Source organism: Vibrio coralliilyticus ATCC BAA-450 (assembly GCF_000176135.1).
GTDB lineage: Bacteria > Pseudomonadota > Gammaproteobacteria > Enterobacterales > Vibrionaceae > Vibrio > Vibrio coralliilyticus.
Map to the genome: position 1 here is coordinate 288,358 of NZ_ACZN01000016.1, position 57,671 is coordinate 346,028.

The 57,671-nt window shown below is 46.7% G+C and carries 43 protein-coding genes and 1 pseudogene (1 of these 44 running past the window's edge); 23 read left to right on the top strand and 21 right to left on the bottom strand.

Going from position 1 to position 57,671, the window contains the following annotated elements; translation table 11 throughout:
• Both VIC_RS12530 and VIC_RS26055 read left to right on the top strand, forming a co-directional pair.
• A protein-coding gene (locus tag VIC_RS12530) for a tandem large repeat (RefSeq protein ID WP_039951885.1) crosses the window boundary here: on the top strand, positions 1-3,799 show its 3' portion. The gene continues 2,996 nt to the left of window position 1, outside the view; only the last 3,799 of its 6,795 coding nucleotides appear in the window; its start codon lies beyond the left edge, outside the window; the stop codon is at positions 3,797-3,799.
• A 528-nt stretch (positions 3,800-4,327) separates the two neighbouring features.
• Complete coding sequence (locus VIC_RS26055) at positions 4,328-10,975, top strand: tandem large repeat (RefSeq protein ID WP_152472524.1); 6,648 nt, start codon at positions 4,328-4,330, stop codon at positions 10,973-10,975.
• A 57-nt stretch (positions 10,976-11,032) separates the two neighbouring features.
• Here the strand turns inward: VIC_RS26055 and VIC_RS12540 are convergent, their stop codons facing one another.
• The 11 genes from VIC_RS12540 to VIC_RS12590 all read right to left on the bottom strand — a co-directional run bounded on the left by VIC_RS12540 (position 11,033) and on the right by VIC_RS12590 (position 23,434).
• Complete coding sequence (locus tag VIC_RS12540; protein WP_039951887.1) at positions 11,033-11,488, bottom strand: hypothetical protein; 456 nt, start codon at positions 11,486-11,488, stop codon at positions 11,033-11,035.
• A 185-nt stretch (positions 11,489-11,673) separates the two neighbouring features.
• The gene (locus VIC_RS12545) at positions 11,674-13,461 is read right to left on the bottom strand and encodes an aminopeptidase P family protein (protein ID WP_006960244.1); all 1,788 of its coding nucleotides are present in this window, start codon (positions 13,459-13,461) and stop codon (positions 11,674-11,676) included.
• The gene (locus VIC_RS12550; protein ID WP_006960245.1) at positions 13,458-14,453 is read right to left on the bottom strand and encodes an ABC transporter ATP-binding protein; all 996 of its coding nucleotides are present in this window, start codon (positions 14,451-14,453) and stop codon (positions 13,458-13,460) included. The genes VIC_RS12545 and VIC_RS12550 overlap by 4 nt, the downstream gene beginning before the upstream one ends.
• 9 nt (positions 14,454-14,462) lie before the next feature.
• A complete protein-coding gene (locus tag VIC_RS12555; protein ID WP_006960246.1) occupies positions 14,463-15,452 on the bottom strand; it encodes an ABC transporter ATP-binding protein in 990 nt (329 codons plus the stop codon).
• Positions 15,453-15,461: 9 nt separating this feature from the next.
• A complete protein-coding gene (locus VIC_RS12560; protein ID WP_006960247.1) occupies positions 15,462-16,391 on the bottom strand; it encodes an ABC transporter permease subunit in 930 nt (309 codons plus the stop codon).
• A gap of 10 nt (positions 16,392-16,401) precedes the next feature.
• Positions 16,402-17,322 (bottom strand): oligopeptide ABC transporter permease OppB, encoded by a 921-nt coding sequence (oppB, locus tag VIC_RS12565; protein ID WP_006960248.1) that lies wholly within the window; start codon positions 17,320-17,322, stop codon positions 16,402-16,404.
• Between the two features lie 71 nt (positions 17,323-17,393).
• The gene (locus tag VIC_RS12570) at positions 17,394-19,004 is read right to left on the bottom strand and encodes a peptide ABC transporter substrate-binding protein (RefSeq protein ID WP_006960249.1); all 1,611 of its coding nucleotides are present in this window, start codon (positions 19,002-19,004) and stop codon (positions 17,394-17,396) included.
• Between the two features lie 296 nt (positions 19,005-19,300).
• Positions 19,301-20,065, bottom strand: coding sequence for a hypothetical protein (locus tag VIC_RS12575; RefSeq protein ID WP_039951890.1), 765 nt, complete (start codon positions 20,063-20,065; stop codon positions 19,301-19,303).
• A gap of 5 nt (positions 20,066-20,070) precedes the next feature.
• Positions 20,071-20,745 carry a GntR family transcriptional regulator gene (locus VIC_RS12580; RefSeq protein ID WP_006960251.1) on the bottom strand — a complete coding sequence of 225 codons (675 nt, stop codon included), beginning with the start codon at positions 20,743-20,745 and terminating at the stop codon, positions 20,071-20,073.
• Between the two features lie 149 nt (positions 20,746-20,894).
• On the bottom strand, positions 20,895-22,409 hold the full coding sequence (locus VIC_RS12585) for an aldehyde dehydrogenase (NADP(+)) (protein WP_006960252.1): 1,515 nt from the start codon (positions 22,407-22,409) through the stop codon (positions 20,895-20,897).
• A 23-nt stretch (positions 22,410-22,432) separates the two neighbouring features.
• Positions 22,433-23,434, bottom strand: coding sequence for a 4-hydroxyproline epimerase (locus VIC_RS12590; protein WP_006960253.1), 1,002 nt, complete (start codon positions 23,432-23,434; stop codon positions 22,433-22,435).
• Positions 23,435-23,545: 111 nt separating this feature from the next.
• On the opposite strand from VIC_RS12590, the pseudogene VIC_RS12595 reads away from it, so the two are divergent.
• From VIC_RS12595 to VIC_RS12630, 7 genes and pseudogenes are all read left to right on the top strand, one after another.
• A pseudogene (locus VIC_RS12595) lies at positions 23,546-24,812 on the top strand (NAD(P)/FAD-dependent oxidoreductase).
• A 148-nt stretch (positions 24,813-24,960) separates the two neighbouring features.
• Positions 24,961-26,040 (top strand): polyamine ABC transporter substrate-binding protein, encoded by a 1,080-nt coding sequence (locus VIC_RS12605; protein ID WP_006960256.1) that lies wholly within the window; start codon positions 24,961-24,963, stop codon positions 26,038-26,040.
• 45 nt (positions 26,041-26,085) lie between these two features.
• Entirely contained in the window at positions 26,086-27,051 is a 966-nt protein-coding gene (lhpI, locus tag VIC_RS12610) for a bifunctional Delta(1)-pyrroline-2-carboxylate/Delta(1)-piperideine-2-carboxylate reductase (protein ID WP_006960258.1), read from the top strand.
• An 80-nt stretch (positions 27,052-27,131) separates the two neighbouring features.
• On the top strand, positions 27,132-28,046 hold the full coding sequence (locus VIC_RS12615) for a dihydrodipicolinate synthase family protein (protein WP_006960260.1): 915 nt from the start codon (positions 27,132-27,134) through the stop codon (positions 28,044-28,046).
• Positions 28,047-28,166: 120 nt separating this feature from the next.
• On the top strand, positions 28,167-29,288 hold the full coding sequence (locus VIC_RS12620) for an ABC transporter ATP-binding protein (RefSeq protein WP_006960261.1): 1,122 nt from the start codon (positions 28,167-28,169) through the stop codon (positions 29,286-29,288).
• Positions 29,285-30,565 (top strand): ABC transporter permease, encoded by a 1,281-nt coding sequence (locus VIC_RS12625; protein ID WP_006960263.1) that lies wholly within the window; start codon positions 29,285-29,287, stop codon positions 30,563-30,565. The genes VIC_RS12620 and VIC_RS12625 overlap by 4 nt, the downstream gene beginning before the upstream one ends.
• A 2-nt stretch (positions 30,566-30,567) precedes the next feature.
• Positions 30,568-31,416, top strand: coding sequence for an ABC transporter permease (locus VIC_RS12630; protein WP_006960265.1), 849 nt, complete (start codon positions 30,568-30,570; stop codon positions 31,414-31,416).
• Positions 31,417-31,483: 67 nt separating this feature from the next.
• Here the strand turns inward: VIC_RS12630 and VIC_RS12635 are convergent, their stop codons facing one another.
• On the bottom strand, positions 31,484-32,494 hold the full coding sequence (locus VIC_RS12635; protein WP_006960267.1) for a GlxA family transcriptional regulator: 1,011 nt from the start codon (positions 32,492-32,494) through the stop codon (positions 31,484-31,486).
• A gap of 143 nt (positions 32,495-32,637) precedes the next feature.
• On the opposite strand from VIC_RS12635, the gene VIC_RS12640 reads away from it, so the two are divergent.
• The 3 genes from VIC_RS12640 to VIC_RS12650 all read left to right on the top strand — a co-directional run bounded on the left by VIC_RS12640 (position 32,638) and on the right by VIC_RS12650 (position 34,671).
• Positions 32,638-33,246, top strand: a complete 609-nt coding sequence (locus tag VIC_RS12640) for a LysE family translocator (RefSeq protein WP_006960269.1) — start codon at positions 32,638-32,640, stop codon at positions 33,244-33,246.
• Between the two features lie 100 nt (positions 33,247-33,346).
• The gene (dmeF, locus tag VIC_RS12645) at positions 33,347-34,267 is read left to right on the top strand and encodes a CDF family Co(II)/Ni(II) efflux transporter DmeF (RefSeq protein WP_006960272.1); all 921 of its coding nucleotides are present in this window, start codon (positions 33,347-33,349) and stop codon (positions 34,265-34,267) included.
• Complete coding sequence (locus VIC_RS12650) at positions 34,255-34,671, top strand: MarR family winged helix-turn-helix transcriptional regulator (protein WP_006960274.1); 417 nt, start codon at positions 34,255-34,257, stop codon at positions 34,669-34,671. The genes dmeF and VIC_RS12650 overlap by 13 nt, the downstream gene beginning before the upstream one ends.
• 9 nt (positions 34,672-34,680) lie before the next feature.
• On the opposite strand, the gene VIC_RS12655 is transcribed toward VIC_RS12650, so the two are convergent.
• The gene (locus VIC_RS12655) at positions 34,681-35,436 is read right to left on the bottom strand and encodes a hypothetical protein (protein ID WP_006960275.1); all 756 of its coding nucleotides are present in this window, start codon (positions 35,434-35,436) and stop codon (positions 34,681-34,683) included.
• 179 nt (positions 35,437-35,615) lie between these two features.
• Here VIC_RS12655 and VIC_RS12660 point away from each other — a divergent pair, with 179 nt between their 5' ends.
• The 3 genes from VIC_RS12660 to VIC_RS12670 all read left to right on the top strand — a co-directional run bounded on the left by VIC_RS12660 (position 35,616) and on the right by VIC_RS12670 (position 37,867).
• A complete protein-coding gene (locus VIC_RS12660; RefSeq protein ID WP_006960277.1) occupies positions 35,616-35,888 on the top strand; it encodes a hypothetical protein in 273 nt (90 codons plus the stop codon).
• A gap of 14 nt (positions 35,889-35,902) precedes the next feature.
• On the top strand, positions 35,903-37,114 hold the full coding sequence (locus VIC_RS12665; RefSeq protein WP_006960279.1) for a B12-binding domain-containing radical SAM protein: 1,212 nt from the start codon (positions 35,903-35,905) through the stop codon (positions 37,112-37,114).
• 168 nt (positions 37,115-37,282) lie between these two features.
• Positions 37,283-37,867: an EF-hand domain-containing protein gene (locus VIC_RS12670; RefSeq protein WP_006960280.1), complete on the top strand. Its 585-nt coding sequence runs from the start codon at positions 37,283-37,285 to the stop codon at positions 37,865-37,867.
• 62 nt (positions 37,868-37,929) lie between these two features.
• Here the strand turns inward: VIC_RS12670 and VIC_RS12675 are convergent, their stop codons facing one another.
• Together VIC_RS12675 and VIC_RS12680 are read right to left on the bottom strand one after the other, a co-directional pair.
• On the bottom strand, positions 37,930-39,327 hold the full coding sequence (locus VIC_RS12675) for a DUF1501 domain-containing protein (RefSeq protein WP_039951893.1): 1,398 nt from the start codon (positions 39,325-39,327) through the stop codon (positions 37,930-37,932).
• Between the two features lie 3 nt (positions 39,328-39,330).
• Positions 39,331-41,103 (bottom strand): DUF1800 family protein, encoded by a 1,773-nt coding sequence (locus VIC_RS12680; RefSeq protein ID WP_006960282.1) that lies wholly within the window; start codon positions 41,101-41,103, stop codon positions 39,331-39,333.
• Between the two features lie 369 nt (positions 41,104-41,472).
• Here VIC_RS12680 and VIC_RS12685 point away from each other — a divergent pair, with 369 nt between their 5' ends.
• The 3 genes from VIC_RS12685 (at position 41,473) to VIC_RS12695 (ending at position 46,825) form a co-directional block, all read left to right on the top strand.
• Positions 41,473-42,570, top strand: a complete 1,098-nt coding sequence (locus tag VIC_RS12685; protein ID WP_006960284.1) for a YdcF family protein — start codon at positions 41,473-41,475, stop codon at positions 42,568-42,570.
• Positions 42,571-43,049: 479 nt separating this feature from the next.
• Entirely contained in the window at positions 43,050-45,668 is a 2,619-nt protein-coding gene (locus VIC_RS12690; RefSeq protein ID WP_039951895.1) for a cellulose-binding domain-containing protein, read from the top strand.
• A 287-nt stretch (positions 45,669-45,955) separates the two neighbouring features.
• Entirely contained in the window at positions 45,956-46,825 is an 870-nt protein-coding gene (locus tag VIC_RS12695; protein WP_006960288.1) for an aspartoacylase, read from the top strand.
• 51 nt (positions 46,826-46,876) lie between these two features.
• Here VIC_RS12695 and VIC_RS12700 read toward each other — a convergent pair whose 3' ends face one another.
• Genes VIC_RS12700 through VIC_RS12715 form a run of 4 tightly spaced genes read right to left on the bottom strand, consistent with a single transcriptional unit; the run spans position 46,877 to position 50,289 of the window.
• Positions 46,877-47,875, bottom strand: a complete 999-nt coding sequence (locus tag VIC_RS12700) for a CobW family GTP-binding protein (protein WP_006960290.1) — start codon at positions 47,873-47,875, stop codon at positions 46,877-46,879.
• The gene (locus VIC_RS12705; protein WP_031342569.1) at positions 47,865-48,425 is read right to left on the bottom strand and encodes an LbetaH domain-containing protein; all 561 of its coding nucleotides are present in this window, start codon (positions 48,423-48,425) and stop codon (positions 47,865-47,867) included. Before VIC_RS12705 ends, VIC_RS12700 begins: the two co-directional genes overlap by 11 nt.
• 29 nt (positions 48,426-48,454) lie before the next feature.
• The gene (locus tag VIC_RS12710) at positions 48,455-49,789 is read right to left on the bottom strand and encodes a dihydroorotase (RefSeq protein WP_006960294.1); all 1,335 of its coding nucleotides are present in this window, start codon (positions 49,787-49,789) and stop codon (positions 48,455-48,457) included.
• Between the two features lie 38 nt (positions 49,790-49,827).
• Complete coding sequence (locus VIC_RS12715) at positions 49,828-50,289, bottom strand: Fur family transcriptional regulator (protein ID WP_006960296.1); 462 nt, start codon at positions 50,287-50,289, stop codon at positions 49,828-49,830.
• A 248-nt stretch (positions 50,290-50,537) separates the two neighbouring features.
• Between VIC_RS12715 and VIC_RS12720 the strand changes: the two genes are divergently transcribed.
• The 5 genes from VIC_RS12720 to VIC_RS12740 all read left to right on the top strand — a co-directional run bounded on the left by VIC_RS12720 (position 50,538) and on the right by VIC_RS12740 (position 55,818).
• Positions 50,538-50,954, top strand: coding sequence for a RidA family protein (locus VIC_RS12720; RefSeq protein ID WP_006960298.1), 417 nt, complete (start codon positions 50,538-50,540; stop codon positions 50,952-50,954).
• 80 nt (positions 50,955-51,034) lie between these two features.
• On the top strand, positions 51,035-51,919 hold the full coding sequence (locus tag VIC_RS12725) for a DMT family transporter (protein ID WP_006960300.1): 885 nt from the start codon (positions 51,035-51,037) through the stop codon (positions 51,917-51,919).
• Between the two features lie 265 nt (positions 51,920-52,184).
• Positions 52,185-53,837 carry a phosphoethanolamine transferase gene (locus tag VIC_RS12730; protein ID WP_006960301.1) on the top strand — a complete coding sequence of 551 codons (1,653 nt, stop codon included), beginning with the start codon at positions 52,185-52,187 and terminating at the stop codon, positions 53,835-53,837.
• Positions 53,816-54,697, top strand: coding sequence for a hypothetical protein (locus tag VIC_RS12735; RefSeq protein WP_006960303.1), 882 nt, complete (start codon positions 53,816-53,818; stop codon positions 54,695-54,697). The genes VIC_RS12730 and VIC_RS12735 overlap by 22 nt, the downstream gene beginning before the upstream one ends.
• A gap of 218 nt (positions 54,698-54,915) precedes the next feature.
• Complete coding sequence (locus tag VIC_RS12740) at positions 54,916-55,818, top strand: homocysteine S-methyltransferase family protein (RefSeq protein ID WP_006960306.1); 903 nt, start codon at positions 54,916-54,918, stop codon at positions 55,816-55,818.
• Positions 55,819-55,926: 108 nt separating this feature from the next.
• On the opposite strand, the gene VIC_RS12745 is transcribed toward VIC_RS12740, so the two are convergent.
• Together VIC_RS12745 and VIC_RS12750 are read right to left on the bottom strand one after the other, a co-directional pair.
• Positions 55,927-56,673, bottom strand: a complete 747-nt coding sequence (locus VIC_RS12745) for a ThiF family adenylyltransferase (RefSeq protein WP_006960308.1) — start codon at positions 56,671-56,673, stop codon at positions 55,927-55,929.
• A 2-nt stretch (positions 56,674-56,675) separates the two neighbouring features.
• A complete protein-coding gene (locus VIC_RS12750) occupies positions 56,676-57,470 on the bottom strand; it encodes a hypothetical protein (RefSeq protein ID WP_039951900.1) in 795 nt (264 codons plus the stop codon).
• Between the last annotated feature and the right edge of the window lie 201 nt (positions 57,471-57,671).

The window sequence follows — 57,671 nt, forward strand, 5'->3', positions numbered from 1 at the left end:
AGTACCCGATAACCCTGCTACGGCTTATCAGTACCGCATTCTTTTAGAATCATTGGCGGGCTTATCGAGTGAAACGACGTCTTTAGAGTACGCTTTTGCTTTTTACAAAGACCTAAAAGCAGATGGCTTAGCGAACGGTAATGCAGAAAGTGATTCTGGAAGTGATGCTCAGAAGCCAATTCAAGTTGGAGACAAGTATATTTCCATTAGTGCGGATACTTATAGAGAGAATCTAGCTAAAGGCTATTACGATCTCGCAGTTAGTTATGGTGTGGATTCTCAAAATGCTGTTGCTCAGGCAGATGTTTTTGCAACCGCTAACCCGACAATAGATGACACCCCAATATTTAAAGACGCTGGTGGGAGTATTGATAACGAGCCACCAGTAGCAATAGTGTCAATGGATACCACTCAGGATGATGGTGCTTACGTTGCGGTGAGCGAAAATGTTTACACTATTGCGGGCAAAGTCTATTCGCTAATAACGGTGACCGATATCTCTGGCGTAGACTTAGCCGCTTCCGAATTCAGAGTCTATTGGTACCATTCTGACAATCCAACGGAAAGAAAAGAGACCAACATAGTTTTTGAGGAGGCGAGTGGTGATACTTATGAAAAGAAACTTAAGTTCGCCATCGACTCCACAAACGCCCTGTACCAGGGCGTAACTCGTTTTGAGGCCTATGCAACGGTACTGAAAGACGTAAAGAACAATACGTCTAACGGAGAGGCGTTACTTGCCACATTCAATGTCGATAACGTGGCACCAAAGGGTTTGGTTGAGAAGACAGAACCTGAATATCCCGTTGATGGCAGTGCAGTCGATGTAACGGTCAAGTTCGATAAACCAGTGAATCAAGTAGAAGCAACAATCGACGACATCAAAATTGATTTCGGCGAGTCAAGTCAGACGAAAACTGAGTGGGTTGGTACATCTCTAGGCGTAATGAGCCTGGAAGTCAATGAAACGTCGAAATCGATTAAAGTAAAAAATACATATAGTGATGCATTGGGTAATGTTGGAGCAGAACTTACAGCCAGCGTCGGTGTAAAACCAGTCATTACTATCAATGACGTAGCAACAAACAATATCATTCAACATGGTGATGAAGATATCAGTGCTGTCGTGATCAGTGGTACCACCAAGGGGATAGAGTCTGGTGCGAAACTATCTTTGACGGTGACCTCAGAGAAAGGTGGTCGTAAGGACATTGATAAGTATGAGCCTGACGATTTTAAAGATTTAAAGGTACAAATTGACGGCACTTGGTCTCAGACGGTCAGCTTCCAAACTTGGGAAGAAGCAAAGGTGTCTATCAGTGTGTCTGGCACGAATGATCAGGGTGGGAATACGATTCAGCCTAAAGCAGAGGAGGTTACGTATAAAGATAAGGTTCTTCCCTCACTTAGTGAAAGCGGCAGTATGATCCAAATGTCTGGTGGAGCGGAAACGTCTCTGGCAGATAGCGTACTGGTTGATGGTAAAGCTGCCAAAGTAACCCTGAAATTCAGTGAGCGAGTTACTGAGCCGACGGCATCTCTCAATAGCCAGAGCATTACTTTTGACCAGCCTCAAGGAGGTGTTTCTGACCAATGGGTGGGGCAGACAGCAGCATTAGACTTACCTGTCAATGCATCAACTGCAAAGTTAGAAGTATCGTACCAAGACACTGCAAGTGAACCAAACCCTGGTTCTTTTAGCAAAGATATCGATCTTAAGCCGGTTATTGCTATCAATCATATTGATTCATTCAACTCAGATTCTGATCTAGCAAAAAGCTTCGTTATTTCAGGTACATCGAAAGGTATTCAAAATGGCGCGAAACTGACCATTAAAGTGTATTTGAAAGATGAACTTAAATATCAACATGAAGATGTCCAGGTTACTAACGGTGTTTGGACTCTTGATCCGAAAAACATCTCGACGTGGGAAAGTGGTGAAATAAGAATCACTGTAAATGGTGAAAACGATAAGAAACTAGCAGCGGAAGAGGCGAGCCTAGCGATAGCATTTACAGACGACATACAGCCAAGCGTTCAGAGTGTGGTGCTGAGCCCAGAAAAGCCAGCGGATGGTGAGGAAGTGACAGTGACGGTGACGTTCAGTGAGCCGGTGAGTGGAACGACAGGGACACTGGACGGTCAGGCGCTGAGTTTTACAGGGCCATCAGAGACGAAATCGGTATGGGTTGGCACATCTACGGTGGATGTTGGTGTGGGTGAACTGTCAATGACCTTGCAGCTGAGTGGTTTTCAGGATGCCTCGCTAAACGCGGGGACGGATGACCCACGAACGGTGACGGTAACGCCAACGGTGACGATAACTGCGCTGGATAAGATTGACTCAACGGAAGTGAGTGATGTTGTGGTATCGGGTACTGGTGTGGGTTTGGTCAAAGATGACGAAGTGACAGTCACGGTGACGTCTAAAGTGGACAGCGATAAGCATTGGACGGAGACGGTGAGCATCGGCGTGGACGGTAGCTGGAAGACTTCGGGCGTTGACATGTCTGCTTGGCCTTTGGGTTACGTTACGGTCGTAGCGTCGGGCAAGAACGCGAACAATGTCGTCAGTCAGGACGCGGTTGATGAGAATGTGGAGATTATCGATACAGCGGAGCCAAGCGTTCAGAGTGTGGTGCTGAGCCCAGAAAAGCCAGCGGATGGTGAGGAAGTGACAGTGACGGTGACGTTCAGTGAGCCGGTGAGTGGAACGACAGGGACACTGGACGGTCAGGCGCTGAGTTTTACAGGGCCATCAGAGACGAAATCGGTATGGGTTGGCACATCTACGGTGGATGTTGGTGTGGGTGAACTGTCAATGACCTTGCAGCTGAGTGGTTTTCAGGATGCCTCGCTAAACGCGGGGACGGATGACCCACGAACGGTGACGGTAACGCCAACGGTGACGATAACTGCGCTGGATAAGATTGACTCAACGGAAGTGAGTGATGTTGTGGTATCGGGTACTGGTGTGGGTTTGGTCAAAGATGACGAAGTGACAGTCACGGTGACGTCTAAAGTGGACAGCGATAAGCATTGGACGGAGACGGTGAGCATCGGCGTGGACGGTAGCTGGAAGACTTCGGGCGTTGACATGTCTGCTTGGCCTTTGGGTTACGTTACGGTCGTAGCGTCGGGCAAGAACGCGAACAATGTCGTCAGTCAGGACGCGGTTGATGAGAATGTGGAGATTATCGATACAGCGGAGCCAAGCGTTCAGAGTGTGGTGCTGAGCCCAGAAAAGCCAGCGGATGGTGAGGAAGTGACAGTGACGGTGACGTTCAGTGAGCCGGTGAGTGGAACGACAGGGACACTGGACGGTCAGGCGCTGAGTTTTACAGGGCCATCAGAGACGAAATCGGTATGGGTTGGCACATCTACGGTGGATGTTGGTGTGGGTGAACTGTCAATGACCTTGCAGCTGAGTGGTTTTCAGGATGCCTCGCTAAACGCGGGGACGGATGACCCACGAACGGTGACGGTAACGCCAACGGTGACGATAACTGCGCTGGATAAGATTGACTCAACGGAAGTGAGTGATGTTGTGGTATCGGGTACTGGTGTGGGTTTGGTCAAAGATGACGAAGTGACAGTCACGGTGACGTCTAAAGTGGACAGCGATAAGCATTGGACGGAGACGGTGAGCATCGGCGTGGACGGTAGCTGGAAGACTTCGGGCGTTGACATGTCTGCTTGGCCTTTGGGTTACGTTACGGTCGTAGCGTCGGGCAAGAACGCGAACAATGTCGTCAGTCAGAACGCGGTTGATGAGAATGTGGAGATAATTTCACCTTAGCATCCTAACACCTAATCGCTGTAAATATGAAAAAGAGTAACCACCTATGTGGTTACTCTTTTTCTTTATAAATTAATTGCTTGCACTCAAATTAACGAATAATCATTAGGTTAATTTACCTTTATATACAACATTCATTATCAATATGAATTTATTATTCTAATAATATTAGGGTTTTAAATTAATAATTGATATTTATTATTCTGGTGATTGGTATGTCTGATTTTATTTAAAGTATATATTTATAAATTTTCTGTTTTATTTTTTAGATGTATTGGTTGTTATTTATTTATATTAACTGAGAATTGAATTATGTTGTTTACTTCTAATTTTTTAAAAAAAATATCCTAAGCATTTTTTATAAATATTCATTAGTAATCATTTCTACTGTTCTAATAGTGAAATTTGTTTGTATATAAATCTATTTTTTATCTGTTTGTATATAGATCGTCGTTCTTATTCTTATTATCTCTGGTTATTTTGCCGCGTTGTCATTATTAAATCGATAAATATACTTTAGCCACTTTTTTGCAACGTCACATCGGTACCATGTTGGTATACAAAAATATAGCTAAGCTTTTTCTTACGATCATAGTTATCCTGTCACTGAGTTCCTGCGGTGGTGGGGGCGGTGGTGATTCATCACCAAGAGCCAGAGACAAGGGAACGATATCTGGAATCGTTTTTGATGCGCCTGTCTCTAAAGCTGTGGTTACGGCTTATGAATATCAAAATGGCAAGGTGGGGCGTAAACTTGGCTCAGCAACGACGACACCATACGGCGAGTACTCAATCGAAGTTGATGCATCGTCAATGCCTTTGTATATCGAGGCTAAAGGCGGGGCTTATAAAGACCCTTTGACAGACGACATTGTTGAGACGAGTGAAGGCAAGCCGATACGCATAGTCAGTGTGATTAACTATGGTGAAGGAAATGATCAGGATGTGATGATCACACCTTTAACCTACATGGTGACAGGGCTAGCCGAATATAAGATCAAGAATGGCACTGAAGCATCTTCTGCAATTGATGACGCGTTAAACACCATAAACGCTATGTATGGGTTTAATGTCAATTCTGTTAAACCCATCGATATTACCCGAGGCGGAATTAGTGGTTCTGCTAGCGAAGGGCATCGCTACGGTGCGTTATTGACGGCTTACTCTTCTTATGCTTATGACTTTATTGATGAAAATGGTAACGCGGGTAATGTCTATAGTTCGTTGAACCTGTCAGATATTGGCTATAGAGATATTTCTGCTGATGGTTATCTCGATGGTCAGGAGTTGGATAGAACGGGGTCATTTGCCGAACAAATTTATTTTGGTTTAGAGGAAGTCACACCTGATACGTATACCAACCAAATGGCCGAGCATACGTTAGTTGTTGTCAGCGATCCTAACCTTAATGCTTCCAAAACACCTATTGATGATTACCTGGCGATGACTGAGCACCTTAATGCATTGGGAACAAATGGCTCTGCCGATGGTGCCATTCCAGAGCGTGAAGAAACAGTGATTGATGATCAACCTCCGGTCGCAACACGATCTGATGAAGGTGTTTTGAAAGGTATAGCGTCTATTGACGTAGCTCTAACTGATGCGGTGGGAGTAAAGTCGGCGAGCGTAACTTTAAGACACAAATTTGACGAAGGGGACAGTTGGAGTGATTTTGCCTGCTCCTCGACACCTAATGACGGTGATATATGTTGGGTTGATGTTAGTGAGTTCGTTGAAGGAACAAGAGAAACAAGCCTAACAGTCTATATTGATACAGAGAAATTGGATCCTGCTAATATCGAACAAGAGCCGGAAGCTTATTTGTTAATCCAAGCCACGGATGTTATGGGTAACAGCAGTGGCCTCCTGTCAGGCTCTGAGATTCCATTTGAGTGGGACAACATTGCTCCAATCATTGAAATAACCTCGGCTGAAACTATTAATAGTGATACTGAAACCTATGTGCTTAAAGGTTTAGTCAAAGAAAACCCTAAATATTTGAAAGGTGAACGCGTACTTGTTTCGTTATCCAACGGAGAAGATGAACCTTATCTCTGTACCGAAATCTATGTAGACGAAATTTGGTGTGAATTTGAGACGATTGGTTATTTAACCGAAAACTTTGGCGATAAAGCCAACTTCAGAGTTACTGCAGAAGACGTCCACGGTAATGTTGGTGTTTTGGATTTCACATTATATAACGATAACACTCCACCCACGATATATCTAACATACCCCAACTCGCTCTTTAATGTTGAAGATGATGCAGGGGATGTGTACCAAATTGATTATTCTGATACTACTTACAATCATGAATCGGTAGAAAGTGCGACTGAGTACTTAAAAGTACTTTACGATTACGCTTCAAAAGGCTTGGCCGCCACACTAGGTGCCATTGACCCTGATCTTGAGTTTACAGATTTCATTGGGCAAGACTTAGTTGATCAATCCGTACCGTATGTGTCTGCGACGATAAGTGATCAAAGTGATGGGGAAACGTATGGGTCTTCAGCGGAAAACCTGACGTTGAGAGTGAAGTATTATTCCAAAAAAGAAGGTGAAGAGACGTATCGCTATCACTATACCGCAGAGCAAGTTGCCAGCGACGCTGTGGTCGGTGAGAATAAAGGGATTCCTTTTGAAAAACTAGAATTTGAAGACGATAATACCGTACCTCGCATGACGTATATTATCCCCTATGTGAAAGAAGTACTAGGGCTGACCTATGGAGACAAAACATCGCAAGACATTCAAAAATTGGTTATCTCCGTTTTGGATGCTTCTGGCAATGAAAGTGTACCGGAAGAAGTCTACTATCGTACCTCATTTGATATGCCTGAGGTGACGGTTGTTACTCCGTTTATTGATGCTCAGGTAAGGTTAGAAGGTTTAAGCGCATCTGGCTCGTTCAATTATCTGAACTCATGTGACACAGTGCAAGTTGAAGGGCAAAAGGATGTAGCGAGTTGTACAATTCCTTACGACTCGTCAGGTTATGAGTTCTTTAGGGTGTATTTAGGTAGCAAGAGTAATACACATTATTATCAATGGAGCCTCGATCAAAATACTCCAGTTTATATTCCTGCATCGGTTAATGTTGGAGCTTACTTTTCAGAAGTAGATAAAAATACTCTATACATAACAGAGTTTTCTACCTACCACACAGGGCTATTTGATAGTCAGTGGAATAATTTAAACGGTGATGAAAAAACTACAGAAAACGCCCGTCTGATTCTGGATGAAGTGAATTCCGCTCTAGATACGCAGGAACGTTCAATGCTTGGGTTTGATCCTGTAACAACAGAGTACGCGACTAACCGAATGTTAAACTCGGCATTGCCTGATCCATTGACCGATAAGTTTATCTATCGTTTCTTACTGGAAAGCTTAACTAACATGGCAGGGGATAACTCGGCAGAGAATTCGAGCACCTTCGACTATGCTTCCGCTTTTTATCGCGATTTGTCCTATGATGGGTTGGCTAATGGAGAAGACAAAAGCGGTCCAATAAAAATCGGTAACTACACACTATCTTCTGACACGTATCGTAATGAGCTTGCACAGGGCTACTATGATGTTGCGCATGGAATACACGGCGTAGAATCCAAAGTAGCGTTGGAACAGGCCGACCACTTTGCGAAAGCATATCCGGAGTTTGCCGACCAAAATGTCTTTGAAGATGAAGGCGGTAGTATCGATCAGCAGGCTCCCTCGGTTGTCGTTGCTCCAAATGAGGAGCAAACACATGGATCATTTACAGAAGTAGGCAATGATACTGATTACAATATCTCTGGCATCATCCATTCCAAGGTAACGATTGAAGACATCGCAACAGTAAATGATCAACAGACCGTGTTATCTGCCTATTGGATAGGTAACTCAAAAAAAAAGACGCCAACCAGTATAGAGTTTACTCTCAATGATGCCGAATCAACAGAGTATATAAAGGTCTACGACTTCATCATTAACTCTTTGTTACCCGAATATGATGGAGTCGAGAAGTTTGAAATCGAAGCGACAGTCGAAGATGGAATTGGGAATAGTGAAGGCCCTTATATTGCGTCAACCTATTATGTAGACAACGAACCGCCTGTTGGCAGTCTTACTACAGTGGTTCCTGAATATCCAACTGAAGCAGATGATGTAACGGTAACACTACAGTTCGACGAACCAGTAACCGCGGTCGCTGCAACATTTGACGACATCGATATTGATTTTGGTGAATCTAAAGACTTCAAAGAGCTATGGACTGGGACAACGTCGGAAGTCATTTCACTCAACCCTGATGAGAATTCAAAAAAGTTAGTGGTGAGTGCCTATCACGATGAACTCAATAATGTTGGTGCTGAGTTCACCGAGGACATCATTGTTACGCCGGTCATCACAATCGATGACGTTACAGATAACAACATTGTTGATGACGAAGAAGATAACGTTACAGATATAACCTTTAGCGGGACAACGACAGGATTTTTAAAGGATAGTGAGCTTTCAGTCAATGTGGTTTCAGACAAGCGCCCGAACATCGATAAGTTTGAATTCACTGAGGTCAAAGTAAACCAAGAGGGTGTTTGGTCTATATCTAATCAAGATATGTCCAGCTGGGAAGAGTCGGACTTCACGATTGAGGTGACAGGCCGAAATAGCGAAGAATCTGAGTATGTGACTGAAGATAAGCCCTCCAGGTACGTTGATAGTATTGCCCCGGAAGTCATCCAATCTCAAATTTCAATGTCCGGTTCCGCGGTGACTTTACTTCCTGTTAATTCGGACGAAGTGCTGATTGATGGGGAAATCGCGACGGTCACGTTGACCTTCAGTGAGCGAGTGAGTAAACCTGAGTCGCTCCTAAACGGACAACTCATAACCTTTAACCAGCCAGCCGATGGTGATGTGGCCAAAACTTGGGTGGGGACGAGCCCAGAGCTTGTCCTTCCTGAGAGTGAATCGACATCGAAGCTAGTCGTTACAAACTACACAGACACAGCGGGCGAGCCAAATTCAGGGGCTCCTTATGAGAAGACGGTTGACGTTAAACCAATCATCCTTATCTCGGACATTGAAGACTTAACGACCACCGAGGCGACGGACTTTGTGGTATCAGGGACGGCGCGAGGGTTTGAGAATAACGCTCAGTTAAGGGTAGTGGTTTCGAGTGACAATCCAATTAATGAAGATGAGGAGCTTAATCTTACCGCGAAAGTGACCAACGGGATTTGGACGACGGCACCAGAGGATATTTCATCATGGGAAAGCGGTACCTTGACCATCACGGTGGACGGCGCGAATGATGGTGGGCAGGCGGCGGAACAAGCGTCTCAGGAAGTCGTTCTAGAGGATGATATTGAGCCAAAAGTGAATGGGATTACCGTGAACTCAGGAGACCCTATCATAGATAACCAAACGGCTTTTGTCAGTCTGACCTTCAGCGAGCGCGTGGAGAATGTTGTTGCGAATGTTGATGGTGTCGATGTGACGTTTATCTCTCGAGATGCGGCGAAGACGGTCTGGGAAGGGACCACGTCGGGTGTGGTGACGCTGAACGCCAATGAGATGTTCAAAACCGTGACCGTAACGGAATATCAGGATGCGCAAGGCAATAGCGGTGAGGAAGACTCAAGTGAAGCGCCGGTGAAACCCGTGATTGAGATTACGGAGCGAGGTGACTCGATTGGTGAAGACGAATCGAGTCGAGTGGTGATTTCTGGTACTGCAAGAGGCTTTAAAACGGGCGATAAAGTGACGGTTGTAGGTCGCCTAGAATCAGCCCCCAATAAACACTACTTTAATGAAACGGTAGACGTGGCTGGAAGTGGAACATGGAATACTCCAGAGCAAAACATCCGTGATTGGCCAAGTGGGGATATTAATCTCACGGTTGTTGGTCAGAATAATAATGGTGTGGCGGCGGATAGTGCAAAAGACACTATTACCTACGAGGATGCCACGCCTCCAACAGTTGATGGTGAGATAGTCTTTAGTCCAGAATTTCCTGTGGATGGCCAGAACGTAACGATTACGGTGAATTTCAGTGAGCTAGTGACAGGCGTGACAGCGACCGTAGGTGGTGTGGGTGTGACTTTCACTGGTGATGAACCCGCCCAGCAGTGGGTAGGTGAAACAGAGGGGCCGGTTACGCTATCGTCCAATGAAGACACGATTACCGCGGTGGTGAATAGAGGCTACCAAGACCTTTCGGGTAATGAAGCGGGCAGTGATAAAGAGACAGCAACTGGGGTGAAGCCAGTATTGTCTCTAGATACCGTGGAAGATAACAATCAGATCGACTCTCAAGAAGCTGAGCATGTTGTTATCCATGGAACAGGCATAGGCTTCGCTGGAGATTCGCAAATGATTACCGTTACAGTGACCTCGCAAAAAGAGTCATCTTTTAATTGGCAAGAAACTGTGTCTATTTCTGAAGATGGAGTTTGGACTACAAACAGTAATGGTCAGGATATGTCCGATTGGCCATTAGGGTTCATTACAGTAGAAGTCTCTGGCTCGAACCAAAAAGGGATAGCCGCAGAGTCTGTGTCGAATGATAAGGTATCTATTGTGGATACCTTGCCCCCAAACGTAACGAGGGTGGAATCTCTCACGCCATCTGAACCTGAGTTTGATAGTACAGTGAGTTTAACCATCAATTTTGATGAACCTGTGAAAGAGTTGTCGGGGACCTTTGCTGGCGTGCCGATGAACTTCACTAAAGTTGGTATGATTGGTGAGTTATCTGATCAGTGGATGGCCGAAACGGAAAATGGGATAGATTTGACGGCGGGCAGTGCGACGGAAGAGTTCATATTAAACACTTTTGAGGATGCTTCAGGTAATGCCGCAGTGCGAGAGTATAAAGAATCGTTTTTTGTTAAACCACTGATCGAAATCGAGCCAGTAACAGGTGACAATACAATCAAACCTAATGAAATCAATGGCTTTTACATCACTGGGCAATCCAAAGGTATTGAACAAGGTGGAACGCTCAAAGTTAAAGTCAAGCAGGGCTGGCAAACAAAGTACACTGATGATGTAACTGTCGAATCGAATGGCTCTTGGTCTACTATCGAGGTGGATGGTGCCGACTGGAGGCCCGGAGAAATGGAAGTTCAGGTGACTGGGATAAACAGCGGAAATGTGAGTGCAGACCAAGCGACTCAAACTATTACCATTCAATAACAACTAACCTCACCTGAGAATAAAAGAGTAAATACCCTGCGTATTTACTCTTTTTTATTAGCCTTTTTCGCAAGAAAGCTGGTTTCCCGATTGCGCCGTCATTGAAATTTTACTTTCATTCACTGCCTTCAATTTCCATTTTTCGGTTACGGTAGGAAAAAGCTTATCAGTGATAACTTTCTGCAATTTTTCAGGCGAGTTGTCTGAAAAAGTAGTCTCCAAACTATCAATCACTTCTAGCAGAGAAGCATTGCGTTTCATCCACTTCCCGCTACTGAGTATGTTGACGTCATAAGTGATGTCGGTGTCTAAATTGGTTATTTTCAGAAGTGACTCTTTCTCATAGTGTCCATCTTCGAAGTAATGGACGTTGTCACTGTACTTGAGGTTAACGAGTTCGATGGTGGATTCTGCGGAGCATTGCCACTGACCAGAAATGTCTTGTTCAAACTTTGGTGTGGTAACGCAGCCGTATATGGCAAGCGTAGCGATTAGAATAGATAGCGATTTCATGGTTTTAATATTCCGACCCAATACATCAGTGGAAGTGTGTTGGTATTTGTATTGATTATTTATTTGCTGGAATTCTATCAGTATTGGTTATGCTGATCGATATTGATAAATCACAAATCTATCAAATGGTTAGTCGTAAAAAAGCCAACCTTACGGTTGGCAAAGAAGTTACAAAGGACAAATGGTTAAATCGGCTTTGTGGCCGAATTCAGCCAATTCTGGGTATCTGAATCCAAATATGGGCTGAGTTGTTCTAGGCATTGGTGATGGTAGGCGTTGAGCCAGTGCACCTCGTCTTTTAACAGCATGGATTTATCCAACATGTTAGTCGCAATGGGCGCTAAAGTTATGGTTTCGAAACCATAAAACGTCCCAAACTCGTTTTCTTCCAGTTCAACCACTTTGAGGATATTCTCAATGCGAATCCCGTATTGATCTTGACGGTAAATGCCCGGTTCGTTGGTGATCACCATCCCCGGCTCTAAAGCAACTTCTGCTGGGTTTTGAGAGAAGTTCTGCGGCCCTTCATGGACATTCAGACAGATGCCAACGCCATGCCCAGTACCACATTTGTAATCTATACCGTGTTGCCACAGAACGCCGCGTGCCATGATATCCAAATTAGCGCCAGTGGAGCCTTTCATAAAACGGGTTTGGGTGAGACGAATCACGGCCTTGAGTACTAAGGTGTAGTCGCGACGTTGTTGCGCCGATGGCTGACCAAAATGGAAGGTGCGGGTAATGTCTGTCGTCCCCCCTAGATATTGACCGCCTGAATCGACTAGAAAGAACTGGCTTTCATCAACGCGGTAATTGCTCTTATCGTCGGCAGCATAGTGCATTTTCGCACCATGCTCGGCGAAACCAGCAATGGTTCGAAAGCTCTCCCCAATATAGCTGTTAATTTCCTTGCGGTATCCCATTAAGGTTTGTTCAGCGTTGAGCTCTGTCACCTTACCACTGGGCACTTGTTCGTCTAGCCACTTCATAAACCTGACGACGGCGGCGCCATCTTTGCGTAACGTCTCCTCCATGCTGGCAAGCTCAGTGTGATTCTTACGTGCTTTCATAGCAGTGACTGGGCAAGCCATATTGAGCAAACGTACTTGAGAAGGAATGTGACTGATCAACAAACTGTCGGTGTTTCTGCGATCATGAATGAGTACTGAATCAGGAGTGAAAGCTTTTAACGTCTTGCTAAGCTGCGTGTAATCTTCCATCTCTATACCGTGCTCCGTCAGTGTAGCGATCACGTCAGATGTCAGCTTTTGCTTGTCGACAAAGAGTTGGCATCTGTTAAGGGTAATCAGCAAATAACTTTCAGAAATTGGGCAGTATAGGGTGTCGCCGCCGCGAATATTGAGCGCCCACATCACATCATCAAGAGAGGAAACGAGCAGGGCATCAGCCGCTTTTTGCTCGAGTACGCGACGAATTCCTGTGATTTTTTCACTTGCTGTTTGTCCTGCAAATTCGAGTGGATGATTGAACAAAGGCGCGCTCGGTCTTGCAGGGCGGTCGGCCCATATTGGGCTGATCAAGTCCTGAGCAAGGACTAGCTGTATCGACTTGGCTTTAAAGGCGGCTTTCAACTCCAGATAAAATTGCTGGCTGATGCTCCGTCCATCAACGCCTACTCGACTGTATTGCTCTAAACTGCCGGCGAGATACTGTGCAATGGTAGGAGTTTCCGGTAAGCGGGCTTTAAACAAGGCTAACCCCGAGCCCTGTAATTGCTCGGCAGCTTGGATATAGTAGCGCCCATCTGTCCACAGGCCGCCAGATTGTGTCGTGATGACGGCGTTACCCGCTGAGCCAGTGAAGCCTGAAATCCACTCTCTTGCCAGCCAGTAATCTGCCGAGTATTCGCTGGAGTGTGGATCATTGTTTGTCACTATGTAGGCGTCAAATTGGTGCTCAGCCATTTTCTCGCGCAGAGCATTAAGGCGCTGAGGAACGGTCGTTAAGGTCATGTGTTATAAGTTCCTATTTGTGTATGAGTACAGAAAATCTGATGGTCTGAATGCCCGCTAAGTGTGGGCTTTTGTTGAGCGCACTGGTTACTGGAGTCCGGGCAGCGCGTTCTAAACACGCAACCACTTGGCGGATTGAGAGGCGAGGGAAGGTCGCCGGGCAATAGCTGAACGTTCCTCTGTCTTGCCAAGGTAGGGTTGGCAACCGGGACCGCAGATAACAAGGCTTTGGTATAAGGGTGATGAGCGTTATCAAAGACTTTGTCGTATCGACCAATCTCCATCGGCTTACCCAGATACATCACCATGACTCGGTCACTGATGTGGCGCACCACGCTAAGATCATGAGCGATCATCACCATGGTTAGTCCCATCTCTTGCTTAAGATCATCAAGAAGATTGATGACTTGCGCCTGAATAGAAACATCCAGTGCACTAACGGGTTCATCACAAACCACAAGATCGGGCTTGAGAATTAACGCTCTGGCAATCCCAACTCGCTGGCATTGCCCGCCTGAAAACTCATGGGGGTAGCGGTTACGCTGGCTGGCTAAAAGACCGACTTTATCCATCATTTTAATCACGCGATGCTCCACTTCTGAGCGCGACAGGCTGGGTTCGTGGGTCAATAGAGGCTCGGCAATACACTCTGAGATCGTAAGTCTAGGGTTGAGGCAGGCTGATGGGTCTTGAAAGACCATCTGAAACTCACGCCGTTTATCGGCGAGTTGATGTTTCCCCAACGCCAACAGATCTTGTCCTTTCCAGTGCAACTGACCGCTTGAAGGTTCAATGAGCCTTAATAATGCTCGCGCCAGTGTTGATTTACCGCAACCCGATTCGCCAACAATACCGAGTGTCTCGCCACGATAAACATCGAGGTCGATGCCATCCACCGCTTTGACCACTTTGCGTTTACTCGGCAGGATGTGTTTGTTGATGTTAAAGTGCACGCGCAAATCACGCGCTGAAAGCAATACTTGCTGTTCCATGTCGCTCTCCTATGCTCGACGCGCTATCTGAGTAACGGCCTGAGGCCCATTAACATGGCAAGCCAGAGACTGATGTTGTGATAGTGACCGAAATGGTGGTACTGACGCGTTACATTCTGGTCGATAGTGATTACAGCGCTCTTTAAACGGGCAGCCTTTACGTTCTGTGAGAGCGCTCGGTGGGTTACCGGGAATGGTCGGAAGCCTGTCCATATCTTTCGTGATGGAAGGGATAGCTTCGAGTAGGCCTTGGGTATACGGATGAGCAGGGTGGTTGAACAGAGAGTCTGTATCCGCTTCTTCCATCTTCTGTCCACCGTACATGACCAACACGCGGTCGCACATCTCAGCGACCACGCCCATATCGTGAGTAATTAACAAGATTGCTGTGTGAAATTCAGACTGTAGATCGCGTAATAGAGAGAGAATCTGCGCTTGTACCGTGACGTCCAAAGCGGTGGTGGGCTCATCAGCAATCAGAAGTTCCGGCTTACACAATAAGGCCATCGCGATCATCACACGTTGCCGCATGCCACCAGACATCTCGTGAGGGTATTGAGCCATACGAGTGGCGGCGGAAGGGATCCTGACGGCATCAAGCATGGTGATCGCTTCGCGGTTTGCCTCACTACGGTTCATGCCTTTGTGAACCATCAACACTTCGGCAAGTTGTTTACCGACTTTCATAAACGGGTTCAGCGATGTCATCGGATCTTGAAAGATCATGCCGATTTTTTCCGCGCGGATGTGGTTAAGCTGTTTTTTGGACATGCTGAGTAAGTTCTCGCCATGAAAACTCGCTTGACCAGAAACAATACCGTTATCGGCAGTCAGACCCATCAAGGCAAAAACGGACTGACTCTTCCCTGAGCCAGACTCACCAACAATGCCCAGTGTTTCACCTTTGTGGATGTTGTAGGACAGATTACTGACGGCATGAACTTCACCATCAGGCGTTTTGAAACGCACATTCATATCTTTGATCGATAAAATACTCATGGGGCCTCCTTAGCGATCTTTAGGGTCGAGGGCGTCTCGCAGCCCGTCACCGATGAAGTTGAAGCAAAATAGGGTGGCGACTAAGAATATGGAAGGGAACATCAGTTGCCACAAAGCCACATCAATGGTCTTAGCGCCTTCCGCAATCAGAATGCCCCAGCTTGTATCGGGCGGCTGAACGCCGAGCCCGAGAAAACTAAGGAAGGATTCAAACATAATAAAACCGGGTACCATAAGTGAGGAGTACACCATCACAATGCCGAGGACGTTAGGCAGTACATGGCGGCGAACGATAGTGAAACGGGAGACACCAATGGAATGGGCGGCTTCGATAAACTCGCGTTTCTTGATACTAAAGGTCACGCCGCGAACAACGCGGGCAATCCCGAGCCAAGACACCATGCCAATCACAACAAAAATCAGATAAATGTTGTTGCCGAACAGGGTGACAAACAAAATGACCATAAACATGAAGGGTACTGAGTCGAGTACTTCAATGATTCGCATCATCACACTATCGACCATGCCTCCGATGTATCCGGATAATGCTCCCCAAGCTGTGCCGATAATCACAGCAACCAGTGCGCCCATAAACCCGACCATGATTGAGAGACGCCCACCTTGCATAGTACGGGCAAAGATATCCTGACCAAGATCATCGGTACCAAAGTAATGACCTGAACTAAACGACGGTTTACCTAGCTCATAGGGATCGACGACGACATTCCAGTCAATCTCATCATGGCCGAATGCCGCGACCTGCGGGCCAAAAATGATGCATACGATGATAAACATCAAGACATAAACCGACGTCATGGCGGCGCGGTTTTTACGAAAACGTGTCCAGGCATCCTGCCATAGACTCCTGCCTTCAACCGCTTCAATCTGAGCACTCATTTGCTCTGTCAGTTCCGTGGCATCAATGCGTTTGGTTAACATAGCGGCGCTCCTAAATTCGAATGCGTGGGTCGATGATGGTGTAAAGGATGTCGACCACCAAATTGAAGAAGATGGTCAAAGAGGCGACGATCAGCGTTATGCCCATCACCAAACCGTAGTCGCGGTTGAGGGCACCTGAGACAAAATGCTGCCCCATGCCGCCAGTGCTGAAAAAGATGTCGATGATGACCGAACCTGTTACTACCGCGACGAAGCTGGGGCCGAGCATGGCAATGATAGGAATGAGTGAAGGGCGAAGCGCGTGATGAAACAGAATGTAGCTGGTCGACAGGCCTTTCGCCTTTGCAGTGCGGATGTATGGCTGATTGAGTGTCTCGATCATGGCACCGCGCATCACGCGCGCAATGCTGGCAACGGATCCAATCGCCAAGCTCAGCACGGGTAAGATCAAGAAAGAGAGCTCACCCCCTTCCCACCCACCGGCGGGTAGCCAACCGAGTTGAATCGAGAAAATCGTGACTAACACCGGAGCCAATACAAACGCAGGGATGACCACTCCTGTCATTGAAAGTGACATAAGTAAATAGTCAACTTTACCATTGCGGTTTAATGCGGCAATGGTGCCAAGTAACATACCTAATGGCACAGAGATACAAAACGAGATAACACCAAGGATCGCCGACACTGGCCAAGATTGAGCAACAAGCTGGGTGACGGTGAAATCCTGGTAGACAAAGCTTGGGCCGAGATCGCCTTGAAGGAAGTTGGTGATGTAAATGAAAAACTGAACCAGAAAGGGTTCGTTCAAGTGAAATTTGGCTTCGATATTTGCCCGTACCACTTCTGGCATTGGGCGTTCCATATCAAATGGGCCGCCGGGCGCGATATGCATTAACCAAAACGACACCAGTGCAATAAACAGCAATGTTGGTATGGCAATCAGGCAGCGGCGCAATATGTACAACAACATGACATTTCCTTGCGTAGAAAAAAGCCCGTAGCCTGTGCTAGGGATAAGTGACAGGTACGGGCAAACTCGGGTTAATGTGCTTTTACATAGACATTTTTGCGGTAGTAGGAGGATTCCGGATTGGTACGCTCATAACCGCCAATGTAATCCTTGATCAGGTATTGATCGTTGCCATTGCGGTACATAGGGATGATCGCCATGTCCTGAATCAGAAGCTTTTCCGCAGCAATGTATTCCTGTGACGGGTCACTGAGGCTCTTCGATTCAGCCATCAGGCGATCATATTCTGGGTTGTTGTACTTTGAGTCATTGTATTCGCCGGTCGAGACAAAGATGTCCAGCCAGGTTGAGGCTTCGTTGTAGTCAGCCGTCCAGCCACCACGGTTAATGTTGCCCGGATCTTTCAGCGCATAGAATACCTTTGGCTCAAGTTGCTTAATTTCGATTTGCGCGCCTAACACGCTTTTCCACATGCCCGCCATCGCGGTGGCCATTTTGACGTCTTTAGAAAAAGTCGGCACGGTGAAAGTGAGCTTAAGGGGATTGCTCTTGCTGTAACCCGCCTCTTTAATCAGCGCTTTAGCCTTGGCGTTACGTTGTTGCTGAGTCCAAGTCGCGAATTCCGGTGTGTGAGATTTGAAACCATCGGTTTGAGGGGGAACCAGAGTAAACATTGGAATGCCGCCATTTTTGGCGATGGCTTTTGTGATGATGTTTCGGTCGATAGCATAAGAGAGTGCCTGACGGACACGAAGGTCTTTGGTCGGGCCTTTACTAGTGTTGAGATAGTAGAACGTCGAGCCAAGTGAGGCACTGGTGTCCGCTACCTGCTCAGGATATTGTTTTAGAAGCTTGTTCTTTTGAGCCGCGGGAATCGACAGAGCTTGGTCAATTTCGCCGGCTAAGTAGCGGTTTAGTGCAACATTGGCATCTCCGATAGGTAGCCAAGTGATTTGGTCAAGTATGACGTTGTCAGCATCCCAGTATTTCTCATTCTTTGTCATCACCATTTTTTCGTTTACTTTCCACTCAGACACAGTGAAAGCGCCATTGGTGACGATGTTTTTTGGCTGAGTCCACTCGCTGGCGTATTTTTCTACCGTGGCTTGGTGAACTGGTGCAAGGACAGGGTGGCTCAGAAGTTTGATGAAGAAAGGCACTGGCTTTTCTAATGTCACTTCAAAGGTGTGATCATCAATGGCGCGCACGCCTAAGGTGTTAGCTGGTGCTTCACCTTTCATAATCTTGGCGGAGTTTTTGATGCCGGGAATCGCGGCAAACCAAGCATAAGGTGACGCGGTTTTCGGGTCGATAAGGCGCTGCCAACTATAAACAAAATCGTGTGCCGTTAATGGGTCACCATTCGACCACTGAGACTGACGCAACGTAAAGGTATAGACAGTGTTGTTGTCATTCGCTTGCCAGCTTTCAGCGATGCCGGGAATGGTTTTGCCTTGCTTATCCTGTACTGTCAGACCTTCAAACAAGTCTCGCCCTAAATTGAATGCTGGCTCTGCGGCCTGTTTTGCCGGATCAATTGAAGTGACCTCAGCTCCGTTGTTTAAAACAATCTCTTGTTTTTCAGCGAGCTGCGTTCCTGATGGGTATGGTTTGGCGAGAGCATTGCTGGCAAATAATGCCGTTGCAATAGCACTCAGTGCGATCAGTTGTTTTGCTTTCATAGCTTCCTCGTAATGTCCTTATCGGATGAAATCCCTATCATCTGAAGGGAGGGAAATCAGACACTCAAAACGACCGGATTGGCGAGTACTGCACAGAGTGAAAGGGATAGAGAAAATGTATATTGTATAAAATTTTTCAACAATCGATATTTAACATTGTTGTAACAAGGTGGCAGTTTCAGAGACTTGTGGTCTTATAAAATGAGACTGAGCGAAAAATGAACAAATGAAAGTCTGAGAATGAATCCAGAGTCACAGAAAGTTGATGAAAATGATACGTCAAACTCACTCTGGCCCTAGCGTCTGCGGAATTTTGCGGAAACCTGTTTAAGCAATTCCCCATCTATCTCTGGTAATCCGTCCGAGAAGTAGATCTGCTGGCCGGGCGTCATTCGAAACAGCACATTGGTGAACTCACCCTCTTCGTTAGCGCAATTCGCCGCGTGCATTTCACTGACTTTACGATCCACTTCCTGTTCGAGTTTGAGCTTTTGATCTTGGGTCAAACGCACTCTGGCCTGACAAACTTGAGAAAGGGTTGAGTCTTCCATCGAGATCGTTTCAAAACGGCGCTTGAATAAGGTATCGAGTGCAGTGCCTTCTTCCATGATAAATCGCCTGCCAGAGCGATACACGATCTTGTCGCCGTGCGCTTCCATATAGCCAAGGATTTCAGCAATGCTCAGGTAGAATCTCAGGCTGGTATCTGAGAGTTGATACTGATCGGCAATTTGCTGCGGTGTTTGGTTACGTGAGGTGATGAGGTAGATAAAGTCGAGAAGGTAAGGGTGTTCAACAAACAGAGCGTTTTGCTCATCAGAGAGGAACTGCTCATTGTCTCGTTGGAGCTGCACCGCCAATTGCGTCAGTTCCATCAGATCACTATTGAGGTGATTGGTGTACATCAGGATCTTGTCCAGACCCAATGAAGGATTATGCAAATGCCGCTTTATGGTCGAAAGCGGCACGCCGGTTTTGTCAGACAATTCGCTATAGCACAAACCTTCGTTTTTGATTTTCTGGCGGATGGCAGCCAGCAAAAATTCTGGTCCTATATGCATGGGTTTCAGCCCTGATTGTTTTGGCGCTCGATAAGCAAGTTGCGAATATCAGCACCAGCTTCGAGGATGTGTTTCTTCAACATGTATTTCGCTCCTTCAATATCACGGTTCTGGCACATTTCCAGCAGGGCAACATGCTCCTTGTCGGCTTTGACGATGCCTGATGTAAACAGAAGCTGCATACGAATATAGCGGTCGCACTTTGTATTCAGGTTGTAGATCACATCCATGGTTTCCGGCATTTCGGCGGGTTCATACAAGGCTTTGTGCAACTCATAGTTGTAGTTGCTCCACTCTTCCACTTCATCTCCGCGGCTGACAACATCTTCAAATCGCTGACGAATTTCATTCGCTTTAGCGAGATCTTCATCGGTCATTTTCTGGATAGCGCGTTCCAGAATAAAGCACTCTACGACGGCGCGCAGTTCAAATAGCTCATCAATCTTCTCAGGCGATAGCTCGGTAACAGTGGCACCTTTATGTGCTTCAAACGCAACCAATCCTTGCGCTTCTAACTGCATCAGAGCTTCACGCACGGGAATTCGGCTGACGTTGAACTCTTTGGCGAGGGCATCTTGACGTAGGGGTTGGCCCGTCTTTAATTCCCCTTTGAGGATCTTGGTTCGGATCGCTTCTTCGACCAACTGCGTTCGAGTTTTAAAAACAGGTTTTTGCGACATCCAAGTCTCCGCTCACATCATTCTTATTCAATATTTTATTCAATATACCATTAGCGTCCGGCATTGCGACCCTTGCAGCCGTTCACCTGTTTGTTTTTTGGGATGGGTCAAAACAAAAAGGTACCAGCTGGTACCTTTTTGAACAGTGACTACTGACCATCTATAGTCCGACGCACGTTAAGTGGGTTTGCTTGCTGTAGAGCCTGAGGCAATAACTCGTCCGGCATGGACTGATAAGCGACCGGACGCAACCAGCGTTTTATCGCTTCCGCCCCCACTGATGTGCTTGCAGGCATGGTTGAAGCTGGGTAAGGACCGCCGTGCACCATGGCATAGCTGACTTCAACTCCGGTGGGCCAGCCATTAAACACTAAGCGACCAGCGACTTCTTCAAGCTCAGTCACCAGTTTCGCTGCGAGTGCATAATCTGCTTCTTCTGCCTGAATGGTAGTCGTCAGGCTTCCGGCCAGATTCTGGCTCAACTCAAGCATGTCTTCGGCGCTTTCACATTTGACGATGATGGATTGAGGGCCAAAAATTTCTTCCTGCCATTGTGGGTTGCGTCGCCACTGTTCACTGGTGGTTTCAAATAGATACGCAGGTACACCTTGTTCAGGCTGGGATTGGGTGAGTGTCAGCCCTTGCTCGCGAGATCGCAGCTCACTTTGTTGCAGGTAACCCTGTTTGATCCCTTCTGTAAGCATGATCTGCCCAGGCTGGTTTTGAATCCCTTGGCGTACCGACGACAGGAATTGTGTGCCAGCGTTATCATCGACGATGAACACCACCGCAGGCTTAGTACAGAACTGACCGCAGCCCATATTCATCGACAGCAGATATTCTTCGGCTAAAGACTGACTATGCTGCGCCATACGTTGGGGGAGGATGAAAACAGGGTTGGAAGCGCCCAGCTCACCGTAAAAAGGAATCGGTTCTGGACGCTGCTGCGCAATATCATACAGTGCACGTCCGCCAACAATCGATCCCGTAAAACCGACCGCCTTGATTTTAGGATGAGAAACCACGGACTGGCCTAACTCATGGCTGGTTCCTTGCAGCAGAGTAAATACCGCTTGAGGCAAACTCATCTCATTCAATGCTTTGGCAATACACTCAGCGACTTTCTCACTGGTGCCAGGGTGTGCCGGGTGCCCTTTGACGATCACTGGACAACCCGCTGCCAATGCTGATGCGCTATCCCCGCCGGCCGTGGAAAAAGCTAGAGGAAAGTTAGAGGCACCGAAAACCGCAACCGGGCCAAGAGCAATGTTCTGACGGCGAATATCCGGTTTTGGTAGTGGCGAACGTTGAGGATCTGCGGTGTCGAAAATCGCTTCCTGCCACAAGCCACTTTCTACGACATTGGCGAACAACTTAAGCTGCGCAGTTGTACGGCTTAGCTCACCATTAAGTCTTGCGTGCGGCAGAGCTGATTCAAGATGAGCTCGTTCCACAATACCTTCTCTGGCTTGCTCCAATTGGTCGGCGATACTGTGTAACAGCTGAGCTCGAATCGCTGGGGAGGTTTGGCGAAATGATTTAGCCACCTCAGCCGCGGCATTGGCCGCAAAGTCGACATCAGATTGCTGATGCTCTGGAAATTGTCCTTCCAATACCTGCTCGTTTGCAGGATTGAGGGCAGAAAAAGTGCTGGTTTTATTCATGGTTGTGTCCTGTTGATCTTGGGCTATTTAAGTTCAAATCCAAATGCATATGGGTCGTTATCATCCACCCAGATGGTGTTGTGTCCGGTAACCTGCGCCCAGCCTTCAATACTGGGTAAGATGGCTGCTTTCCCATTGACTTCCGTAATGCCTTCGATGCGGCCAGTAAACAGGCTGCCAATGATGCTTTCATGAATAAAATCATCACCTTGCTTTAGTTTTCCTTTAGCGTGCCATTGTGCCATTCGGGCGCTGGTACCTGTGCCACAAGGGGAACGATCGAGTGCTTTCTCACCATAGAAGACAGCGTTGCGAGCGGTAGCTTGGGGCTGAGTTGGTGAGCCAGTCCAGAGTACGTGTGAGACACCACATACTGTTGGATCGTCAGGATGGGTGCATTCAACGGCATCGGATACGGCTTTACGTACCCGAGGGCTAAACATCAGGATTTCGTCTGAGGTGTAATGCTCCAGCCCCAGATAGTTTTCCTGAGGATCAACGATAACGTAGTAATTACCGCCATAAGAGACGTCAACGGTGATCTCGCCAAGACCTTCCACATCGACGGTGACATCTTGATGAGCAAGATAGGCAGGCACATTGAAGATCTTCACAGAAGTGATCTTTTCGCCATCGCGTTGATAGTGCACTTCTATCTGACCTGCTGGAACGTCAAGGATCAGTCGGCCTTCTTCTCGTGGAGTAATCAATTTTTGTTCTAATGCTGAGGTGACTGTACCGATCGTGCCGTGCCCACACATGGGCAGGCAGCCACTGGTTTCGATAAACAAGATCGAAGCATCAGCGTTTTCGCTACAAGGTGGCAGGACAACAGAACCAGACATCATGGCGTGACCACGCGGCTCAAACATTAAAGATTGGCGGATCCAATCATAATGTTTTAGGAAGAATTGCCTTTTCTCACTCATTGTTTCGCCCTGCAGTGGCGGTACGCCACCTGCAACCAGACGCACTGGGTTACCACAGGTGTGTGCATCAATGCAGAAGAAGGTTCCTTGTCTCATTTCTCGCTCCTTGGATACGAAATTGGTTGAACTGCTTTGGAGGGATGTTATCGTGATGTTAAGTATATTTTATACAATTTCTTTTTTGAAACGTGATAAGGAGCAAAATAAATGGTGAACAAAAATTCCTCACAAGCGCAAAAAATTGCGGTCATTGGTGGTGGTATTATTGGACTTTGTATTGCGCTCAAGCTGCAAATGAATGGCGAGAAAGTCACGATTATTGAAAAAGACAATGCGGGAGAAGGATGCTCCAAAGGCAACGCTGGCCACTTCGCAACGGAGCAAATTTTCCCATTAGCAACACCGGCACTTATCCCGCAACTTCCTAAGATGTTATTGAGCCCATCAAGCCCGGTTTCTATCCGTTTTCAAGACATCCACAAAACGCTGCCATGGATGATTCGCTTTCTGATGAAAGCGAGAAAATCAGCCACTGAACATGCGACTCAAGCATTGACTGAACTTAATCATTCGGCGATGGAAAGTTGGCAACGCTTGTTAGAAGAAATTGGGCTGAGTCATCTGATCGTGGATGAAGGCTCACTACTTGTTTTCGAAGACTCTCAGCTATTTTCGGCTTACCAATCCACTTTGAATGCCATGGATGAGCAAGGAGTGAGTTATCAGGTTTGGGATAGAAATATGGTACGAGAAAAAGTGCCTAAACTTTCTCACTCGGTGAATCACGGTGTGTTCTTTCCAAAAACCTCACATAGCTTGAGCCCTTATGATATGTGCGTTGAGCTTAAGTCTTACTTTCAAGGATTATCGGGGGAGTGGAGCAAAGGGGAGGTCGAAAACATCCAAGAAAAGGACGAGAAAATGGTCGTCACTGTTCAGGAACGTTCGCAGAGTTTTGATAAGGTCATTGTTGCCACAGGGGCAGAATCCGCTTCCTTGGTTAAGCAAATGACGGGAATAAAAGTGCCACTACAAGCGGAGCGCGGCTATCATCTAATGATGCCAGATCTGGCGAAAACTCTGCCGTTTCCGGTGAGCTCAGCAGACAGAAAATTCATCATGACGCCCATGCAGAATGGGTTGAGATTAGCGGGCACTGTCGAGTATGCTGACCTGAATTCACCAGCCAATATGCGCCGCGCAACCATGCTAAAAAATCTTGCGAAATCGGTGCTTAAACCCAGAATGTAATCTGGAAAATACAGGGTCATCTTGGATGGGAAATCGACCTTCATTACCGGATTCGTTACCTGTGATTGATAGCCTGAAAAACGGAAAAATGCTGTTTGCTTTTGGTCATCAACATCTGGGGTTGACTCAAGCGGCGGTGACTGCAGATTTAATTGTTCAACTTCATCGTGGCGAGCAACCACATATAAATTTAGCGCCATTCTGCCTAAATCGATTTGGCTAAAAAATTTTAAAATTTAATATTGTATAAAATATACTGTCGTATTATGTTAATGAAAAGTTAATGTGAATTTGGTGCCTAACAGCGGTATTCAGGCGTCTGAAAAATTCGGGTTAAACCCGATAAGACAACAACAAAGGAGCACAACATCATGTCAAGCAAGACATTTACACCACTGGCTTTATTGATAGCCACAACGCTGTTAGGTACGGCTGGTTCTGCCGTGGCGGGGGATAAGTTGACGATCGTTTCATGGGGAGGCGCGTTTACAAAGAGTCAGGTGGAGGCCTATCACAAGCCATACATTGAGAAAACTGGGGTCGAACTGGTGTCCGAAGACTTCAGTGGCGGCTTGGCGGAAATCAAAGCCCAAGTAGAAGCGGATAACGTTCGTTGGGATCTGGTGTCTTTGGATAAACCCGATATCGTTCGCGGCTGTGCGGAAGGGTTACTCGAACCCTTTGATCCAAGCATTTTGCCAGCGGGCGCAGATGGTACTCCAGCGCAAGAGGATTTTATTCCCGGTGCAATCCATGAGTGCGCAGTGAATACCATCGTCGTATCTACGGTGCTCACCATTAACGAAGATGCATTCAAAGGTAAGTCGGCGCCTACCAAGCTAGTGGATCTTTTCGATTTGCAAAAATACCCAGGTCGACGTGCGTTACAAAAAATGCCACAGGGCAATTTAGAGTGGGCACTGATTGCCGATGGTGTAAAGCCAGAAAATGTGTACCAGATGCTGGAGACACGCGAAGGCCGACACCGCGCATTTGCCAAACTTGATAGCATCAAGCCTTACGTGGTTTGGTGGACGACAGGCGCACAACCGCCTCAGATGTTGGCTGATAAAGAAGTGATCATGGCGTCAGCGTTTAATGGTCGTATCCATAGTGCGACAGAGGAAGAAGGGCAGCCGTTCAAAATCATCTGGGATCATCAACTTGGTTACATGAATGGTTGGGCGATTCCAAAAGGCAGCCCGAATACCCAACAAGCCCTAGATTTCATTAAGTTTTCTTCCGGGACTAAACCATTGGCCGATCAAGCGAAGTACGTCGCTTATGGCCCAACCCGCAAGTCATCCTCTGCGCAGATCAGCCCGGAGATATTAGCCAGTCTACCAACCGCACCAAACAACTTTAAAACGGCCTTTTTGATCGATGATGAGTGGTGGTCTGACTATGCCGATGAACTCAACGAAGAGTTCAATACTTGGCTACTTAACTAACGTGCAGGTCAGAGGCTGTGGCCTCTGACCATTTCTGGAGGATCTATGATTAATATCGACGCGCAGCAAATCGTCAATTGTCTTTCGATGCGAGGACTTATCGAATCGATGCGCCAAACTTACACTGAGCAGGCAACCATTCCGCAGCGTCGAGTGATGCCGCTTGAAGACGGTAGTTATGACGCTTTTGCTCTGCTTCCTGCATGGAACGAGTCGCTGATCACCGTTAAAGCGTTCACGTATTTCCCTAACAATGCTGAGCAAGGCAAAGACACTCTGGCGTCGAAAATTCTCGCCTTTGATCGCACTAACGGTGAGCCGCTTGCGCTACTCGATGGCAAAGTGTTGACCTTCTGGCGCACAGCGGCGGCATCAGCGCTCGCGGCGGATTATCTGGCCAGACAGGATGCAAGCAGGCTGCTGATTTGCGGCACTGGAAATCTCGCCCCATACATGGCGTGGGCATACGCAGCGGTACGGCCTTTGAGCAAGGTATTGGTTTGGGGGCGCGATGAAGCAAAAGCTCGTCAAACGATGGATGAGATCTTATCCGCTAGTGAATATCAGGCGCTGCCTGAATCAAAACGTTTTAGTGTTGAAGTGGTTGACTCCGTTGATCAAGCGCTGAGTGAAGTGGACATGGTGACGTGTGTAACAGGCGCTAGTCAGCCTCTGTTTAATGGAAGCAATGTCCGAGCTGGCACACACATCGATCTGATTGGCAACCACGACAAAGACAAACGAGAGTGTGATACGCAAATCGTCACTCGCTCCACAGTGTTTGTCGACAGCAGAATCAACGTACTAGCGGAAGCCGGCGACCTATTGATCCCTATTGAAGAAGGTGTCTTCAGTGAGCAACAGATAAGTGCGGAACTGCCTGAACTGTGCAGTGGGCGCCATGTTGGCCGCGAAGACTCACAGCAAATCACACTCTATAAATCCGTGGGCAGTGCGCTGGCGGATTTGGCTGCTGTGAAGTTTGTTTTAACGCAGAAACAGGTTTTTTAACTCTGAGTGGCATGACTACTCATCACGTGGTTTCGGCCGCTATTTTAAATTGCATACAATATACAAGTGGAAGGTTATTGATGAACGTAGATTGGAAAGGTGTATACCCGGCAGTAAGTACTCAGTTTCGCAAAGATCAGAGCATTGATTTAGATGCGACACAAACGGTGATCGACAATCAGATTAATGATGGTGTCAATGGCATTATCTGCCTTGGAACCGTGGGTGAGAACTGTGCGCTGTACCCAGATGAAAAACGTCAGGTGCTTGCAGCAGCACACGAAGTGGTTGCAGGTCGAGTGTCCCTGATTGCGGGCACTGCGGAGTCGATTACATCGGCATCAATTGATTACATGCAGGATGCACAAAAGATAGGAATCGACGGTTGTATGGTGATGCCTGCCATGGTGTACCGTACTTCAGACAGTGAAACGGTCGATTACTATTCCACTTTAGCGCAAGCGACTCCGGAAATGCCCATCATGATCTACAACAACCCGGTCTCTTATGGCGTTGACGTTAACCTAGATTTGATGGAGAAACTTGCAGAGTACGACAGCATTGTTGCGGTAAAAGAGTCAACGACAGACACCCGCCGCATTACCGAGCTCTACAATCGATTTGATGACCGATTCACAGTGTTCAGTGGTGTAGATGACATTGCACTAGAGTCGTTGATGCTGGGCGCTACCGGTTGGATCTCTGGTCTAACAAACGCATTCCCAGAAGAGTCAGTAGCGATCTATAAGTTAGCCAGCCAAGGGCGTTACGCGGAAGCGTTGGAAATCTACCGTTGGTTCCTGCCGTTGTTGCGTCTGGATACGATTCCGACTCTGGTTCAGTGCATTAAATTGGCTGAACAGGTTTGCGGCCGCGGATCCGAGCAGGTTCGAGCACCTCGACAGAATCTAAAAGGAGAAGAGCGCGCCAAAGTGATCGCTATGGTTGAGCATGCCATTGCTACGCGCCCGGACCTGACTAAATACCAACTCTAACTCTAAATTGGGCGGTATAAACCGCCCTTTTAATCCAGTTACGTAAGCGGCTTATGAAGATGTTAAACCCTTTACTTAGCTGGATTGCTTTCGCGTTTACAGCAACCAAAGGGATAAATCATGACTGCGCAAAAGGAATACGTCAGTTTTCAGCATGTCCAGAAAACCTATGATGGCGAGAATCTGGTGGTTAAAGACTTCAACCTGTCGATAAAACCCGGTGAGTTTGTCACCATGCTTGGTCCATCAGGCTCAGGCAAAACAACTTGTTTGATGATGTTAGCTGGGTTTGAAACCGCGACACGTGGTGAAATCTATATTGATGGCACACCCGTGAACAACCTTGCGCCGCACAAGCGGGACATTGGCATGGTGTTTCAGAATTACGCTTTGTTTCCCCATATGACCATCGCAGAGAATCTCGCTTTTCCGCTCAAGGTTCGCCATATGAGTGAAGAAGAGATTGAGCAAAAAGTGGCTACCGCTTTACAAATGGTGGAACTGGAACACGTTGCGACCCGCTATCCCAAGCAACTGTCTGGTGGTCAGCAGCAGCGTGTGGCCTTAGCGCGAGCATTGGTGTTTGAACCTAAGTTGGTGCTGATGGATGAGCCTCTGGGGGCATTGGACAAACAGCTTCGGGAGCAAATGCAGTTAGAGATCAAACGCTTGCATGAGAAACTTGGCATTACTGTGCTGTATGTAACTCATGATCAGGATGAGGCGCTGACGATGTCGGATAGGATAGCCGTATTCAATCAGGGTGCTGTCCAGCAGTTAGCATCACCATCTGAGCTTTATGAAGCTCCCAGCAATGCGTTCGTGGCTCAGTTTATTGGTGAGAATAATCAGATAACAGGGCAAGTGATATCGCTTCAAGGGGATATTTGCCAAGTGGAGGTCGGGGACCACCGGATACACGCAAAAGCGGTGAAAGTATCGACAGTGTATCAGCAAACAACCTTGTCGATTCGTCCTGAAAAGATCATGGTCGAACCCAAACAAACAGAATGCGACAACCATGTCTCAGGCCTGCTGCGCGAGCTGATTTATCATGGCGATCATTACCGATTAGTCATCGATGTGGATGAGATGGGTGAGCTGATTGTAAAGGTGCCTAACGATAGCCGTCATGCCCGCAGTTTTACCCCCGGACAAACTTGCCAGCTGGGTTGGCACAGTCACGATTGCCATGCGCTTGATGGTCAAGAGCCGCTGAGAGTGGAAGGAGAAGCCGCATGAGTCGCGAACTGACAGGTTTGGGCTCGGTACTCGCATTGCAGAGAAAGCTCTCGCGCTCAAACAATGATCTTAGATCCCAGCTAAAACGCGCTGAACGCCATAAACAGATCCGCTCCCTTTTACTCATTCTTCCTTTGGTCTGTTTTATCTGCGTGACGTTTGCTTTTCCTATCGTCGAAATGTTGTATCGCAGCGTCGATAATCACGCCATCCCGAAAGCCTTTCCTCAAACCGTGGAGGCGATGGAGAGTTGGGATTATCAGCAGTTGCCTCCTCTTGAAATTCAGCAAACCTTTTTGAGCGAGCTGTTGGTGCGATATCAGGATAAATCATTGCCCAAACTGGCGAATCGGATGAACATCGAAGTGTCTGGGATGCGTAGCCTGCTGATGAAATCCGGCCGTAAGCTGAGCAAGATGGAAAGCCTTCCTCAATCAGCTCAAGAAGTGGCCAAACTGGATAGACGCTGGGCAAAACCGCAATACTGGGCGGTGATAAAGAACCTTAGCCAGCCTTACACCCTAAGCTATTATCTGGCGGCGCTGGACCTGCGTTTTGATGAGCAAGGTCAGGTCGTTCAGCAACCAGAGACTCGACAGGTTTACGTCGATCTGTTTACCAAAACCTTCGGCATGTCACTGGCGATCACCATTATCTGTTTGGTTATGGCGTATCCGGTGGCTTACCTGCTGGCGAATCTCCCTGACAAGCAGGCCAATTTGCTGTTGATTGTGGTGCTATTGCCTTTCTGGACCTCACTATTGGTGAGGACGACGTCGTGGATTGTGTTACTGCAAAATCAAGGTGTGATTAACGATCTCTTGTTATGGTCGGGCATTGCAACTGAACGCCTTGCCATGATCCACAATACCTTTGGCACTATTGTGGCAATGGTGCACATTCTGCTTCCGTTTATGATTTTGCCACTGTATAGCGTGATGAAAGGCATCAGCCCGAGCTACTTTCGCGCCGCGCGATCTCTGGGAGCGACGCCCGCTAAAGCCTTTGTCAAAGTGTATATGCCACTGACGATGCCCGGCGTTGGGGCTGGCGCGTTACTGACATTTATTCTGTCGATTGGCTTCTACATTACTCCTGCTCTGGTCGGCGGACGCAGTGGGCAGATGATTTCCAATATGATTGCTTACCATATGCAAACCTCGTTGAACTGGGGCATGGCGGCGGCGTTGGGAGGCTTGCTGCTTGCTGTGGTTCTAGCACTGTTCTATCTGTTTAACCGTGTGGTTGGCATCAATAACATTAAGGTTGGAGGTTGATCATGGCGTTACCTGTATATTGCAGCAAAACCGAGCGCATCGGCTATTGGGGTCACTTGCTGTTTTGCACACTCGTCTTCTTGTTCTTGATTGCGCCTATTTTGATCATTGTGCCGTTATCGTTTAACGCGACGCCTTACTTCACTTTTACGGAAGGCATGCTCAATCTCGATCCAGACGCGTATTCGGTTCGTTGGTATGCGGATATGTTCACCAATAGCCAGTGGCTGTCGGCGCTGAAGAACAGTACCTTGATAGCCGTTTGCGCCACTTTGGTCGCGACCGTGCTCGGTACTTTGGCTGCGATGGGACTGGCAGCTAACAATGTTCCGTTTCGCAATACCATCATGGCATTTTTGATTTCGCCGATGATTGTCCCAGTGATTATTTCCGCTGCCGCAATGTACTTCTTTTACACTCGGCTCGACTTATCTCAAACCTTTATCGGAATCGTCCTTGCTCACGCGGCACTTGGGACACCTTTCGTGGTGATTACCGTGACCGCCACACTTAGTGGGTTTGATCATTCACTGGTGAGAGCCGCTTACAGCTTGGGCGCGAGTCCGGTTTATACCTTTCGCCATGTCACGTTCCCTCTGATTCGCCCAGGAATGATTTCCGGCGGCCTGTTTGCGTTTGGAACCTCGTTTGATGAAGTGGTGGTGGCGCTGTTTATCACTGGTGTTGAACAAAGAACCGTTCCTCGTCAGATGTGGTCAGGTATCCGAGAACAAATTAGCCCAACCATTCTGGCCGTTGCCAGCTTGCTTATTTTGATGTCCGTTATGCTGTTGCTGACATTGGAAATGTTACGCAGGCGCAATGCCCGAATTCGCGGAATTACCGAATAATACGATTCCATACTTTGCAGGATTCTTATGAGGTCAGTGACGAGTTTTAACGGTGAACTTTGCGCCTCTAACTTTCCCTGTACGCCCTGATTTGTCCCAGGGCGTTATTTTGTCTACCTGAGCGGATGTGACTCGGTGAGTCGCCGAAGCGTTTTGTTATCAGTTTGCTCAGATAACTGGTATCGCAGATCGCGACTTCATCGGCGATTGTGGTCAGTGGTGTGCTGGAGTTGAGCAGTCGCCAGTAGACATACTGAAGCTTCATTTCAAGCCAGTACTGATGCGCGCTCTGCTGAGTTTGGGCCTCAAATAGGCGATCCAACTGGCGTCGACTCAGGCCTACGGAATCGGCTATCTGTTCAATGGTCTGCTTCCTATCCAGTTGCTGGCGCATGGTTCGGATAGCTCGGTTAAGAATGGGGTGATGATATTGCTCATCTTTGTCTGAACGGAGCTGGTGGAATGGTTCTCGGCTCTCATCAATCAGCATGTCTGCTAGGCCTTTCAGCGCACGAGATTTGTCAAAGTGAAGCGAGAGGATCTCTGCCGCCAGATCGACACTGGCACTGCCACCGCTACAGGTAATTCGCTTGCGATCAAAACTGAATAATCGGTCTGAATGCACCTGTATCTTAGGGTACAGGTCACGAAACTCTTGCTCGTGGCGCCAGTGGATCGTTGCTTCGTACCCTTCAAGTAAGCCAAGCTCGGCAAGGGTAAAGGTTGCGTTATCAATCGCAACCAACGGCATGTTGTGAGCGGCGGCTTTTCGCAACCAACTCGCATACAGGGAGGCACACTGATGAGCTTGTCTGGCGGTGCGTGAGCCAAACAAAACTAAATAATCAAAATGTTGAAGCTCTATGTCATCGATCAGGTGATCGATTTCGATATGAATGCCACAGCTGGCAAGCTGACGATGCTCATGGCCTACCACTGTCCACGAACACAGTTTCTGTTCACTCAGATCGGCTTCGTCTGCGGTAAAGCGCAGTTTGTCGATAAACCCTCCTAATGCCAGCAGGGAAAAGCTTTCGCAGGGCAAGATTAAAAATCGAACTTTCGGAGTGGTGATCATGAGTGTATTCCGCTAAGCAATCTTCCTACCACTATAAACGACCACGTAATATTTTCACGTATTACGTCCAAATTTTACCAAGTCACAATACAAGATTGACGCTATCGTCAGGCTATCAAGTGAACAATGAATGGGAGAATGTAATGCAATTTGAGATGTGGCTTGTCTATCTGGTAGCAGTGATTGGGGTGAGCTTAGCCCCCGGCCCGAATGGCATTCTCGCCCTGACTCACGGGGTAAATTACGGTCGCCGCGCTGCTAAGTACACAGTGCTTGGCGGTATTACCGGATTTTTCGGGCTGATATTGATTGCCAGCATTGGTGTCGGCGCTTTAGCCATACTCTCTCCCGCTGTCATTAATGGTTTGAAGGTTGCAGGTGCGCTGTATTTGATTTGGTTGGGCATTGGGCTGGTGAAAACACGCACGCTGACGAAAAGTGAAGGTGAAGAGAATGATGTTCAAGCGAGTAAAGGCCTGTTTCGACGCGGTTTCTTTACAGCCGTAGCCAACCCTAAAGTTCTGTTGTTCTACGTTGCGTTTTTGCCCCAGTTCATTGACCCAGCACAGCCATTGGCGCCACAAATCCTTGTTTTAGCGGTCACTTTTGCCGTGGTGGAATTTGCGGTTGAGTATGGCTATGTACTGCTCGCGCACCATATGCAGAGCTTTCTTCATAATCATGGTGGCACGTTCAATCGCATCAGTGGCGGTGTTTTTGTTTTATTTGGCTGTACGTTACCGTTCATATAAGTGAGAGAGTGGTCTGGCGCACTTTTTAAGGTTGACTTTGTTTGACAGTCAAACTAAATTAACTTTCAAATAATTTGATAATCAAACTAAAGGTTCAGTTTTGAAATTTGCCACCGAACATCATCACGATTTTTCTTCACATAATCAGGAAGGCGAGAAGAGAACGTTTTACGTGCTACTGCTGACATTGGCGACTATGGTGGCTGAAATTGTTGCAGGTACGGTTTACGGCTCGATGGCATTGCTGGCTGACGGCTGGCATATGGGAACTCACGCTGCGGCATTTTGTATCACTCTGTTTGCCTATCGTTATGCGAAGAAAAATGCCGGCAACGATCGATTCTCGTTCGGTACAGGTAAAGTCAGCGTGCTTGGCGGATATACCAGCGCCATTGCCCTTGGTATTGTCGCATTGCTCATGGTGGTAGAGTCTGTACACCGACTGTTTAACCCGCAAGCGATTCAGTTTAACGAAGCCATTATGGTTGCGGTGATAGGGTTGATTGTGAATGTGGTCAGTATGCTATTGCTTCATGGACATCATCATGATCACGGTCATCACCACCATCATCACGGTGAGCATGAACATCATCATGATCACAATTTAAGAGCCGCTTACATGCATGTGTTGGCGGATGCCCTCACTTCCGTATTGGCCATTGTTGCGCTGTTTATGGGTAAATTCTACGGTTGGAACTGGCTCGATGCGATCATGGGTATTGTTGGTGCCATCGTCATTGGTAAATGGACGCTTGGTTTGATTCACCAGACCAGCCCTGTGTTACTTGATGAAAGCGTTGAGCCGGATTACCGAGAAAAAATTGAGTCTGAGCTGGCGGGCCTCGCTTTGGTAAAAGACTTCCATATGTGGAAAATCAGCAGTGATCATTATTCGGCGGCGATTGCGATTGAGTCCTTGGAGGACAAATCCTTATCAGACTATAAACAATTGCTAGCGAAGTTTGATAAGATTCATCACCTGACCCTTGAAGTTCATCCAGCGAAACTATGCGCAACCTAGAGTTACTTAACCAAACACTGACCGAGTTCTACGACAAAATGTCCTCATGGGAGCAGTCTGTCGTCAAAGAAACGGGTTACTCACTGGCACAAATTCATACTATTGAAGTGCTGGGGAGTTTTGGTGCACTGCGGATGAAAGAGTTGGCGCAAAAGCTGGGGATTACCACGGGCACCTTGACGGTACAGATTGAAAAACTGGTAAAAGCCAACCTGATTGAGCGTTGTGATCACCCTGAAGATCGCCGCGCGATTGTCGTCAAATTGACGGAAGCTGGCGATGAAATTTATCAGCATCACAACCAGCTCCACCTAGCGTTAGTCAAGGATCTGACCAGACATATCAGCGATGAACAGTCTGAGGTGCTTTTAGAATGTCTGAGCAAAATGAATCAGGAATTCTAGTTCCCGTTTCTATTTTTCAATCAGTTTCTTCACACTGGCGCGATAGGCCTCGCTGGCCCCGGCCTTTATGGGCTCTCCGTGTGAAGGAAGAAGCGCTTCAAACGACCAATCGAAAAATTCATTGAGTTCCGTTAAGTCCGGTTTTACCGCTTGCATCCAGCCCGGCCCAATTCCCGCATGGGCAAAGAACCCCATTTTCTTCATCATAAACTTGGCGGTAAAGTTGAAGAATGCATCCGGTTCCGCCCAGTTTTGCAGGCTGTCGCCTGAGATAGCAATACCTTGCTCTTTATCTATCCACAACAAGCCTTCGTTGAGTCTTCCTGAACTGATTTCGAAATAGCGTAGCCCTTTTAGCGGAGGCAGATGATCCGCAGAGAGAATTTCGTCAGGAGTGAAGTAACGACTGTCAGCTTGGTTCGGATTAACGCCATGAAAGTAGGGCGCATCCACCGACCACATAGTGGCACCGTAACGCTGTTGGTAAAAAGGGTCATCCATTCCGTGAAATGCCGCCAGTCTGACAACGTGCTTAACCTCGCCTAAGGTTTCCAGCTCTTTCAGTGTCTGTTCATCCAGTCGGACAGAGTTCACCAGTGTCAGTTCATCATTGTCACGAATGATGGTCATATTGCGGCTGAACTGCATCGTAAGCGGGCCGAACTTAGGGTGAGGTGCTTTGAGTTTTACGCACCCTTGTATCCAATAGAGGTCATCTCGAAACTTGGTGAGTGAGCCATGTTTTAGCGCTGGAGGAAGTGTCATCTCAAATCCCTGTATTTAAAGCTAGGTTATCAGACTATATCGCTCGGCTGACCTATGCGAGAGCAGCCAAATGATTCGTGAAGCGGTTCTCATCTGGTAACCAAAAGTTAACCCTTAGCTTAGTAAGCTACTCGTACTGAAGCAGAACACCGCTGAATGTGTGACTTGTGAGAGGCTTTATGCAGCGTTTTATTCCCGAGCGATGGAAAACCATTTTGGCTTTACTGATGGCGGTGATCGCCCTCAAGTACAACCTGTTTTTCGTCTGGGGAATGTTCTGTGTGTTTTGGAGTTGGGAGAATTTCCGCTCCAAAGAAGCTTACTTTGTTGAACGGGTCGAGCTGAAGAAAAATCCCATGTTGTTCTGGATTATCGTTTTAAGCTGGCTGGCAATGGGCGCGTTGTATTTCTTCATGGATAAGAACATTTTTGATTTCTTTTACCGTCTGTGAGTTGAGGGGGAACGATGAACATTTATCTGGTTAAAGCATCTGCTGGTAGCGATTACTCCAAATACAAAGCCGAAACGGGTGGGCCGCCGCAGAACATCTTTGCCGCCGCCGCGGCCACACCGAAATGGTATGGGATTGGTATGGTGGACGAAACCATTGGAATGAAAGCGGATCCTTCTCCCGATGCGGATTTGGTAGTGATTTTTATGTCGACCCCAGACGCGTATCGAGCTTATGAGCTGTCTTCGCATTATCGTCAGCAAGGTAAGTGGGTGGTTTTGGGTGGCTTGCATACCAAGTTCAATCCCGAAGAAGCCGCTGAATATGCAGACAGCCTAATTTTTGGTGAAGTGGAAAACTACTGGGTTCAGCTGCTCAATGATGCAGAGCTCGGGCAACTTAAGGCTCAGTATCAAAGCAACGAACCTGTTGATTTAAGCTGTTTGAACCCGTATCCGACCGACATAATTCCACCATCGGTTTACGACTATACGTGGTCGGTGGTTGTTACGCGGGGTTGCCCTTTTAAGTGCAATTTCTGTTTGGTTCCTCGATTCTTTAACAAGTTTGAACAAAGGCCCATTGCCCACATTGTGGAAGAAGTGAAGCAGCTAAAAACGCTGGGTGTTGAGTGGGTGGAACTGCATTCAGACAATCTGACTCATGATAGACAGTATGCCATGGATCTGTTTGCTGCGTTAGAGCCACTCAAAATGAATTTTTACGGTGAGACAACGGTGCTCATTGCACGTGATGAAGCGCTCTTAGCGGCTGCGAGCCGAGCTGGTTTTAAAGCGGTATTACTCGGGATTGAAACCCCGTCTGAAGCCGCTTTGAAAGCGCAAAAGAAAGGCTTCGTGAAACCAGTAAAAATGAAGGAGTACATCGCTAAAATCCGTCGTCATGGCATTGAAGTGTGGGGCGATTTTCTGTTTGGCTTCGATGAGCATGATTCGACGATTTTTAAGCAGACTCAAGCGTTTGTGAAGGACATTAAAGTCGATAAAGTGATTCCACATTACATGATTCCCTTTCCGGGAACCGAGACCTTCAGAAAGCTGGACGAAGAAGGACGTATTTTGACCAAAGACTGGTCCAAATATGACGGAAGCCATCCCGTCTATCGACCTAAGAACATGACCGAAAGCGAATTGGAACAAGGTATCTACTGGATCTGGAATAAGAATACGAGCTTCATCGACAAAATGAAGTACTGGCTGAATTAATTTCTCTTTGTTTAACTGCCAAACTTAGGTGCCCGTCTGTCACTCAGACGGGTTTTTTTTGGTTTCTTCTTTCTATTCTCTACTCAAATACTCATCTCTAAGTGTTAACCATTCGTTTACGTTCCGCTTTCTATACTGGCTCGGTATTCACGATTGAAAGGAACTGATATGCACTTACTTAAAGCCGTTTACTTACCTTTACCACTGCTGAGTTTTAACCTTATCGCTGCGCCTGCCGTTGATGAAATGTTCGATTACTTTGATACCGATAAAAACGGATCTCTGAACATTCAAGAATTTAAAAATGGTGGTGTGGATGCGGAAGGGGAACATTGGAATCAAGGGCTCTCCAAAGTGTGTTCTGAGAAAACGTTACAGGTCGCCGAGCCTGAGTTGGTCAAAACATTTAAACAACTGGATAAAGATGGTAACAGTCAGGTTTCTAAATCAGAATTCACTAAGCAAGGTACAGTGATTTACAACGCCTACTGGCAAGCGTCGTTTGATAAAGCGGACACCAATAGCGACAAATTTCTGGTCAAGGACGAATATCTGAAACAGGCCAATGCGTATGTTGAGAAGTTGAAGACGCAATACGCTAATGCCAACATTCCGGTTGAGTGTAAAGCGGAATGTTGGCAGGAGTACTACCAAAATCTCAATCAATACGCTGCGTATGCCTTCGATTATCTGGATAACAATGCGGACAAAAAGTTGAGCTACCAAGAGTACATTGGTGAGCATCTCAGATAACGCTGTGATGCATGACAAAAACAAAAAACCACCATATTTGGTGGTTTTTTGTATCTTGATTGCTACTTCAGTAATCCGGACAGTTTATCTTTCTCACCTTTAATCCGGAAGTTTTTGAGGTTAGGCAGTAAGCGATGAAGCTGCTCTTCACTGGCGCCAAACCAACGGGCGAGCTCAGCGTAGAGCTCATCAATGGCTGTGGTGGGTATCAGCACGCCATCCCCAACATCCAGCGGGTTTTTGTCTCCCAATGTTAGAGAAGGGTAGTCGCCGTAAACTTTACCGCCATTAACCGCGTTGCCCATCACTATCGTATTGCCACCCCAACCGTGGTCGGTGCCGTTACCGTTGGAGGTCAGTGTGCGGCCAAAGTCGGAGCCGGTAAACGTCACGACTTGTTCGGCAATTCCCAATTCATCAAGGCTGCGTTGAAACTCCCCAAGAGCCTTACTTAGAATGGCGAGCATGCTAGCGTGGTTGTTCAGTAGTTCATCATGGTGGTCCCAGCCAATATAGCGCAGAAAGAAAGTCTGTTGCTGGTGGCCGAGGTTATCTGCCGCCTTAATCGACTGAGCCACTTTGCGTAGCTCTTTAGACAACGGCGAATCAGAGAAGGTCGTTTTAACCCTGATCCCCTCAACAGCTCTACGGTAGATTTCATGCTGAGCTTGGGATTCTCGTGTGATGGCCAGATAACTTTGTTTAAAAGGATCGTTGGGGTAGCTTTGATTGAGGCTGCTCTCAAAGTTATCCAGCAGCAATCTGTTAAGCTCGGTTGGGCTCTCATTAATGATCAACCCAACGCTGCCAGATTCCGTGATTGAATAAGGCGCGGACTGCAAGCCGTTCTGCATGATGTTGCTGCCAGCGAGTGAGATGTTCATCGGAATCGCTTCAATCGGTTTGTTGGATTGAAGGGCGTCTGCGAAATAGCCAAACCAGCCACGGTTGATACGCTCTCCTGGTCTCGCTGTCTGCCAGTGTTTGAACTGATCAGAATGGGACATCAACCCAAGCGGCAGTGGCACATTCCCAGCGTAAAACTGAGATTTTTCAATCGGTTTGATCATAGGGCCAGTGTTAGCCACGAAGGCGAGCTTGTTGGCATCAAACAGCCGCTGCACTTCTGGCATGCTAGGGTGAAGACCAAAACGCCTCCCTTGAGCATCCTTGTAGCCACTCAGGGCAAGAAGTTCGCTCTTGTTTAACGCCAGATTGCTGCGCGATACTTGGTAGTCACGATAGTGACGTTCAGAGGTGGGAACCAACATGTTGTAAGAATCATTACCACCATCAAGCATGATGAACACCAGCGCTTTTTTTGCTGGTTTGATGTTACCAAGCGTATTTTTGACTGGTTTAGGTGCGGCATAAACCGGAGCGGTGCCAGTAAGCATCAGCCCTGCGCAGGCAGAAGCGGCGGTGGATGATTTTATAAATTGTCGTCTTGAAATACCCATGGTTTACGCCTCCTGTACCGTGAATTCAGATGAAATGGCAATGAAGAATACGATGGTTTGAACCACCCATTCTGGCTGATCTTTGTATACAGCAAACGAAGACAGAATCTGCGGCTTGATACTTAACTGGTTTTTCCCCGTCAGCAGTAGGCTGATTTCATCAATGAGGGCGCCGTGGTTTGAAGGATCTCGTGCTTTGCCAATGTACTTAGCAAAGTTGAGTTTGAGCCGATTTGCTTTGTTCGCCTGCAGAGCTTCGATGTCCAGCTCCGCGACGTTATGAATGCCCGGCTGGCGACTTATCTCGGTACTGACCGCAGGCAAATAGCCACCAAATAGCCAGTAGTACATGTAGTTGACGTAAGCGATGGACGTTGCCGAGTTATGCAGCTCAAACTCCGGCGCGACCAGTCCACTGTCTTCGATGGGGCCATGCGGTGTGTAACTCGGTTTGTAGAAGTTGAACACGGTAGGAGAGGAGAGCGGGTGCTGCTCTAATTGATCTTCAATATCATCACCAATCACCCACAATTTTTTTGACTGGTTAGAGACATTAAATGCACGTAGGAGTTGAGTGACTCGAAGAATGGGAGACTTAAGCTTCTGTGACTGAACCAGAGTGCCTTGTTCAACAGCTGCGCTGAGAAATCTCACTTTACCCACAGGGTGCTTGAGTGGGTATGTCAGGATCTCGTGAATGGCATTTTTAAGATTACCCTGTGGACCAAACGCTACGGCTACTGCTTCGACGTACTCTGCACTGGGATTGGACGTCACCAACTGGTTAATGAGCTTAGTCGCGATAAACGGTGCCGTACTCGGATAGGAGACCAGCTTTTGCGTTACCGTCCGAATTTCTTCCTGAGCAGAAGTATTCTTGCGCAGCGAGATGTGCCCATTGAGCAATGACTTTTCCTGTCTGTCATGATAGCTCTCTTCAACCTCCATCGGCTGAGTCATATTCACAAATGGGATGGTTTTGTAGCGCTTGTCGATACCGTCTTCAAAGCTGACTTGGTAACCGTTGTAATCTTTACTCCAAAAACTGTTTTCCCACTCAAACTGATAACTCGCTGCTTTGAGGCCAGTGAAGACTCGGGCGAGTTCTTTGATATCTCGATTGTCGTAGGTAGCGATTGGATGACCATGTTGGTTAGTTTTACGAGTGCCATCAGGGTTGAGTTGATAAAGGCCAATTGAAAACAGCTGCATGATTTCACGTGCGTAGTTTTCATCGGGATGGATACGCTGTGAAGGATCGGCTTTACGATTGTTGATGTGACTTAGATAAACACCCATACAAGGGTGCATAGACACGTCATAGAGTAAGTCAGCGTAGCTGCCAAAAGCGTGTTTGTAGAGCAGGTCGTAATAGCTCGCCATACCAATCGCATCGAGTTCAAGCACAGAGTTGTCGGAAATAACCAGAATTTCACTCAATGCCTGTGCGACCCGATGACGAAGCAGACTCTCGTTGTTTTCCAGCGCTTTTTGCCACCAAGCCATATGGAAATACCACTTGTATGGCAAAGCTGGGTTGTTGCCATCACCATCTATCGCTCGTTGCCCATGAGCATTGACGAGCTTGCTTCTGAAGTAGTGCCAGATCTCACGAGTGGTTGACTCATATGAGTGATTCGGAGAGGGCGTTGATTTGAACTCGTTTGCCAACCATTTTTCAATGCCTTGCTGGGAAACAGAGTCGATGAGTTTTTGATCTGCACCAAGCGTGGCTTGCATCAAAAATCTGCTGACCTGCTGTTGGGTGTGCTTCATCAGATTGTCCTTGTGTTGATAACGCAGGAGCCAACAAGGTCACGTTGGATAACGTAGCACTGTGAAACCTGACTCCATTCGTCCTTCTTGTTCAGTGTAAGACCGAATGATAAGAAGAGACGGGTTAACTTTTGGTTATCTCAAGAAGAGTAATTAGGTTGCCTATAAGAAGTTATTTGATGGGGTGAAATTATTATCTTTATGGATTCATTTATGGCGTTGATTTGTGATCTTAATTCGCTTTTTCAAAGCCTTATCAATGTCATAAGCACGAAATGCGTATTGGTTCACGGTTTTGCTGGTGAGTAAATTTACACTGCGAAAAAATTAATCGACACAGTTCGAACATAACAACATCAGGACCTCTACATGAAAAAGAACATCATTGCCCTTGCTCTTGGTGGCGCACTAGCGCTTACTGCTGCGCCTTACTCTTTGGCTGCGAATGACGCGACGGTTCAAGCGTCAACGGACTACGCGCAGCTTGTAACGAAACGCCAAGTGGTGGATCAATTGTTGGCAGATGCAGTCACTGCATTTAAGTCACCAGCACGTATCTCGCACGCTGGTTTTACGGCAAAAATGCCAAGCAATATGGAAATCGTCACGAATCGACTTCTGGAAGCTTACGAACTAGAGCCTTACCGTACCGACTTACTGATTTCGGCGGCAAATGCGCAGATCTACAACAAGAACGCTGATCGTGCGATTGAGTTGTTCGAGCAAGCATTGACGGTCGCACCTGATGATGTGGATTTGCATGCGTATCTTGCAGTTTGGCAACGCTTCAAAGGCAATGATGCTGAATCAAACAAGCATATGGAAAAGCTGAGCACGTTAAATGCAGGTAAAGCGGCTGACATTACTCGTCTCTTTGAAACCGTCGATCGCGTCTTGGCGACACCGCTGAAAGACTCGGCGGACAAAGGCAAGCTGGATGACAAAGGGGCAATTGTGACGTTGGGCTACGCACTAAATCCAGATGGCTCGATGCATGAAATATTGATTCAACGCCTAGAAACAACGTTAGCGATGGCGAAAGCCAACCCTGACGCTTTGATTGTACTGACAGGGGGCGTGCCTAAGAACCATAAAACGGAAGGCAAACTCATGGCAGATTGGTTGATCTCTAAAGGTGTCAGTAAAGATCGCATCATTGAAGAAAACTATGCGACCAGCACCGTCGGTAATGCGTTGTTCAGCAGTTACGCTTTGGCTCGTCACGGCATCAAACACGCCACTATTATCAGCTCGGCGAGCCACGTACGACGCGGGCAGACTCTGTTTGAAGTGGCAAGCTGGCAAACAGGCCCGCAAGGTATCACGTTTGACACGGTAGGCTACCCAGACAAACCGCTAAAAGAGCTGGCAAAGGCTAGCGACAGCGAGCTGCTGGGTATTTACCGAGATGCTCTACGAACTTACGGTATGTGGAGTTACCGTTCTTATCCACTTGAATCACGCTAAGTCACCTTATTTAAAACACCAAGGCTACATCAGTAGCCTTGGATAGCTGTGAGCCATTCATGCAGATCCAAGGCTTGCCTGCGATTACTGGACCATAATGATCCGCTAATAGATTTATCCGCTCATCATAATCAGACAAACAGAGATACTGACATAAATTCAATATATTGAGTTGCTTACATTTCAAAATACACCCTCTTTTGTAACTAAACTTTACCTACCCCTTACCCCAAATTTCATTCTGTAAATAGCTACTTTAACGCGTACATAAGTTATTTTAACTCGATAACTAACTAGGCATGAAATAGCTAAATCGACGTGATATTAGCCGCATAACGACACGAATACAGCGTATTGACCAGATAATTAGGTTGGAAAGTGCTAGCTTATTTTTAGATCATTATTTATCTGATTAGTGAATCTAAAAACCTTATTCAAGCGTGAAGTAAACAATATAAAATTAACTTAAAGGTAAACTTATGTTTAGGATGAACAAGATAGCGACTACGTTGGCGTGTATTGTTTTAAGCGGCAGTTTATATGCGGCGGAACCTTATGACTCAACCAAGGCCTACTCCGGTGGCTCACAAGTCACAATTGATGGGAAGACATATGAAGCCAAGTGGTGGGCTAACGCTGGTCAAAGCCCAACGGATGAGTATCCAAATGAATGGGACTCGCCGTGGAAATTGATCAGTGATACAACGCCGGACCCAGACCCGACGCCGGACCCAGACCCGACACCGGACCCAGACCCGACACCGGACCCAGATCCGACACCGGACCCAGATCCGACGCCAGACCCAGATCCTGCCCCCGGACCAGTTGATGACTTATGTGTTGAATTCAATGTGTATCCGAACTGGACGCGTGGAGATCATGCGAATGGTGGGGACATCATGGTGAACGACAATGTCGCTTATAAAGCGAATTGGTGGACTGCTTCTGTTCCTGGTAGCGATGATAGTTGGGGACATCACCTGAATTGTGATAGTACACCTCCGGGTACGGCACCGTTACTGTCACTACCAAATCCAATGGACCCTGTGCGTCTTGAAGTGAGCGGGTGGCCAAGCAATTTTGTCGTGACTAGCCCTGCGACATTGAATGCACCTGCGACGCTAGTGATCGATACTATCGGTAGCTCGGATCTCTCTGATACAACGAAGTTAACTAATGCGTTTGTATCTCTTATTCAAGCAGTAGAAGTTGCGGGTTCAACATCGGTCATTATCAATAGTGATGTACTGGATGCTGCGACTGCAGACAAAGGCCAAGCATTAGGTGCCATCGCGGTTAAGCAAGCGCTTACTGCTGCTGTTGATGCGACAGGTAGCCAAATTGATATCAATGATATCAATGCGCTAAGTGACGATGCACAAGGTTGGGCTCAGGCGTACAATCTAGTTATCTCAACACTTGCGCCTCAAGCCACGTTCGGTTGGACATTAAGTATCGGTGATTTTGCTTACGATACTCACTCTGGTCGCAGAGCGGTTTGGAATGCAGCGTCAGGCGCAACGTCTGATTTATTGTCTAGCTTTGAACTGTATAAAGCAGAGTCGTTGACCAAAGCAGACTTTGTTGCTTTCACTAAATCAAGCACATCGCCAGCTCTAACTGATGAGCAATGGCATTACGCTTTGGAATACGTCAAACAAGTAACTGATTATCTCCAAACGCCAGCACTGCTGTCTTCTCTTCCTACCACGCAAACCGCGTCTTACTTCTTGGGGAATACGAATGGTGACCGCCATATTCGTAAGGCCGCACACAGCAATATCTTCGCCATTTCGTTTGATACTGATACGGCGGATTTGAGCGATAAAATTGCTCGCTACCAAAGCGCCACTGTGCCGCTTTATTATGCTGGAGAAAGTGTCACGAATGGGCCGTTAACTCGCATTGATTCATTGAACAATGAGTTAGCCAGTGCAGAAACAGCAATGAACAACCAAGCATTCCTGTTTGAAACACCTCAATCACAGTGGATTCCTTCAACGGTGTACAAGTGGGCTGATTTCTTAGCGGGCCTTAACTCTATGCACAACGTTGGTGTAGCAGGGAATACCTTCTGGCTATTGGATGACGTGGCAGATGATGCAACGAATACCATTTATGCCAAAGTCGCCATTGCTGCATTCTTGTCACAGAGTATGCAAGAGACGATTCGCTACAATGCTTGTGATGAAAACAACTGGTCTGAAGTGAGATACGGTGCGCCTGTTAACTACCCTATGACTGCAAGCTGTGGTCAGCTAGGTCAGAAGTATGCTGACTATGGTATGGATCCGGTGACGGGTCAGGATCACCCATACTCTTGTCCTCGTGATCCGAAGATGGAAGTGAGCGCACTAACCAATGCCAAGTGGTATGGTGCACCTGCCCCTATCTTCGCAGCTCCGGACTCGGTGTTGGAAGAGCAAGGACTGTTAGTGAACGGTAATGTTGGGCGCTGGACGAACAGCGGTCACTGTAATGAAGTGCCAACTGTTGTCGATACGTCGAAACAGGTATGGGAGCGTGATGAATGTAAAGTCTACGCTGATCAAAAAGCAGGCTCGTTTATTTGGGACGGCACTGATACTAACGGTACTGTCCAAGGATGTGGTTGGTGGGGCCGTGGTGTTATTCAAACCACTGGCCGTCAGAACTTCGGTACATTGAACCACTTCATGGGCCGTTCGCACGTAGACCCTGATACCGTCGGTACAACAGTGAATGGGGTTACGGTAGAAGCACCACCTGCTAACCCACTTTATGCTGACCTTGATTTCTGTTCTAACCCTGGGCTGATTTGTAGCTCGGAAGAGAATAGAGAGATCAAGTGGATTGCGGGCTTGTTCTATTGGGTAACCTCGGTACAGGCTTACAACGATGAAGGTGGTCCATACGCACACTGGAACTATCACACTGAGTTGAAGAAGTATGTAGACGGTGGCTTGCAAGGTACTGAGTTTATTGATGCAGTATCCGGTATCGTCAACCGAGGTTGTCCGGATCACACTTGTCCGGTGAGTGGTGAAGTTCACGCGATTAAAGAGCGACAAGATAACTTCAAGCTTGTTCTACAAACTCTTGGTCTTAACCCTCAGTAAAGGTGCTTGGGGGTAACCCTTAGCTGATACCTTCACAACAAATGGCTCCCAATGAAAGGGAGCCATTTTTATACCCATCTCTAGCTTCTACCCACTGATTTTATATTGCTACTGGTATTACTTCTTCGCCTATCTAGTATTGGTTAACCCTATGGGGGGACTGTTGCTGGGTGCCCCGGTTTTACATCAAGAATACGTTTCTCTCATTCTCATCGAGTCGCGAATATTAAATTGTTATGTTATAACATTGTATTTATTGCATTGTATTGAACTTAGGACGTCAATTTATGCCGAAAATAAACCAAGTGCTTCTCGTGGCAGGCACTCATGGTAATGAGCTAACAGGCCTTTATCTCCATAAGCTGATCAGAGATGGACATTACCCTGCCGACCGATCAACGTTTGAGGTTAAAAATGTAATAGGTAACCCTGAGGCGGTAGAGCGTCGTGTTCGTTTCGTTGAAAGTGATTTAAACCGTGAGTTTTCAACAAAGGCATTATCGGGAGCTTCAGAGTCAAAGGAGTCTGAACTTGCCTCAAAATTTTCAGAACGATTTGGAGATTCGCAAAACCAACTGATTATTGATTTACACAACACGACCAGCAACATGGGTGCAACGCTGATCCTGCTGTCAGATGATCCTTTTTACAATCAAATGGGGTCATACGTGAAGCACCGCATGCCGAGTGCCAATATACTATTTGAAGATCGTAAACCATGGCATGAGCAGCCCTACTTATGTTCGGTTGGACAGTATGGTGTGATGTTAGAAGTCGGTGCGCAAGCACACGGTGCTTTGACTTATGAAACATTGGAACTGATGAAAAACTTGCTTACCGCAGTGCTAGACTTTATTGAACTACATAACTTAGGCAAAGCTATTCACGGTACCGAGTATGATGCGTTTCGTTATTTAGAAGACGTCGCATTTCCGCTGGATAATGATGGCATGCGTATCGCGACAGTTCATCCGACAATTTGTGGGAAAGACTTTGAAGTTGTTAAGTCCGGAGAGCCAATCCTTGCCACTTTCAATGGATATGACGTGCATTGGCAGGGGAGCAATGAAGTGTATCCTCATTTCATCAATGAAAGTGCGTATTGTGCCAGTAATATCGCCATGGCACTGGCCGAAAAGATACGTGTAAAAATATAAAGTGGATATGTAAAGGGTAGGCGTACTGTCTACCCTCTAAGACTTCGTTGTTTAGGCAATCACGCAAGCCAGCAGCTGAGCTTCAATCTCGTCATCAAGGTTGTCCGAGATAAACTCTACGCGGCTTTCAAAACCATCATCCAGAATCACTTCGGTCAATCCGTCTGACGTCATGTTGTAGCCTAAAACTCCCATATCGGTTATGAATACAGCCTTCATACGTTCAACGTTCAGCTCAACTAGCATTAATGCCAGTTTCTGTCGGCTGAAAACTTTGTCTGGTGAGAAGCGCCAGCCAATGCTTCGAAAACCTTCACCTTCGTTTACTGCTTTGATGATGCCACTCTCTGGCATAGGTAGGTCAGCGGCCAGAGGTTTTGATTGGCCATGGTGGTGATGGTGACCGCCTTGTTCGTTAGCTAAAGTAGGCCCCTCAAATTCATCAAAAGGAATATTGCCAAATTCGGCGAAAATCACTCGTTTGTCCGAGCCACCCAGCTTTGTCACATAAGCGTCTAACTGCCGTTTCTCATCACCTTGATATAAATCGACTTTGCTGCCAACTATGGTGTCTGAAATCGCAATCTGTTGGTTGAATGTATCATGAAGCGTGTAACGCTCATCAGACAGCTGCCGTGCATCAACCAGCGTGAGTGTTTTTTGTAAAGACAGTACTTCTTGATAATGTTTAGAAGAGAGCACTTGCAATACTTCTTTAGGGTGCCCGAGGCCAGTCGGTTCAATGAGAAGACGGTCAGGCTTGGCTTCGGTAAGTAATTGGTTAAGAGCAATTTGCATGGGTAGCCCAGCTGCGCAGCACATGCACCCACCTGGAACTTCACGAATAAATACTTGCTCTGTTCGATTATGTTGGCCTTGAAACAAGCTTCCATCGACACCTATTTCACCGAACTCGTTAACCAGAATAGCCCAGCGTTCGTCAGCCGGTTTGTGCTGCATTAACTTGAGGATTGCGGATGTTTTTCCTGCACCTAGAAAGCCAGTAATAATATTTGTCGGAACCGCTTTGATTGGTTGTTCAGAGCTCATTTGCCATTCTCCTATACCCTTTCACAAGGGTGTGGTTGGCAGAGACAACGGACTCTGAAAATGCTGAATACTCAGGCGGGACTTTAGAAATGCTACTTAAATCAAAGCCTGCGCCAATATTGGTCATTGGTGGTACATGAAATTGCTCAGGCAAATCTAAACCATCAACAACACAGTTGTGGCGAATGACACAGCCTTTTCCTATCGTTGCGTTAAAAACGACCGAGTTGAAACCGATGAACACGTCATCGCAAACCTCACATGGGCCGTGGATGATAGAGCGGTGAGCGATAGAAGAGCGCTCGCCAATGGTCACTGCTGCGCCTGCTTTGGAGTGGATAACCACGCCGTCTTGGATATTGGTATCCTGTTTGATGACAATAGGATCCATCTCTCCTTGCGCATTGACTTCATCAGCTCGTATCACCGCGTAGGGACCAATAAATACATTGTCTTCGATAATCACTTTGCCACAGATGATGGCGGTTGGGTCAATGAATGCCGTTTCGGAGACGACAGGCATATGCCCGTTTGGGTTTCTTCTTAACATTTTAATATCTCAGTGGATAGGAACTGCTTCTAACGTGTGAAGGACAGGGCATTGGCGATTGATGGCTCAAAAGTCACTTGTTTCCCGTCGAATACCTTGTTGCCGTTCACCCAAGTGCTTTGGATCTTCGACGAAAAGGTGTGACCTGCGAATGGACTCCAGCTGCAGTGATACAGGCTGTTGTCATGAGTGACGCTGGTGGAATTGTCTCTGTCGACCAGCACCAGATCGGCGTAGTAACCTTCGCGAATAAATCCTCGGTCTTTAATCGCGTATCTGAGTGCTGGATTGTGCGATACTTTCTCGACCACCTGAGTCAAGCTCAGCCTTCCTTTGTCGACGTGATCGAGTAAGCTCAGTAGGGCATGTTGGACCAATGGCATACCAGCGGGAGCCTGTTCATATGGCACCTGTTTTTCTGACAAGGTATGCGGTGCATGGTCGGTAGCGATGATATCAATCTGATTGGTGTGCAAGGCTTGGATCAAGGCATCTCGGTCGCTGGCGTACTTAATCGCTGGATTGCATTTAATCAGGTTGCCTCGCTCAGCGTAGTCCTGATTGCTGAACCACAAATGATGTACACACGCCTCGGCTGTGATGTGTTTTTGTTGAATGGGCCCCGGTTCAAATAGCGAAAGCTCTTTTTCCGTAGTGATGTGAAGAACGTGCAGCTGCGTGCGGTACTTTTTAGCTAATGAAACGGCGTATGATGAAGACGCAAAGCACGCGGCATCATCACGGAGTACTGGATGGTCTTCAATCGAGAATACCGAACGAGATTGTCGCAACTTGTCGCTGTTTTGGGCGATGATAGGGCTACTTTCACAGTGTGTTACTACCAACGTGGGCGATTCCGCAAAGATTCGTTCTAATGCTTGCGGGTGTTCGACTAACAAGTCACCCGTTGAAGCGCCCATAAACACTTTTACGCCACAGTGCTTTGTTGGATCCAGCTGTTGTATTTGAGTTAGGTTATCCTCGGTAGCGCCAAGGTAAAACGCGTAGTTGGCGCAGGAGTGCTGGGCTGCAATCGCGTATTTCTGTTCGAGCGCTTCAATGGTGGTCGTGGAAGGGTTGACGTTTGGCATCTCCATGTAACTGGTAATACCGCCGGCTACTGCCGCTCGTGACTCTGAAGCGATGGAGCCCTTGTGTGTCAGGCCAGGTTCACGAAAATGCACCTGATCATCGATCATTCCGGGCAGTAGGAAACCTCCTTTGGCATCGACAATTTCGTCACCCGAGGTGGCGACAATATCTGCCTCTATTCTCTCTATTCTTTGACCGACAATACGCACATCCATTTGACTCACGATACCGTCGCTGACGATGTGTGCATTCTTAATTAGTATTGAGGTCATAATGTTGGACCGGCTCCTTTTGGCTGAGTTACTGAGTGTTAATCGGAATTCTGGCTGCATTCACTGCACAGGCAATCGATCTCTAGTTGTGGTGTCAACACCTTAAACCCGACTTGCTTGGCATCTGACTCTAGGTTGGTAATAAGGGATGGGTCTAAAGTTTGTTCCTGAGTCTTATTACATTGGCGGCAAATCAAGAACTGGGGGACGCCATGTTCGTGCTCGTGATGGATATGAGCACAGGCGACGTATTTGCTTGAGGCGTTGAGCTTATGTGCCAAGTGCTCTTCTTCCAAAAACTCCAGGATTCGGTAAGCAGACATGGCTTGAACCGTTTGGCCAAAGTGAGTTTTTGCGTAATCAATCAACTCATAAACAGACAGGGCTTTATCAGCATGAAGGAGCGCTGTGAGTACTTGCTTACGTTTTGAAGTGAGCCGCTTTCCATTTGCCCGGCAGCGCTTCTCTGCCTGTTCAATCATTGTCTCGATTGTGTCCATAACATTCACCCAAACCGTGTATTTTCTGATGTTCCATTATTATTGTTTTCTTATGTTATAACATAACATTTTTGCTCGCAATAAAGCCTTTCGACATACTTAGCGAACCAGAAATACGTGTCTGTGGGTTTTATTTGTTATCCCGCTTTTGGCTATATCTGCGGGACTAAAAAATGCTATTGACCTCAAGCTAGGTTGAGCTTTTATAGTGCCTGGGATTTGAACGTACAATGGCTAGAAGGTAAAAAATGTCCAATAAAACAATTACTTTTCATAATCCCTCAGATTTATTCAATCCAACACCGTATGGCTTTTGTCACACAGTAACGGCTCCCTCTAACGGGCAGCTTGTTTATATCTCAGGCCAAAGTGGTGGAGAAGGCGTCGAGCACCGTTTAAGTGAAGATTTTCGCCAGCAAGTGCGGAGTGTGTTAACCAACTTAGATATTGCTCTGACTGCCCATGCAATCAGCTTCGGCGATGTATTAAAAATTACCGTGTTAATCGTCGATCACGATGAAAGCAAACTGAAAGTCTGGAGTGATGAGATGCTCACGCGTTGGCCTTCTGATCGCTTACCTGCCAGTACGTTGATCCCAGTACCTAGGTTGGCGCTTGATGGGATGAAAATAGAAGTGGATGCGGTTGCTTTTAAAGCGATGTAATCGATGTGCCCACCGAACTTACTCCAACAACGACAACATACACATCTAGTGAAAAATGATGCACTTTAGGTAATCACGTCATGTTTAAAAACTATTTAACTCTGCTTGCGATCGGGCTCATCTGGGGCTCTCAGTTTGTTTTCCAGAAATATTCGCTGATGGGATTTGACCCAGTATGGATAGGCACATTCCGCGCTATTCTCGGTGCACTAACATTAACTCTGATATGCAAAATGATCGGCATAACCAGTGTGAGCAGGCAATGGGGGCTGTTTGCACTAATTGGCCTTTTGGAGGCGGCAATTCCGTTTGTTTTGGTACCTTGGGCACAACAGGAGTTATCAAGCTCGATTACGGCGATATTGATGGGAACATTGCCTTTCTACGCATTGTTGCTTGCGCCTGTATTTATTAAAGGTGCGAGAATCAGTATAGGTAGTGCGATTAGCGTTATCGTAGGATTCGGCGGGCTGCTGGTGTTATTTTATCCTGAGCTTGTCACTGAGACAGGGCGTATCGACCTTGTTAGCTCGATAGCGATTGTGTTCTCTGCTATCTGTTTTGCTATTGCGTTGCTGTTACTTAATCGCGTCAAAGGCGAGCACCCACTTATTGTGGCGCGTAATGTTCTATGTATGGCCAGTGTTCAGCTGACTGTGATTGCTTTGATGACGGCACCGCTCAATCAGTCGCACCCGAATACGTCATCAGTTATGTCTTTGCTTTACCTAGGTGTGATATGTGCTGGCGTTGTGTATTACCTCTATATGATGAGTATTAAAAATGCGGGCGCGGTTTTCACTTCGATGACCAATTATTTGGTTCCCGCCGTCGGCGTATTGATTGGTGTTTTCCTCACCGATGAGTCTGTCCAAGGCAATACTGGGCTAGCGTTAGCCATTATTTTGTCAGCCTTATTTATTAATCAGATGTTCGAAGGCAAACACAGTAAGAACGAGCGATAGTCTCACGTTGTTGCCACGGCTAGTTGAGCCGTGGCATCTAATTTCTGCAAGAAACACTATTGGTTAAGCAGGGAGCTCAATATCTAAGTTTTCGACAGTGTTTTTTGATATGAGAATCAAAAAGCGATGATTATCTCAATATGGGTTTGAGATTAACCCAACAACCCTGTTTGTCACTTAATACATTGTAGTTTAAAGATTTTATAGTTGGCATGTTCTCTGCTGTATCGATTGAATGCGCAAGTCGTTATTGAGGAGAATGCCTATGAAGGCGATGAATAAAACTGCTGTCGTGTACTGCGTAGTTGGTTTACTTCCTTTTCTCGTTCCGCTCGTTTTTACCATGCAGTTAAGCAGTATATTCACTTACTACTTCGCGCTGATGAGCGTGCTGCTACTGTTATTTATCATGACGTTTAAAGGCTGGTTGGGTAAGGCGATCAAACTTCTGTTCGCTCTATCGTGCTTGTTCAGCATCGTATCTTTGGTTCTGACGGGAGGCCTTGTTTCTACGGGAGCGTTCCACTCAATACTGCTGACACATAGCGAAGAAGTTATCGGTTATTTTGAACTCGTTAACTGGAGCATCATGGTTCCGGTCTTTCTATCCACCGCCATAGGGCTGTATTGTTTCTGGAAAGCCTACTTGCCTATTCAGGGATGGCGCCGAATGACGTTATTGTTGAGTGTTTTGGTTGTGGCTACCGCTTTACCTGTTTTTAAATGGAACTTTGACCCTGAAGCCAAACAGCAGATAGCTGAAGATTACGTCCATACTTTGTACCTTTATCAGGACACGCCCGCATACAATATTTTCAGAGTTGCTGCCTTGGCTTTTTATGAGCGTTATCAGAGCCACTTGAGCTACGGACAAGATTTGCCAGAGCATGTGTTGCCTGATTTTTCTCTCGCTATTCCTACTAATATCGTCATTGTTATTGGAGAGTCTTCACGAAGAGCATCCTATTCTCTCTACGGTAGTCAGATAAATTCGAGCCCAAAGCTGAAGGCTCGCTATATCGAAGACAGTAACCTTGTCACCGTGGTCGATGGCGTTTTTGCTCCTGCCCCCAACACTCGAGAATCCGTCCCTCGTTCGTTCTCATTTATTTCGGCGAATCAAATGTTGTACCAAGGGTTGCCTTATGTGAACTTAATTGATGTTGCCCGGATGATGGGATACCAAACTACCTGGGTTACCACCCAAGCGCTCTACACTCGCTGGGACTCGTTCACCGCTAAAGTAGCGACTTCCTCAGATAATGTTATCCATACTGGTGAGCCAGGACAGCTTTGGCGAGATATTGATGCAGCCAAAGCGGTGGTAAAGCAGCTAAACAAAGATGATGGGCATCAGTTTGTTGTGCTGCATTTATCTGGCGAGCATGCTGACTACTCAGTGAGAAATGGTGAAGCATTGCCCCAAGCCCACTTTGATGCCATCAAGCAGCAACTCACGCTTGCTTCTGATGTTTCACCCATTGAAATCGCTTACTTGAGCTCTGTTCATTTCACAGACTCGATTCTGGATGCACTGATTTCTGGGCTGTTTAAAGATGAACCCAACAGCTTACTGGTTTACTTTTCCGATCATGGTGAAGTTATTGGGAAAGGGCATGGGCTTCAACCTATTCGGATCGAAGACGAGCTTGCCGTGCCTTACCTTGTCTTTGGTTCGCTAGGGAAAAATATGTCTGAGGTGATTAACTGTTACCGGGATAACCAACATCTGCTGTTTAACAGCGCTTACTTTCCTGAAGTCTTGTTATCAACACTCGGTATGAAAATAGAGCCACCAGAGTCAACCAGTGAGTTCACCTATTACTCTGTGCAGGGTGTGACGAAAACCTTACCTAGTGACTTTTCATTTGAGTTTTATTATCCGGGGCAGCAGCAATGCAGATACAACGCTCATTAATTTATCTTTTAATTTTCACATCTGTTCTTATCTTGCTGACGTTCGATAAGCTGAGGCCGATCAGGGTTTTTGCCGTTTATTCCAGCTGTAAAGTCGTCGAGAAAGTAGGGTTGGTTGCAAGCTGTGATCAATTACCCGTTGTCACTATTTTGGAACAAGGTAAGTTAGATGCTGATTCATACGGCGTTGAAGATCCACTAGCGTTATCTTTGTTCTTTGAACGCTATCGTATTCCTGAGCATGTTTATGCTCACCGAACAAACAGTCCTGAGCGGGCAAAAACGTACGCTAAGTATTATCAGGCATTCGAGTTTGATGCGGTTTGGAATGTGGACCAAGAGGCGCTGGATATTTACCACTATCCTGAACATGCATCAATGGCGTTCTACTTCCATCAGCTTGTGGATATTGTACCGATAAGCAGTCGTTTATGGTTAGATCTGAAAAATCTAACGCCTGAAATTAGCCCAACTATTGTAGGCTATCTGAACCGCTACTTTAATCAGAAGGAAGACAGGCAACGTCTAATTGTAGAATCTAAAAACGCGGCTGCACTCGCTGATTTCCATGCATCAGGGTATAAAACATCCTATTATTTGCCGAGCCCAGAGCTCCTTGCGGGATGTGAGGAACACCGTTCTGTCCAAGAATTGATCGCAAATATTAATCAGTGGAAAACCGATTTTATATCGTTTCCTTACACTCAACAGCAATTTGTAGACTTGTGCGTTTTACCCTATGTAAGAGCGGTTCCGCAGCTCTCTTGGGGAGGTTTGCCGTTCGCGATTCCTGAAGGTGCACTAGAGCGATATCAAGGTTATATCGTCGATCACTCATTACACCTAGAGAAGCTCGAATGAGTCTTGTGTGAAACTGGTCGTCGGCCAAGATAGTGTACTTCAGCTGTGGTTCAATCTCGTACCTTGAAGAAAGAGATCTTCACTTACATTGACGTTATTTTATACTAGAGACATAAACTTGAAGTTTGTTCATGTTAATAATGAGAAACTATCACTTTTGTCTACGCATTAATGTGATTGAATTGCCTTAAGGGTACTTAGCAGTATAGAAGTCCAAAATGAACAAAGTTACGATACTTGACGGCGGTATGGGTCGCGAATTAAAACGCATCGGAGCGCCATTCTCTCAACCTCTCTGGAGTGCTCAAGCTCTGATTGAATCCCCACATTATGTAAAGCAAGCTCATCAAGGTTTTATTGATGCAGGGGCAGAGGTCATCACAGTGAATAGCTATGCTTGTGTTCCTTTTCATCTAGGGGAAGAACTGTATGCGTCCAGAGGCAAAGAGCTGGCAAAAAGTGCAGCTCAAATTGCTCGTGAAGTGGTGGATTGTTCAGGAAAAAATGTGGTGGTTGCGGGCTCGCTTCCTCCTCCTCTGGGCTCATATCGTCCTGACCTCTTTGAGGAAGCTAAGGCCCATGAAATAAGTTCGTTGTTGTTTCAGGCTCAAGACCAGTATGTAGACGTATGGCTGGCGGAAACTGTATCGAGTTTGGCAGAAGCAAAGGTTGTTTTGGACGTTTTCTCGCAGACGGATAGACCTTATTTTGTTGCCTTCACCTTGATGGATGAAGTGAATCAACCAGCTCGTCTTCGATCTGGTGAGTCGGTGTCATCAGCAGTAGAGCTTTTGTTGAGTAGTGAGGCTAAAGGAATATTCTTTAATTGCTCAATTCCAGAGGTTATTGAGCAAGCGATCAAAGCGGTGAATAACGTGGTTGGCCTACTGGAGCGTGAGCTAGCGATTGGTGTGTTTGCAAACAGTTTTACGCCAATAAATACCAGCCATGAGGCGAATAACACTGTGCAGGCGCTGCGTCATTTTTCTCCTCAGGAATATTTAGAGTTCGCAAAAACATGGCATTCGCTCGGCGCTAGTATTATTGGTGGATGTTGTGGCATAGAACCAAGTCATATTGAAGTGCTATCGGCATGGCGAGATGGAATGGAAGAGTCTTAATTACTCCTCAAGACATACATATTTAATGCTCTGGTTAAAAATCCCTCTTCGAAGAGGGATTTTTACTTAATTAGCCAGTTTTGGTCCCGAAATGATCAGAAGAACACCCTACAAAACCGTTGGCGCCATTACATCGACGTATTGGAACTGAGGGAATTTGGCAACGGGGCTACCTTTGGTTATCGCAACGATAGCACCTATAGCCATTGATGCCGAAATTGATGAAGAAATGGCGAGCTGCGAGTCGTATTCCACTTGTTTTGCGTAGTAAGTCTCTGCGCTCTTTACCAAATAGTCGGACATGGCACCGGAGTGAAGCAAGTGCATCAGAATAGCCTGTTTAATCTCGGTGTGATGAGCGACTTGATAGTGCTCCAGCCAACCTGGCGTCGTGTGATCGAGCAATGTCATCCCAGACCCGAAGCCTAAATTGATGGGAAAAATCTCCACTTTCTTATGCTGTTTGCAGATATGGTGTACGAGAGGGAATTCAGGTGCATCAAAGTCTATGGTATTGATGACAAAGTCATGCTCAGGGATATGTGCCATCAAGTCTGACTCGTCCAGAAACTTGTCTATAACATTAATTGATGCTGTCGCATCTATTTTTGTCAGTCGGTCTCCAACTGCTGACGCTTTGTTCTTACCAAGCTCGTGGGAAGTAAAGTTTTGTCGATTAAGGTTGCTTGACTCAATGGTATCGCCATCGGCAATGGTGATATGCCGGATGCCAGTGCGAAGAGCCAGTTCTGCTACGACCCCACCGATTCCACAGCCTACGATCAAAAGTTTGGTAGAGGCTAGTTGCTGCTGTTCCGTAGGCGAGACGAACAACCAGTTACGTGAGTAGTCCATCACTAGGCTCCTTCGGTAGATTGTTCAGTGACAGCTTCTTTGGTTTGATAGGCTGGTCCAGAGCTAACCATTAAAATCAATCGATAGAGACTGATTTGAATCCAGGTTTTGAATGCAACCCAAGTGTTAAATATACCAACTTGCAGAATGTCTTCTCCCTTTTCAGTATCAATCCACGTCATAACAAAGCTGTTTACGTTGTGGCGCTTTGCTCTGGGTAACTGGCGGTAGTCTTTTTCAAACCCCATTTCATCGGTTTCTGAGCTGAGAACAAAACGCTTCGAGTCAAAGGTAACGGATTCCGGATTGTGGAAGTACTTTTTGACATAACCATTTACCAGCGTTTCTGCAACTCGAGCATAGATTTTAGAAGGTGGTTTGATTTGGTTGGACTCCGCGGTAGGCCATCCTTTTACAGTAAAACGGCTGAAATTTTCTATGATCCTGGGCGTTGCAGATATGTTGGTGGTATAGACTCGTCGATATTTTCTGTAAATGACTTTGGCTAAGCCTGCGGTGGCGAGTGCCAAAAGATTCGTCCCATTGTTTTCTGCGATAACAACGAGTCCTGCGTGAACAACGGTTAACTTACCTTCGCGAATAATGGGGCTCACCAAAAATCCAATAGGCACTTGTTGCTCTTTATACAAGATGCCGACAACCATGCTTTGGAATTTGTTACGTATCGCGTCTACATCATCAGCGGCATCTAACAGTCTGTGATCAACTGGTTTCTTGGCGCGTCCATTGATTGAGAGTAACTCATCGTAAATCTTTAAAAGTGCTTCGTCGCTCAAGTACTTTCCTGGATTAAAGTAATGATGTGTAGTTGTTGGTCCAAAGTGATCTATGTAGGTGTGCGTCATAGCAGCTAGCCTCGTTGTAATTATCATTGCTGTTTTTATGTACGACCTCGGCCTTATAAATAGTGATAATTTACTTTGCATAATCATCATAAATATAAATAAAAACAGGAGTTTAATAAAAATTTTGCATAT

Excerpts from the sequence above, each read along its gene's own strand:
- VIC_RS12695 (WP_006960288.1), top strand. The coding sequence starts at position 45,956 with ATGCCGAAAATAAACCAAGTGCTTCTCGTGGCAGGCACTCATGGTAAT.
- VIC_RS12720 (WP_006960298.1), top strand. The coding sequence starts at position 50,538 with ATGTCCAATAAAACAATTACTTTTCATAATCCCTCAGATTTATTCAAT.
- VIC_RS12670 (WP_006960280.1), top strand. The coding sequence starts at position 37,283 with ATGCACTTACTTAAAGCCGTTTACTTACCTTTACCACTGCTGAGTTTT.
- VIC_RS12690 (WP_039951895.1), top strand. The coding sequence starts at position 43,050 with ATGTTTAGGATGAACAAGATAGCGACTACGTTGGCGTGTATTGTTTTA.
- VIC_RS12590 (WP_006960253.1), bottom strand. The coding sequence starts at position 23,434 with ATGAGACAAGGAACCTTCTTCTGCATTGATGCACACACCTGTGGTAAC.
- VIC_RS12700 (WP_006960290.1), bottom strand. The coding sequence starts at position 47,875 with ATGAGCTCTGAACAACCAATCAAAGCGGTTCCGACAAATATTATTACT.
- VIC_RS12545 (WP_006960244.1), bottom strand. The coding sequence starts at position 13,461 with ATGACCTTAACGACCGTTCCTCAGCGCCTTAATGCTCTGCGCGAGAAA.
- VIC_RS12570 (WP_006960249.1), bottom strand. The coding sequence starts at position 19,004 with ATGAAAGCAAAACAACTGATCGCACTGAGTGCTATTGCAACGGCATTA.
- VIC_RS12715 (WP_006960296.1), bottom strand. The coding sequence starts at position 50,289 with ATGGACACAATCGAGACAATGATTGAACAGGCAGAGAAGCGCTGCCGG.
- VIC_RS12660 (WP_006960277.1), top strand. The coding sequence starts at position 35,616 with ATGCAGCGTTTTATTCCCGAGCGATGGAAAACCATTTTGGCTTTACTG.
- VIC_RS12650 (WP_006960274.1), top strand. The coding sequence starts at position 34,255 with ATGCGCAACCTAGAGTTACTTAACCAAACACTGACCGAGTTCTACGAC.
- VIC_RS12620 (WP_006960261.1), top strand. The coding sequence starts at position 28,167 with ATGACTGCGCAAAAGGAATACGTCAGTTTTCAGCATGTCCAGAAAACC.
- VIC_RS12560 (WP_006960247.1), bottom strand. The coding sequence starts at position 16,391 with ATGTTAACCAAACGCATTGATGCCACGGAACTGACAGAGCAAATGAGT.
- VIC_RS12580 (WP_006960251.1), bottom strand. The coding sequence starts at position 20,745 with ATGTCGCAAAAACCTGTTTTTAAAACTCGAACGCAGTTGGTCGAAGAA.
- VIC_RS12665 (WP_006960279.1), top strand. The coding sequence starts at position 35,903 with ATGAACATTTATCTGGTTAAAGCATCTGCTGGTAGCGATTACTCCAAA.
- VIC_RS12640 (WP_006960269.1), top strand. The coding sequence starts at position 32,638 with ATGCAATTTGAGATGTGGCTTGTCTATCTGGTAGCAGTGATTGGGGTG.
- VIC_RS12635 (WP_006960267.1), bottom strand. The coding sequence starts at position 32,494 with ATGATCACCACTCCGAAAGTTCGATTTTTAATCTTGCCCTGCGAAAGC.
- VIC_RS12540 (WP_039951887.1), bottom strand. The coding sequence starts at position 11,488 with ATGAAATCGCTATCTATTCTAATCGCTACGCTTGCCATATACGGCTGC.
- VIC_RS12740 (WP_006960306.1), top strand. The coding sequence starts at position 54,916 with ATGAACAAAGTTACGATACTTGACGGCGGTATGGGTCGCGAATTAAAA.
- VIC_RS12630 (WP_006960265.1), top strand. The coding sequence starts at position 30,568 with ATGGCGTTACCTGTATATTGCAGCAAAACCGAGCGCATCGGCTATTGG.
- VIC_RS12575 (WP_039951890.1), bottom strand. The coding sequence starts at position 20,065 with ATGCATATAGGACCAGAATTTTTGCTGGCTGCCATCCGCCAGAAAATC.
- VIC_RS12625 (WP_006960263.1), top strand. The coding sequence starts at position 29,285 with ATGAGTCGCGAACTGACAGGTTTGGGCTCGGTACTCGCATTGCAGAGA.
- VIC_RS12735 (WP_006960303.1), top strand. The coding sequence starts at position 53,816 with ATGCAGATACAACGCTCATTAATTTATCTTTTAATTTTCACATCTGTT.
- VIC_RS12615 (WP_006960260.1), top strand. The coding sequence starts at position 27,132 with ATGAACGTAGATTGGAAAGGTGTATACCCGGCAGTAAGTACTCAGTTT.
- VIC_RS12605 (WP_006960256.1), top strand. The coding sequence starts at position 24,961 with ATGTCAAGCAAGACATTTACACCACTGGCTTTATTGATAGCCACAACG.
- VIC_RS12585 (WP_006960252.1), bottom strand. The coding sequence starts at position 22,409 with ATGAATAAAACCAGCACTTTTTCTGCCCTCAATCCTGCAAACGAGCAG.
- VIC_RS12555 (WP_006960246.1), bottom strand. The coding sequence starts at position 15,452 with ATGAGTATTTTATCGATCAAAGATATGAATGTGCGTTTCAAAACGCCT.
- oppB (WP_006960248.1), bottom strand. The coding sequence starts at position 17,322 with ATGTTGTTGTACATATTGCGCCGCTGCCTGATTGCCATACCAACATTG.
- VIC_RS12705 (WP_031342569.1), bottom strand. The coding sequence starts at position 48,425 with ATGTTAAGAAGAAACCCAAACGGGCATATGCCTGTCGTCTCCGAAACG.
- VIC_RS12550 (WP_006960245.1), bottom strand. The coding sequence starts at position 14,453 with ATGGAACAGCAAGTATTGCTTTCAGCGCGTGATTTGCGCGTGCACTTT.
- VIC_RS12675 (WP_039951893.1), bottom strand. The coding sequence starts at position 39,327 with ATGGGTATTTCAAGACGACAATTTATAAAATCATCCACCGCCGCTTCT.
- VIC_RS12685 (WP_006960284.1), top strand. The coding sequence starts at position 41,473 with ATGAAAAAGAACATCATTGCCCTTGCTCTTGGTGGCGCACTAGCGCTT.
- VIC_RS12680 (WP_006960282.1), bottom strand. The coding sequence starts at position 41,103 with ATGAAGCACACCCAACAGCAGGTCAGCAGATTTTTGATGCAAGCCACG.
- VIC_RS12745 (WP_006960308.1), bottom strand. The coding sequence starts at position 56,673 with ATGGACTACTCACGTAACTGGTTGTTCGTCTCGCCTACGGAACAGCAG.
- VIC_RS12730 (WP_006960301.1), top strand. The coding sequence starts at position 52,185 with ATGAAGGCGATGAATAAAACTGCTGTCGTGTACTGCGTAGTTGGTTTA.
- VIC_RS12710 (WP_006960294.1), bottom strand. The coding sequence starts at position 49,789 with ATGACCTCAATACTAATTAAGAATGCACACATCGTCAGCGACGGTATC.
- VIC_RS12725 (WP_006960300.1), top strand. The coding sequence starts at position 51,035 with ATGTTTAAAAACTATTTAACTCTGCTTGCGATCGGGCTCATCTGGGGC.
- VIC_RS12655 (WP_006960275.1), bottom strand. The coding sequence starts at position 35,436 with ATGACACTTCCTCCAGCGCTAAAACATGGCTCACTCACCAAGTTTCGA.
- lhpI (WP_006960258.1), top strand. The coding sequence starts at position 26,086 with ATGATTAATATCGACGCGCAGCAAATCGTCAATTGTCTTTCGATGCGA.